The sequence below is a fragment of the Meiothermus cerbereus DSM 11376 genome (assembly GCF_000620065.1).
GTDB classification, from domain to species: domain Bacteria; phylum Deinococcota; class Deinococci; order Deinococcales; family Thermaceae; genus Meiothermus; species Meiothermus cerbereus.
In genome coordinates, this window is the sequence record NZ_JHVI01000010.1 from 1 (window position 1) to 55,688 (window position 55,688).

Sequence of the window (55,688 nt, forward strand, 5' to 3'; positions counted from 1 at the left end):
TTGTTGCTCCTCCTGGTTCAGCAAGGCCCGCTTATCCCCTCCTGGGTTGTAGCGGTGCTTATCGATGAGCCCCTGGGGTCCCTCGGCGTTGTAGCGCCGGATGAGCTTGTAGACCCAGTTCTGGCTAAACCCGGTGGCCTGGCTCACTGCCCGGGTGCTGGGGCGGTTCTCCCGGGTCTGCTGGGCGTACAACCAGATCACCTGCCAGCGGGTCTTCTCCTTGGCATCCTTGCAGCTACGGTAGCGCTGTTCGAGTTCTTCCAGGCTCAGGTGGGCGTGTAGGGCTATGGCTTTGCTTGGCATGAGTTATTATCTACATAGATTTGGTATTAGGGCAAGTTTTTCAGCTAATCGCTTCCCTTTATGCCGACCTCGCCGACAAAGTAGCAAAACCCCCCTTAACTGGCCCTGAACAGCGGATTAACGCCCAGGCAAAAACACAGCCCCCGGAGGGTCTTCCGCCGGGGGCTTGGTAGGCAGGGCCTCAAGGCTTCTGGGAGAGATCCAGCATCCCCTTCCCCACCTCCTGCGGGGGGAAGGGCAGGGGCTGGGCGTTCTCCTCCAGGCGCTGCTGGAGCTGGGCCGGGGTGAGGTTCGGCTGGGCCGAAAGCCACAGGGCCATGGCCCCAGCCACCAGGGGGGTGGCGAAGGAGGTGCCGGTGCATTGGCCCTGCCCTCTCCCGGGGGTCACGCACTCCAGGGCGGTGCCCGGGGCCGAGAGGTCCACGTAGGCCCCGCGGGTGCTGTAGGGGGCCGGGCTGAGGTTCCTATCCAGCGCCCCCACCGCCACCAGCCCCGGCAGGTCAAAAGCAGCAGGATAGTGGGCTGGGCTTCCATAATTCCCCTGGTTGCCCGCAGCCGCGGCCACCGGGATGCCCTGGGAGAGGGCCGCCTCCAGGGCCAGCTTCAGGGCCTCCACCGGGGTGTCGCCCCCCAGGCTCAGGTTGAGAACCGTGGGCCCCTGGCGGTTTTGCACCACCCAGCACACCCCCCGCACCACCCGGCTCGCCCGGCAGAAGCCGTCCTCGTCGCAGACCCGCACCGGCAGAATATCGGCCTGGGGCGCCACCTCTTTCACCAAACCCGCGGCCCCGGTGCCATGGCCGCCGGAGAAGGCGTCCTGGGGCTCGTCGTCCTCCTCCACGAAGTCGTAGCCAGGAAGCTGGGGGATGACGGTATCCACCCCGGTGTCGAGCACCGCCACCCGCACCCCCTGCCCACCCCAACCACGGTTGTGCGCCTGAAGGGCCCCGATGGCCTCACCGCCCCAGCTCCCCAGGCTCCCCAGGCTCCACAGGCTCTCGGGGTCGGCTTTGTAGGCGGGATCCTGGGCTTCCAGCTCCTCCAGCGCGCGCCCCAGAGTCTCCCCGGTATAGCCCAGCTCCGCCAGGGCGAAACCGCAGGCCTGGAGGTCGTCTTTGCGGACCCGGGTAAAGCCAGCGGGCAGGCGCGGGGTCTGGCCCAGTGGCAGCCGCAGCAACACCCTATCGCGGGCCACCTGCCCCAGCACGCTCAGGCTGGCCCGGGCCTCTTGTGTGCCCTTTACCACCCGCACGGTCTGGGGGCCGCCGGCAACATTGGGCACCCAAAAGCGTAGCGTGTTTCCTTCACGCATCGTCACTGTGGCGGGCTCCGTGCCCACAAAAACCTGGGCTCCCTCCGCACTCATCCCGCCCAGCCGGGCCTCCACTTCCTCCCCCAGCGCAGCGCGGCTGGGGGAAAGGCTCAGGCTGGGAGAAGGGGTACATGAGGATAGCAGCAGCAGCAACCAGAACCATTTGTGCATGGGGCACCTCATCGCCGTAAATAACACTATATCCACTCAAGTCCAGCACCCAGGCGGGCATGGCTTAGGGGAGGGTAAGGGTGCCACCACCTACGGTGTAACTGTTGGTTTGAGCGGTAGCCTCCTTGAGATAGTCACCGGCCTGGAAAGCGCTGGGGTTATTGGGGTCGAGGGCGAACAGGTTCTTGTTGCTCAGGATGGCAGAAACCTTAAAGCTGCCCGATCCCGCGGGAGGAGTGTATCCCAGCAAGCTGGAAGCTGAGAGGTCGGGCAGGGTGTAGCTGGTGGCGCTCCCCAGCCAGTTCTTGGTAAGGCTGGCGGTGTAGTAAATCTGGCCCGCAATCTGGAGGTAGATGCGGTAGCCTTGCAGGCCGCTATCGTTCGGGGAAAAGCCGCTTACGTTGGGGTGAGCTGTCTGGTCTACTGTCAAGCTACCCGAAGACCAAGGCGCGGGGAAGCTCAGGTTTGGGCTGCCGGAGCTAAAGATCTGTATGCTCTGGAGCGAGGCGTTGGTAGCATTGGCCTGAACCAGAGCCGCGTAGCGATCCCCGCCGCCAAACCCGCTCACGGGCCGGTAGCTGGTGGGCGAGGCGTTTACCAAACCATCGCCGGTGTTACTCGAGCTCAGGTAGAAAACAAGTGCACCTGAGGAACCCGTATAACCTGTGGGAGGCGTGGGCAGGGTCAGGCTGACCGGAGCAAGCTGGTCGCTGGAGGTTAGGCTGGCGTTGGTGCTGCCCCCGCTAATCACGTTTACGTTTTTGAGCACCTTAGCCACTTTGACGGAACCGCTGTTTTCTAACGTTACCAGAAGGTCCTGCGTAACAGGCTTCAGATTCAACCCGATAGGGACGTTGCCGCTTGCGGACAAACAGCCCGTGCCGTTCACACACACCGAATCCCCACTGGCGAGCAAGCTGGCATCTACGCTCACGTTCACCGTGAAGGAGACAGTAGTGGGAGTGCTGCTGCTACATTCAAGCTTGGGGTTCGGCAGTTCGCTGGCTGTAGCCTGGATCACCTTGACCACCAGGCTGCTGCACCGCACCGCTACGCCGTACTTGGTCTGACCCCCTAGGTTGAAAGTGCCAGTTTTGGAGGCGGTGCCGCTCATGGGAAGAAACTGCCAGCTCCCAGAGTCCACCTGATAGGCAGCCGCGTTGAAGTTACCCATTGGGTCTTCCACGGTGAGGGTGATGCTGCTGGGGGGTGGGGGCGTACCTCCGCCACAGGCGGCCAGTACGAAAGTCAAACCAAGTGCGACAAGCGTCTTGTACTTCAACTTCATTGCTAACCTCCTTATGGATTCCCACGACAGGCAAAAGGCCCGGGAAGCAAAGCCTTGCTGTTTTTCAGGCAGGCTCTGGCCTGCCGTGGGTGGCTGTAGGTTAGCAAAAGGGGTCTTAACGCAGCCTGAACGCCTCCAGGCGGCTGCGGTAACGCTCGGCCAGCACGGTGTAGCGGGCCTCCTCCAAAAGGGCGATGGCTTCCTCCAGGCCAGCCCGCTCCCCGGTCAGTTCGGCCAGGTTGGCCAGCACCGCCGCGGTCAACACCCACTCCTGACCTGCCTTGGCCAGTCGCAAGGCCTCCTGGTAGGCTGCCCTGGCCTCGGCGGGCTGCCCCTGCCGGTGGTAGAGGGCTCCCAGATTGTTCCAGGCCCGCCCCATGGCCTCGAAGTTCCCCACCCTTTCCGCCAGGGCCAGCGACTCCCGGTACAACCGCTCGGCCTCGGCGGGCTGGCCCTGGCGCTCCTTGATTACCCCCAGGTTGAGGTAGAGCCTGGCCCGCAAGCCCTCGCGGGGCCCAATGGCCTCGAGCACCTCGGTAAAAACCTCCTCCCCCTGGCCCAGCTCCACCAGCGCCACCGCCCGGTTACCCAGCGCGCTCAGGTGGCGCACCTCCTCGCCAGCCAGCAAGAAGCGCACCGAGGCCCGGCTAAAAGCCTCGGCCGCTTCCTGGAAGCGGCCCTGACCCAAGAGCATCATGCCCTGTAGGTTGAGGGCCTCGGCCTGGGCGTACGCGCCTCCAGCCTTGGCCCGCTCCGCTTCGGCCTGAGCCTCGGCAAACTGCCCCAAGCGGAAGAGCACCCCAGCCCGCAGAGCGCTTTTGTCGGGGCTATCGGGCAGCTCATCCAGCAGATCGAGGGCTTCCCTGTAGCGGCCCAGCCGCTCCAAAGCCCGCGCCCGCAGCAGGCTGAGTTCAGGGTCGGGGGCCAGCTCGGCCAGCAGCGCCAGCGCTTCCCTGGGCTGCTCCTCCACCTGGGCGCGGGCCAGACGCAGCAGGGCGCTTCGCCCCCGGGAAAAATCGGCCTCCTCCCAGTGGGCTCGAGCCAGCCGGTATAGCGGCGCCGCCTCGGCTAGGGGAAGCTTGCGGGCCAGCTCGAGGGCCACCCTACGGCCTTCGATGGTAGGCGCCACCGTCAGCCGGGGCTGCCCCTGGCTATCCAGCAGTCTACGTCGAATAAGAAAATCCAGGGTTTCCGCACCCAGGCCCAGCAGCTCTACTGCGCGGGAGAGGCCCACCAACTGCACCGCAAAAAAAGCCCGCTGCACCTCGAGGTCAAACCTTTTTAGCTCGGGTTCAGCCTCAAGAACTTCCTCGACACCGGGCAGGGCCCGCGCTTCCTGCAAGAGTGCCAGGGCCTCCTCCTCCCAGCCCAGGCCGTACAGGGCCTCGGCCCGCTCGAGGTGGGCACGCCATAGGGCCAGGGCGATGGCCTCCCGCCGGCTCCAAACCCACTCCTCGAGCTCAGGCGAAAGGCCATCATCCGCACCTTCCAAAAAACGCCCCCGATAAAGCCCCCGGGCTTCCTGCAGACGGCCCTCCTTCAGCAAAGATTCCAATTCCTTTGCGTCACAAGCCGCCTCCGCCCGCAGCACCTCCTCCCCTTCGACGCACACACCTGCCGCGCGAAGCTGGCTCAGGGCCACCGATAAGCTATTCAAGGCATCGCTGGCCCCCGGCCAGAACAGCTCGGTCAGGTGACGACGGGAACGCGGGCCCTCCAGCAGCAGATAGCTCAACAACAGCAAGGGTTTTTTCTTACGCAAGGGCTTTTGCGTATCTAAAAATAGCTCACCCAGTGTTCGCAGCATGTCCTGGCAGGATTATAAATGCAAATAAAAAAACCGGGGTGCACAAAGCACCCCAGCCAATTTTTGCCTTTACTTGGGCTCGTCCGGCACCGGGCCGACCACCCCAGGCGCCACCCACTGCATCTCGTTGAGCTCCTTCACCGTCATCTTGCGCCCAGCGGGCACCCGCAAAACCCCGTTGCGGTCGCGGATGGGGCCGGTGAAGGGGTCCCATTTGGGGTTGGGGCTTTGGATGTCTTTGTAGAGCTCCATCACCCGGTCGTAGACGCTAACCTTCTTGCCGTTCACGGTCATGGTGGCTTTCTTGAGGGCCGCCTCAAATTTGGGGTTGATGGGCATGCCCACCTGGGCCCCGAGCATTACCGCTTTCTCGCGGGCCAGCCACCAGTAGTCTACGTTCTGGAGGTTTTTGGGGGTGTAGGTACCGTTCTGAACCTTCTTCAGGATGTCGATGTAGATCACGCTCCAGTCTACGAGCTGGCCCGAGACCACGTAGTCGGGGGCGTACTTGTACATCGAGTTGTAGTGGCTGAAGCTGGGCACCTTGCGCCGGGCCGCGGTCTGAACGACCGTAGCGGTGTCCTCGGTAAAGGCCAGAACATCGTTGCCCTCGGCCATCAGGGCCTCGGCGGCCTCGCGGGCCTTCACGGGGTCAAACCAGGCGTTGATCCACTTGACATTCACGGTAGCCTTGGGGTTCACCGCCCGCACCCCCAGGGCAAAGGCCGAGATGTGACGCTTAAGCTCGGGGATGGGGAAAGCCGCCACGTAGCCCACCTTGCCGCTCTTGGTGAGGGCACCCGCCATCAGGCCGTTCAGGTAGTAAATCTGGTAGAAATCGGCCATGTAGGTAAGCATGTTGGGGGCCCGCTTGAAGCCGGAGGCATGGGCAAAAATCACCTCGGGATACTTCTTGGCGGCCTCGAGGGTGGGGTCCATGAAGTCGAAGGAGGTGGTGAAGATGACGTTACAACCCCCAGCCACCAGCCGGTCTACCGTAGCCAGGGTATCGGCTGGCTTGACCGACTCCACGTACTGGGTAGTGAGGCCGGGAATGGCCTTCTCGGCGGCCCGGCGAGCCTCGTCGTGTGCAAAGGTCCAGCCCACATCGCCAATAGGGCCTACGTAGATGAAGCAGGCTTTAAGGTTGGCCGGCTGGGCCATCCCAAAACCCAGGGCCAGAGCCATCAAAGCACCCATTAACCAGCTCTTTCTCATACAAACCCCTCCATTTGACCAACCCAACATGCCCTTGTTGGGTTTACCAGCCGTAGCTAGGGCTTTAGCGCTCGCCCCGCCGATAAGGTTTGCCCAACGCTTCAGGGGCGTTGCCCTGCTGCCCACGCAGCCCCGACAAAGCCAGCACAAGTATAACCAGAAGATAGGGCAGGCTGGCAAATACTTCCGAAGGAATGGCCGCCTGGCCCTGGAGCCGGAACTGAAGGTAGTAGAGCAAGCCAAAAAAGATGGCCCCAAACACCGCCCGCACGGGACTCCAACCCACAAAGATTACCAGCGCCACCGCAATCCAGCCCAGCCCGGCGGTCATGCCATCGGTCCAGGAGGGGCGGTAGACCAGCGAGAGGTAGGCACCGGCCAGCCCGGCCAGGGCACCCCCCGCCGCAACCGCCGCATACCGCACCCCCAGCACATTAAGGCCCAGCAGATCGGCTGCTGCCGGGTTCTCCCCCACCGAGCGCAGCGAGAGGCCCAGCCGGGTCGCATAGAACACGAAACTCAGCAAAACTGCCAGCATGATAGCCCCCAGGGTGAAAGGCCACTCGGGGGGCTGGTTAAAGAGCGGCAGCCCCTCGAAGCGCTTACCCAACAGACCGGCCGTGCCCAGGCCCACCATGGTCAGGGCCAGACCCGAGACAAACTGGTTGGCTTGCAGGGTAATGGTTACGAAGCCGTGCAGCATGGCGGCCAGGGCGCCCGCCAGCATGGCCGCCAGCACCGCCAGCCAGAGGTTGCCATCGCCCGCGCTGCCATAGGCCACCGCAAAACCGGCCAGCGCGCCCAGGGCCATCATGCCTTCCACCCCCAGGTTGACCACCCCGGCGCGCTCGTTCAGGATGGCCCCCAGGCAGGCCAGGAGCAAAGGGGTACCAAAGGAAAGGGCTCGAGCGAGGGCGTTGGCGATCTCTTCCATATCTCACAAGACTCCTTTCGTGGATGCTCCGCATTTCAATGCGGAGAGGAAACGAAAGCCGAGCGAAGCTCGGTGCGGGGTCGCCAGCTCGGTGATATGATTCATGCAGGTATGTCCCTCCTCTCCGTAAGGTGCAAACTGATACCGGATGCGAGTACGGCCGAGAAGCTTTCCCGCACGGTGGATCAGTTTGCAGGTGCTTGCAACCACGCCTTGCGGGTGGCGCGTCGGGAGAATGCCTGGGACAAGTTCGCCCTTCAGAAGTTGGTGTACCGCGAACTCCGCGAACGCTTCGGCCTCTCGGCCAACCTGGCGGTGCGGGCCATCGCTCGGGTTGGCAAGCGCAAGGGGCACAAGGCGGGCGGTTTCAAGGCCACCAGCGTTGACTACGACCGGCGCATCCTCTCGCTGAACATTGCGGACGAGGTGGTCAGCCTCTCCACGGTGGAGGGGCGGGTGAAGGTGCCGCTGCATATCGCTGGGTATCAGCGCCACCTGCTGCGAACCGCCAAAAGCATCCAGGGCGGTCAACTGGTCAGGGGGCGGGACTCCTGGTACGTCCACCTGTGGTGCGAGTACGAGGATCCGCCTGTCCTTGACCCGCAAGGCTTTTTGGGGGTCGACCTGGGTATCGTCAACATCGCCACCGACTCGGATGGCGAGACCTACTCGGGCCAGCACCTGAACTCGGTCAGACACCGCCACCGAAGACTCAGGAAGAAGCTGCAAAAGAAGGGCACCAAGTCGGCCAAGCGTCGTCTGAAAAAGCTTTCGGGCAAAGAGCGGCGCTTCGCCAACGACCTGGGCCACCGCATCAGCAAACGCATCGTAGCCAAGGCTCAACGCACCGGGCGCGGCCTTGCCCTGGAAGACCTCCAGGGGATCCGCGAACGGGTACGGCTCAGGAAGCCCCAGAGGGCTGCGCTGCATAGCTGGGCGTTCCATGACCTGGGCCAGAAAATCCGGTACAAAGCGGAGCGGGCCGGGGTTCCGCTGGTCTGGGTTGACCCAAAGAACACCTCCCGGCAGTGTCCTGCCTGCGGGCACACCGAGCGGGTCAACCGTCCGACGCAGGCGCTTTTTCGTTGCGTAGCCTGTGGGTGCTCTGGGCCTGCGGACTACTTCGCGGCTTGCAATATCGCAAGCCGGGCTGCCGTCATCCAGCCGAACGCGGGGGTATGAGATGCTGTTCATGGCTATCGTTCCACCTGCAAGCCTCGGACTTCAGTCCGGGGTAGATGACAACAGTATGCAACTCAGGCCCTGGAAGCGCCTGAAGTCCTGAATGCTGTCAGGAAGCCACATGCTCATCCAAAAGACCCCATAGCTCCGCATGCGTGCAAGCCCTTATCCTGCGCCCTGCCACAGGCACGACGGGCAGGGTGGGTTGAGCTGTACTGGTGGCTTGACGGTTCAAACCCTCCTCCAAGCACCTCAGCACTATTTCCCGCAGGGGTTTTCCCTCCCGAACGGCCAACAGCTTGAGTCGCTTGTACAGGTCATCGGGCAAGTCCAGCTTGGTTCGCATAAGTTCGTACCAGCATAACCGCTTCCGGCAGCCATTGGGGTCGTCCAGTACTTTTTACCTTCCCCAGCGAAGACGGTAGCGCAAAAATAGCTCCGAGCCAATCAGGCAAAAAAGAATTACCCCGCTAAACACGTCCACAATGCGAAAGGGCATGTTCAGGCTCACCTTCAACAGGTCGCCCCCCGCCAGCACCAGGCCCATCAGGGGAGCGGTGAGGAGCACCAGCGCAGGGTGCCCCCGGGCCAGCCAGGCCACGATGATGGCGGTAAAGCCATAGCCGGAAGAGAGCTGGCTGGGCTCAATCAGGCGGTGGTGGATGCCGGCGATCTCGCCCACCCCAGCCAGACCGGCCATACCCCCGGTGATGAGGGCCAAGAGCAAGAGCACCCGGCCCTGCGCGATGCCCAAATAGCGGGCCGCCCCGGGGTTCTCGCCCGCGATGCGCATGCGGAAACCCAGGGTGGTGCGAAAGAGCAAAAACTGCAACAAAAGGGCCAGCAGCACGCCCAAAAGCAAGGTGGGCCAGTGGACGCTCGAGCCCGGCCAAAGCGGAATCTGCTGGTACTCGGCAAAACGGTCGGAGTAGATGTAGCCCCGCACGTCCTTGCCGCGCCAGGGGCCGTTAATCAGGAAGATCACCAGCGACTGGGCCACGTAGTTGAGCATCAGGGTGGAGAGGATCTCGTTGACGCTGAAGCGCAGCCGCAGCCAGGCCGCCAGGCCGCACCACAGCGCCCCGCCCAAAGCCCCGGCCAGCGCCATCGCCGGCAGGCTCAGGGGAGCGGGCAGGGGCAGGAAGAGGGCCACCCCCGCCGCCAACACCGCCCCCAGCAAAAGCTGCCCCTCGGCCCCGATGTTGTAGAACTGGGTGCGAAAAGCCAGGGTGAGGCCCACCCCAATCAGGAGCAAGGGAATGCTGCGGCGCAGGATCTCCTGCCAGCCTCTGGCCTCCAGCAGGGTTCCGGTAAACATGAGCCGGTAGACCTCGAGCGGATTCTGCCCATAGGCCACAAACACCCCCCCCACCAGCACAAAGGCCAGCCCCAGCGCAGCCAGCGTAACCCCCAGCATCCGCCAGGGCGAGGCGTGGGCGAGGGGCTCGAGCCTCATACCTCACCTCCGGTCATCAGCAGGCCAATCTCTTCGCGGGTGAGGCTACCGACCGCAAAAGGGCCCTTGAGCCATCCCCGGTAGAGCACCCCTATCCGGTCGCAGAGCGAAAGCAGTTCTTCCAGGTCTTCCGAGACCAAGAGCACCGCCGCCCCCTGCTGGGTTTTTTCCAGCAAGACCCGGTGCACCTGCTCGGTGGCCCCAATATCCAGGCCGTAGGTGGGGTGGACGGCCAGAATGAGCTGGGGCTGCCCGGCCAGCTCGCGGGCCAGAATAACTTTTTGGATGTTGCCGCCGGAAAGGAGCCTCGAGGGGGTATGCAGGCTGGGCGTGGCGATGGCATAAGCCCGCACCCGGGCCTCGGCCTGGGCCAAAAAAGCCGCCGGGTCGAGCAAAGCCCCACGGGCCAGCGGGGGCCGGTCGAAGGTACGCAGGGCCAGGTTTTCGGTCACGCTCATGCTGGGAACCGTGCCCATGTGAATGCGGTCTTCGGGGATGTGGGCCACACCCAGCTCAAACAGGCGGGCCGGATGGGCTGGCAGGGGCTGCCCCAGCAGACGCAAAGAACCCGCTGTGGGGTTGCGCAATCCTGCCAGCACCTCCACCAGCTCGCTCTGGCCATTGCCCGCCACCCCGGCGATGCCCAGAATCTCCCCGCGGTGCAGTGCAAAGGAGACCCCCCGCAAGGCCGGCAGGTTGCGGCTCGAGCGGGCCTCGAGTTGCTCGACCTCGAGTACCACATCGCCCACCTGCGCGGCTTGCCGTTTGCGCTCGAAGCTCACCGTGCGCCCTACCATCAGCTCGGCCAGCCTGGCCTTGCTGGCCTCTTCTTTAGGCAGGCTGCCCACCACCCGCCCCCGGCGCAGCACCGTGCAGCGGTCGGCAATGGACAGCACCTCCTCGAGCTTGTGGGAGATAAAAACGAGCGACTTGCCCGCCGCCCGTAGCTCGCGCATGACCCTGAACAAGGCCTCGGCCTCCTGGGGGGTGAGCACGCTGGTGGGCTCGTCCAGGATCAGCACCTTAGCCCCCCGCAACAAGGCCCGCACAATCTCCACCCGTTGCTTCTCACCGGGTGAAAGCTGGTAAACCCGGGCCCTGGGGTCTATCTGCAAACCATAGCCCTGGGCCATCCGCTCCACCAGCGGCACAATGCGCTGGGCAGGCAGCAGGGGGCTGCCAATGCCCAATGCCAGGTTCTCCGCTACGGTGTGGCGGTTTACCAGCGTGGGGTGCTGGGGCACCAGCCCGATGCCCAGCCTTAGCGCGTCCATCGGCGAGCCAATCCTGGCCGGACGGCCCTCCACCAGAATCTCCCCCTCGTCGGGGCGATACAGCCCATAGAGGATGGAGACCAGGGTGGACTTACCCGCCCCATTTTCCCCCAGCAGGGCCAGCACCTCGCCGGGGTAGACCTCGAGGCTCACCCCGTCGTTGGCGACCACCCCCGGAAAGCGCTTGGTGATGTTTTTCAGCTCGAGCAGGGCCGGCATTGCCGCAAATCATACCTAAAACCGCGTTACTCGGCCACCTTTTCCCGGGCCGGCCTAGCCTGGAGGGTGCCGAAAATATGCGGCAGCAGTTGGGCCGCCGTGGCAATGGCAATGGCCTCCGGCGCTTTGCTTTTGGCCCCCGGAAGACCAATGGGGGTGGTCACCCGCTTGAAATCGGCCTCGGAAAAGCCCTGCTGGCCCAGCTTCTGCCGGAAGCGGGCCCACTTGCTAGCGCTGCCGATCAGGCCGATATACCCCAGGTCGGCCCGGCGCAAAGCCCGCTCGAGCACGAACAAATCCTCGGCGTGGTCGTGGGTCAGGATGACCAGGTGCGCGCCCTCTGGCAGGTCGTTTACCACCCCGTCCAGGATGGGCGCGTGGAAAGTTTTGATCTCGGCCTGGCCCTGGCGCAGCGGTTCCAGTCGCTCAGGGGCGAGCATCTGGGCCCTCGAGTCGGCCAGCCAGAGCGCTATGGGACAGATGGAGAGGACCCTGGCCAGCGCCAGCCCCACGTGTCCCAGTCCGAAAATCGCCACGGTGGGCTTGTGCGAGATAACCGGCTCGAGCAACAGGCTCACCTCACCCCCGCAGCACTGCACCCCATACTCGGCAAGGGCGTTTTCGGTGAGCCGGATGGTGTGCATCTGGGGGGCCAGGGCACGCTCGGCCAGCATCTGCCGGGCCAGATGGATGGCGGTGGCCTCGAGGTTCCCACCCCCAATGGTGCCGTAGGTCGCGCCCGCTGTGACCAGCATCTTGGCCCCGGCCTCCTGGGGGGCATGGCCCCGCACCGCCACCAACGTGACCATGACCAGCGGCTCCTGCCTGGCCACCAGCTCGCGGAAGTGCTCAAACCAGCGCATGGTCTCCTAGTCCCCCGAAACCAGGGCCTTTTGCCGCACCCGCTCGATGGCCAAGTAAACCGCCTCGGGCGTGGCGGGTGAGGCCAGCTCAACCGGTGAGCGTGAGCCCTCTGCCCCAAAGGCCGCGACCGCATCTCGCAGGGCCTCCCGCACCGAGATGGCCAGCATCAGGGGGGGCTCGCCTACCGCCTTGGAGCCGTAGACCACCCCGCTTTCGCTGGCTTTGGGCAACAACCGCACATTGAACACCTCGGGCAGCTCGGAAAAGCTGGGGAGTTTGTAGGTGCTGGCCGAGCGGGTGGCCACCTGCCCTTTGGCGTCCCAGCGCAGGTCTTCCAGCGTGAGCCAGCCCAGGCCCTGCATGAAGCCCCCCTCCACCTGGCCCAGATCCACCAAGGGCGATAGGGAGTCGCCCGCGTCGTGCAGGATATCCACCCGGCGCAGGGTGTACTGGCCGGTGAAGCCGTCTACCTCCACCTCGCTCACGGCTGCGCCAAAGGCGAAGTAGTGGAAGGGCTGGCCCTGCATCCGGCTCTTGTCCCAGTGGAGACCAGGGGTGCGGTAGAAGCCATCGGCAAAGAGCTGCACCCGCTGGGCATAGGCGGCCCTGACCACCTCGGTAAAGGGGATGCGCTCGGCGGGCTTCCAGATGCTGTAGACCTGGCCGTCCTGGAAGACCACGTCGGCAGGGTGCACACCCAACTTCTGGGCGGCCACCACGGCCAGGCGGCCCTTGATCTTTTCGCAGGCCTCCTTGACCGCGGCCCCGTTCAGGTCGGCCCCGGTGGAGGCTGCGGTGGCGGAGGTGTTGGGAATCTTGTCGGTGCGGGTGGGCATCAGGCGGATGGCCTTTAGCGGCACCCCCAGGGCCTCGGCGGCAATTTGCTGGATTTTGGTAAAAAGCCCCTGGCCCATCTCGGTGCCCCCGTGGTTGACCTGCACCGAGCCATCCTGGTACACGAGCACCAGTGCTCCGGCCTGGTTGTAGGTGGTGAAGTTGAAGGAGATGCCAAACTTGACCGGGGTCATGGCCAGGCCCCGCTTGCGCTGGGGGTTCTGGGCGTTGAACAAGGCGATCTCGCGGCGGCGGCGGTCGAACTCGGCGCTGGCTTTGAGCTCGTCCCAGATGAGCCGGATGCGCTCGGCGTCCTTGACCACCTGGCCGTAATGGGTGGTGATGGTCTCCTGGGTGTCGGACAGCCGGTAGAAGTTGCGCTCCCGCACCGCCTCGGGCGGCAGGCTCAGGCTGCGGGCCACCCGGTCGAGGATCTCCTCGATAAAGACCATGCCCTGCGGCCCGCCAAAGCCCCTGAAGGCGGTCTGGGAGGTCTTGTGGGTCTTGCAGACCCGCCCGGTGGCCTCGAGGTGGGGGATGTAATAGGCGTTGTCCAGGTGGCAGAGGGCTCGAGCCAGCACCGGCTCGCTCAGGTCTTGCGACCAGCCCCCGTCAGAGAAAAGCTCGATTTTTAGGGCATTCAAGAGGCCCTCCTCGGAAAAGCCCACCTTCCAGCGGGCGTAGAAGGGGTGGCGCTTGCCGGTCAGGGTGATGTCTTGCAGGCGCGAAAGCCGCACCCGCACCGGGCGCCGGGTCAGGTAGGCCCCCAAAGCCGCCACCGCAGCGTAGGGGTTGGCCTGGACTTCCTTCCCGCCAAAGCCCCCGCCCATGCGGATGCACTGCACCGTGACCTGGCTGCGCGGCAGGCCCAGCACCTGGGCCACCACCTCCTGGGTCTCGGAGGGGTGCTGGGTGGAGGCGTGCACCAGGAGGTGGCCGCTCTCGTCCAGCAGGGCCAGCGAGGCCTGGGTTTCCAGGTAAAAGTGCTCCTGCCCCCCCAGCTCGAGCTCGCCCTCGAGCACCCGCGCCGAGGCCTCTAAGCCCTGGGCCACATCGCCCCGCCTCACCTGCAGCATAGCCCCCTGGAAGCTCCCCTGGCGGATGGCCTCATGCAGGGTGAGGATGGCTGGCAGCGGTTCGTAGTCGACCTGCACCTGCGCCGCGCCCAGCCGCGCAGCCTCCTCGCTTTCGGCCAGCACCCAAGCCACTGCCTGGCCGTGGTACATCACCTCGGAGGGGAACAAAGGCTCGTCGCCTTTGATGCCGGAGTCGTTCAGGCCCGGCACATCCGCGGCAGTGAGCACCCGCACCACCCCCGGCAGGGCATAGGCAGCCGAGGCCTCCAGCCGGGTGATGCGGGCGTGGGCATGGGGGGCCTGCACCGGCCAGGCGTGAAGGGCCTGGGGGTAGCGGGGCCAGAGGTCGTCGGTGTAGAGGGCCCGCCCGGTCACGTGTCCCCGGGCTGATTCGTGGGGAACCGCTCGACCGATAATCTTCATGCCCGCACCTCCGCAGTTTCGGCGTAGAACTTTTGCAGCAGGCTCGAGAGCATAGCGCTGCGGTAGGCCGCGCTGCCGCGGTGGTCGTCAATGGGCCTGAACTCGCTGCGGATCAGCTCGCTGGCGGCCCGCACGGTGCGCTCATCCCAGGGCTTGCCCTCCAGGAAAGCCTCGGTCTGGCTGGCCCGCACGGGGGTGGGGGCCACCCCGCCCAGGCCGATGCGGATGGACTGCACCCGGCCCCCCTCCAGCCGCAAGGCAAAGGCCGCGGCCACGGTGGAGATATCGTCCATACGGCGCTTGGACACCTTGTAGAAGCGGGCCTGGGGGGCCAGGGGCAGGGGGATTCGCACTGCCCGGATGACCTCGCCGGGCTCAAAGGCGGTCTGGCGGTAGCCGGTGAAGAAGCGCTCGAGCGGCAGCGCCCGCTCCCCCGCTGCGCCGGTAAGCACCACCTCGGCCCCCAGGGCCAAGAGCACCGGCGGCCCGTCGCCAATGGGTGAGGCCGTGCCCAGGTTGCCCCCTAGGGTAGCCCGGTTGCGGATCAGGCGGGAGGCAAACAGGGGAAACCACTGGGCCAAGAGGGGAATGCGCCCTTCCAGCCAGTGCTCGAGCTCGGAAAGGGTTACGCCCGCGCCAATCTCGACATAGTTCTGGCCCCAAAAAAGGGTCTGAAGTTCTGGCACCTGGCTGATGTCCACCTGCACCTCCGCTCGAGCAAAGCGCTGGTTGACCTCCACCACCCAGTCGGTTCCACCCGCTACCAGCTTGGCCGCAGGGTGCTCGGCCAGGATGCGAAAAAGCTCGGGCAGGGATAGGGGCCGGTAAAAGCGCGGAGATGACCCGGTTTTGGGGCTGTACTCGAGCGACTTCACCGCCTCCACCGGGGTGTTTAGCCGCTGCGCCAGGGGGTCGTGGGGCGCAGGCTGGCCCAGCGAGAGGGCGGCATCCCGGATGGGCCGGTAGCCGGTGCAGCGGCAGAGGTTGCCGGAAAGGGCCTCGAGGTCGAAGTTGCTCCGATTTTTGCGGTAATATTCTGCCGCCATGCTCACCACAAAACCCGGCGTGCAGTAGCCGCACTGCGAGCCGCCCTGGAGCATGGCCTCCTGCACCGGGTGCAGCCTCTCCCCCTGCGCCAGCCCCTCCACCGTCCAGACCTCCTGGCCCGCCAGGCTGGGCAGCAGCAGCAGGCAGCCGTTTACGGCCTCGAGCCGCGCGCCCTGGCCCTCGGGCCGCAGCAAAAGCAGCGCGCAGGCCCCGCACTCCCCCTCGGCGCAGCCCTCTTTGCTGCCTATCCAACCTTGCTGACGCAACCAGGAGAGTGCCGTGGTGTGGGGGTCTACACCTGAAACCCCAACCGTTTGCCCGTTCAACTTAAAACTGATTTCGCCCACCAAAGCCCTCCCCGTGCGCTCAGGCTATAAAACCGGTCCGTGATGCCTCTGCTCGAATTGCATTGCCTGCCAGGGTCTGCCTATAGCTTTTTATTGTACAACCGAGCGGCCCAGGAACCGCAGTCTGCCGGTGCGTGAACCACCCCCCCTGCCGTGCAGGCAACTAAAGCACCTGGCAGCCACAGCGCTACCGCAGGACAACCTCGAGCAGTGCCGTATGGCCGTCTTGAAGCAATCTAGACCGGGTTTGCTCAGCCGCTATCCAGGGGTAAGCGGCATTTTCACTGTGGGAATTACGAACCGCGGATCACTTCCACGCCGACCCCCGACACCTGCTCCCAGGTGCGATCAGCCGTAAGGGCTACCATTCCGTGGGCCATTGCCGTGGACAAACAAGCCCGATCCCCCAGGGAAAGGCCCAGGGTACGGGTGGCTGGGTCCAGCTCCCCAGCGATGCGGGCCGTTTCAATGGTAAATGGCAGAACCTGCAAGCCCAGGGCCAGCAGCCTGGTCAGGATACGCCCAGGCTCTTTTCCCTTCCCCTTTAGCTTCCCCAACACCTCAGCCAGGTTCACCGCGCTTATGGCTGCCCCGTCCCTAAGGGCGTCCTGCACCCGTTCCCAGCCCATTTCCTGTTGGAGGTAGGCCAGAACAGCGGAGGCATCCAGGCAGTACCGCTCAGGCATCCTTGACCGCTTCCCTACGGCGTTCTTCTAAAAGCTCCTCTGTCAGACTTTCCTCAATATCGGCCACCTCCGCCCAAAGCTCGGCTTCCACCTTCTCCCAGGGCTCGAGGATGAGGCGGCCCCCCTCCACCAGGACCACCAACCGGCTCCCCGGCTTCACCCCCAGGCTCTGGCGGATGTGTTTGGGGAGAAGCAGCCGGCCCTGGTAATCTAGGGTAAGTGTGGCAAATTCTGCTTCTTTCACCATAAAGGTAGTATACAGCCGGGAATGTCGGCAAAGCGTCCGATCATGCCCTGGGGCCAGGGCTGGTCAGGCAGGCTGGGCCTGGAGCAGAATCTCCTCACCCTGACGCACAATCTGCAAGCGGCCCCCGTGCTTGAGCGGGCCAAAGAGCAGCAGGTCGGCCAGGGGCTTCTTGATTTTCTCCTGGATCAGCCGGGCCAGCGGGCGGGCGCCCATCAAGCGGTCGTAGCCCTTCTCGGCCAGCCAGGCCAGGGCCTCGGGGTGAACCTCCAGGGCCACCTTGCGCTCTTTTAGTTGGGCCTCGAGCTGGCCCAGAAACTTGCCCACAATTTGCTGCATGACCACCGGGGAAAGCGGGTCGAAGTGTACGATGGCGTCCAGGCGGTTGCGGAACTCCGGGGTAAACATGCGCCTTAGGGCCTCTTCGCTGGCCTCCGAGCGGGTGCCGCCCAAAAAGCCCACCCGCAGCTCGCTGGCCTCGGCGGCCCCGGCGTTGGTGGTCATGATCAGGATGGTGCTGCGGAAGTCCACATTTTTACCGTTGTGGTCGGTCAGCTTGCCGTAGTCCATCACCTGCAGCAGGATGGCGTAGAGGTCGGGGTGGGCCTTTTCGATCTCGTCGAGCAAAAGCACCGCGTGGGGGTTCTGCAGCACTGCGTCGGTCAGCAGGCCGCCCTGGTCGAAGCCCACGTAGCCCGGCGGGGCACCGATGAGCCGCGAGACCGAGTGCTTCTCCATGTACTCCGACATGTCGAAGCGCAGCAGTGGAACCCCCAGCGAGGCTGCGAGCTGGCGGGCCAGCTCGGTTTTGCCCACCCCGGTAGGGCCTGCAAACAGATACGAGCCCATCGGTTTTTGTGGGTCGCGCAGACCGGCCCGCGCCAGCTTGATGGCGCTGGCCACCTCCTCCACCGCTTTGTCCTGCCCAAAAACCGCGGCCTTGAGCTCCTGCTCGAGGTTCGCCAGCACCGCTTCGTCGTCGCGGGAGAGGTTCTTGGCGGGAATGCGGGCCATGCGGGCCACGGTGGCCTCCACCTCGGCCACCCCGATGCGGTTCTTGCGCTTGCCCGGCGGCAGCAGGGCCTGGGCCGCCCCGGCCTCGTCCAGCACGTCCAGGGCCGAGTCGGGCAGGCGGCGCTCGGAAAGGTGCCGGGCGGCCAGCTCCACCGCCCGCTCGAGGGCCTGCCTGGTGTAGGTGAGCTGGTGATGGGCCTCCAGGCGCGGTTTGAGTCCCTCCAGAATTTTGACTGCGTCGGCCTGAGAGGGCTCGCCCACGTCGATCTTCTGGAAGCGCCGGGCGATGGCCCGGTCCTTCTCGAAGTGCTTGTACTCGGCAAAGGTGGTGGCCCCGATGCACTTGAGCTTGCCGGTCAGGGCCGGTTTGAGCAGGTTGCTGGCGTCCACCACAGAGCCGGTGGTGGAGCCCGCCCCCACGATGGTATGAATCTCGTCAATGAAGAGAATGGCGTTGGGGTGGGCCTCGAGGGCCTTCATCACCGCCTTCACGCGCTCCTCGAAGTCGCCCCGGTAGCGCGTACCGGCCAGCAGGCTGCCCATATCCAGGGCAAAGACCTCGGCCCCCACCAGCTTGCTGGGCAGCGGAACCCCCGGGGTGCGGTTCTTTGCCGCAGGTGTCTTCTCCTGTTCCACAATGAGCTGGGCCAGCCCCTCCACGATGGCGGTCTTGCCCACCCCAGGGTCGCCCACCAGGAGGGGATTGTTCTTCTGGCGGCGGGAGAGGACGGTCAGGATGCGCTCGAGCTCCTTCTCCCGGCCAATGAGCGGGTCGAGCTGGCCCTTGCGGGCCTGTTCGGTCAGGTTGGTGCAGTAGGCCTCCAGCGGGTTCTGCGCCACCCCCGCCCCATCTTCCCCCACCTGCACGGGTTCGATGCTCGGGCTGGCACCCCTGGGCAAAGCCCCCCGCGAGAGGGCCGCGGTCAGGTCGAGCCGGGTTACGCCAAGCTGCTCCAGCAAGGCATAGGCCGCCGACTGACGCTCATCCATGATGGCCACCAGCACGTTGGCGCCGTTGGCCTGGTCGCGTCCGGCCGAGCGCATTTGCAGCACGGCCCGCTGGATGACCCGCTGAAAGGCGGTGGTGGGCTCGGGCTCGACACCCGGAATGCGCTCGAACTGCCGCAGCGACTCCTCCAGCAAAGCCCGCAAGTGCCCCAGATCCACTTTGCACGATTGCAAGACCCGGCTGGCGTCGGGGTCGTCGAGCAGGGCCAGCAGCAGGTGCTCGAGGCCGGCGTACTCGTGCCCCCGCTCGAGGGCAATTTCCAGCGCACGGCGAATAGAACGTTCGAGGGTGGGGGTCAAAGGAGTCTCCATACCTGCATCCTCGAGTCTAGCAGGATGATGGGTTCAGATTGTGCAGTAAGGGATTCCAAAAGCTGCCCAGAAGCATCTGCACGGCTAGTTTCCGGTATGACAACCGCATTCAGCGCCGTTGGCCTTGGCAAAGGCCTCGCGCCCTTCGGTAAAAGACAGGTAGGCCAGCCCCAAGGCGCCCAGGCTGTCCACAAACCAGATGCCGCTAAGGCTATAAATCAGGCTCGAGGCCAGCAGCAAGCCTGACATATACATGCAGACCCGCGCACACTTGGCATCGGCCAGCATGGCCTCCGAGCCCAGGGCTACACCTGCTTGGGTTTTATAGTGAATGAGCGCCCACATCAACGAGATGGAAATAACCGCAATCACCACGCCGGCCAGGGTGGTCTCGGGCCGGTGCCCGGTAGCCAGGTTGTACAGAGCCATCGCCGAGAGAATCCCCACCAGTCCATAAAACCCGGTTCCGGTAATCTGCAGGGCGGTTTTCTCGAAGCGTCCCTTGGGCTGGCCCGGATGCCGCCAGATGCGCAGCACCATAGCCAGAATCCCCAGCCCCGAAATCATCTCGATAAAGCTGTCCAGGCCAAAGCCAAATAGCGTCAGCGACTCATCGGCCAGGCCAAACCAGACCGAAACCAGTCCCTCGAGCAAGTTGTAGACCACGGTCAGAATCGCCAGAGCAAAGGCCAATCGGTACCAGCGTTGATCCTGGGAGGAAAGATACATACCCAAACCCTACCCCAAGCACCAGCGCTCTTTTGTACGTTTGGCACCTTGGATATTGCAATTCCGGCATCAAAAACCGGCTTTACTCGGGTTCCATGGTGCATTGCAGCGGATGCCCCTCGGCGCTGGCTGCGGCCATCACCTGGTTGACCTTGGTCTCGGCAATCTCAAAAGGATAGACCCCCGCCACCCCCACCCCCGCATGGTGTACCTGGAGCATGATGCGGGTGGCCTCGAGCTCGCTCTTCTTGAAAAACCGCATCAGCACCTCGACCACGAAGTCCATGGGGGTGTAGTCGTCGTTGAGCAGCAAAACCTTGTACCGCGGTGGGGTACGGGTGGCCGTTTGGGACTGGCTGCGGGTCTTGGTGGCGCTATCACTCACGTTTTATAAGTGTAGCAAATAGCCGCAGGGCCACACCCTGCTCAGCTCACACAGCCCACCCCGTCGCGGCGCTAGACGGATTGATGGGAAATGTCTTTGATTTGGTCTTTTTGTGGGGCCCCCGCCTGAAGCGCGGGTAGCAAGAGTTCGAAAAACCAGGGTGTTCTGACAATCCCTAGCGGAACGGTTCAGGCGGGGTTCATATGAAACAAGGCCTGGCGGCGCTCGAGGGCCGCCGAAATAAAGCCGAAAAAGGGCGGCGAGACCCGCATAGGCCGGCTGGAAAGCTCGGGGTGGGCTTGCAAACCGATGAAGAAGGGGTGGTCGGGCAGCTCGATGGCCTCGACCAGCCCCTCACCCCGGCCCTGCACCCCGGGCGTGACCGCCGAAACCGTCAGGCCGCTTTCAATGAGGCGCTGGACGTAGGCCGGGTTGACCTCGTAGCGGTGGCGGTGCCGCTCGTAGACCAGTTCTTTGCCATAAAGCTTATAAAGCAGGGTTTCGGGATGGATGCGCATGGGCCAGCTGCCCAGCCGCATGGTGCCGCCCATCCCCTCGACCTCGAGCTGCTCGGGCATCAGGTCAATTACCGGGTGGGGGGTGTAGGGGTCAAACTCGGTGCTGTTGGCCCCCTCGAGGCCCAGCACATTCCGGGCATACTCAATGACCGCGATCTGCAACCCCAGGCAGATACCAAAATAGGGTAGCCGACTCTCGCGGGCATACCGGGCCGCCAGAATTTTGCCCTCCACCCCCCGGATGCCAAACCCAGGCCCCACCAGCACGCCATCCACACCGCCCAGCAGCTCGGCGGCTTTAGCCAGGTCGGTGATGTCTTCGGCGTTGACCCACTTCACATTGACCCGTGCATCGTGGGCAATTCCAGCGTGGCGAAAGCCCTCCAGAATGCTCAAGTAGGCATCGGGCATTTTCACATACTTGCCCACAAAGGCCACCGTAACCTCGTGTGCGGGCTGCTTGAGCTTGCGCACGGCGTTTTGCCAGAAGCTCAGGTTGGGCTGAATGGGCTCCAGGCCCAGCTTCTTCTCCACCACCCGCCCCAGGCCCTGCTCCTCCAGCACCAGCGGCATCTCGTAGAGGTGCTGTACGGTGGGGCTGCTGAACACCTCGCCGGCGTGCACGTTGGTAAACAACGCCACTTTTTTACGCACATCCTCCGGCACCATCTTCTCCGAGCGCAGCACCAGCACATCCGGCTGGATACCCACCCCGCGCAGGGTCGAGACCGAGTGTTGGGTGGGTTTGGTTTTGAACTCTTCGGACGCAGCAAAGTAGGGCACCAGGGTTAGGTGCAGGTACATGATGTCCTGGTCTTCTTCGTCGAACTGAAACTGGCGGATGGCCTCCAGGAAGGGCAGGCTCTCGATGTCGCCTACCGTGCCCCCTACCTCCACCACCACAATCTCGGCGTTTTGTTCGTGGGCGGTACGGCGAATGCGGTCTTTGATCTCGTCGGTAATGTGGGGAATGACCTGCACGGTCTGGGAGAGGTACTCGCCACGCCGCTCTTTTTGAATCACCGACAGATAAACCTGCCCGGTGGTGATGTTGTTGGCGCGCGACAGGTCTATGTCCAGAAAGCGCTCGTAATGCCCGATGTCCAGGTCGGTCTCGGCCCCATCGCTGGTCACGAATACTTCCCCGTGTTCGTAGGGGCGCATGGTGCCGGCGTCCAGGTTGATGTAGGGGTCAATCTTGATTGCGGTTACGCGGTAACCCCGGCTGCGCAAAATGGCGCCCAGACTGGATGTGAGGATACCCTTGCCCAAACTGCTCACCACACCGCCGGTAACGAAAATGTATTTCATAACAAACCCCCGTGCTACGCTGAACCCTTCAGCGCCCAAAAAACCTTTGCCTGCAAACGCTCAACCAGCGCGGTAGAGCAGCCTAACTATCACGGGATTTGATCGTACCACGTTTGACCCCTGGTGTGTCCAGATGGCGGCCCCCTATGGTCTGACCGCGAAAGTTTGACTTGGTACAATCTGCCTATGGCGCACGTCACCGGCTTGTCTTCCGAGGTCGCACCCAACATATTCGCCATTCCCGTTCCCATTCCGTACCCCTTCAAGTACGTGAACTGTTATCTGCTAAAACCCGGCCCCGGGGTAAGCGGTGGACCCGTGCTGGTGGACTGTGCCCTCGAGACCTCCGAGGCCAAGCGCGTGCTCGAGGCGGCCCTGCACGAGCACGGGCTGGGGTATGGCGACCTCGAGCACCTGGTGGTCACCCACCACCACCCCGACCACTACGGCCTGGCCGGCCTGATTGAACTGCACGGCCCCCAGGTCTGGATGCTGGACGTGGAGAAAGAGCGAGGGCACATCTTCTGGACCCAGCCCGAGCACATGACCCAGATGGGTCAGGAGCTTTTCCGACAGCACGGCATCGGCGACGCGTACCTGACCGACCTGGCAGGGGAAATGCAAAAAACCCGCAGCCGGGTGCATCCGGCCCAAAACCCGCAGACCTTCGCCGATGGCCAGCAGCTATGCCTGGCGGGCATGAACTTTCGGGTGGTCTGGACACCCGGCCACGCCGACGGCCACGCCATGCTGCTGCGTGAGTCGGATGGTGTGCTGCTGGCCGGGGACAACATCCTCGAGCGTATATCCCCTAATATTGGCCTCTGGGCCTACTCCTACCCCAACCCCCTGCAGCACTACTTCGAGTCGCTGAAAAAAACCGCTACGCTTGGGGCCACGGTGGCGCTGCCGGGGCATTACCGCCCCATCAAAGATATTGCCGGGCGGGTAGCCGAACTCGAGGCCCACCACCTGGAGCGGCTGGAGTACCTGCTTCGGCTTCTGAACCATCAGCCCCAAACCTGCTGGCAGTTGTCGCTGGGGCTGTTTCCCGGCAACCTCAACCTGGCCCAGCGGCGCTTTGCCTGGTCGGAGACGCTGGCCCACCTGGAGTACCTGGTCGCCCAGGGCAAGATACGGCGGCTCGAGCTGGACGGCGTTATCCACTACAGCCGCTAAAACGGAGCCATTGCGAGGGTTTGCCGCTGCTGGCCCCACCGCCTGGACTGCCCCCCAGCAGCCACACCCCTGCATTTGATACCGGATTCAAAAAGATACTCTTCAAACAAAAAACATCAAGGGGCTATCTTTTTGAATCCTAGAGCACTCCCTTCGGTCGGGTTAGTTCGTCACCGTTCGGTGACGAACTAACCGAATCTGGTATGAGTGGTATCATAGGAGTTATACAAGCAGCCAACAGGACTTGAACCGGCCTGAGCGCGACACCTGGGTGAGGTCAAAAAGGGCGATTTATCAATATTCCAACGCAATACCTTGAGTCAAGGAGGGAACACATGAGCAAGGTCTACAAGAAGGTGGAGCTGGTGGGCAGCAGCAGCGAGAGCCTCGAGGACGCCATCAAGGTGGCCCTGACCCGGGCCCGCCGAACCTTGCGGAACCTGGACTGGTTCGAGGTCAAGGAGATTCGCGGCAGCCTGACCGACGGCTACGTGAACACCTACCAGGTCACGCTGTTGGTCGGCTTCCGCCTCGACGAAGAATAGCTCCGTAGGAAATCCGCTTTTTGGGGCCCCCGCCCGAAGCGCTGCAACTTGCAGCGGTCAACAAATGTGCTTTTGCCAGCACCGGGCGGAACGCTTGGGGTGGGGTTGGTGTCACCAGGCCAGGGCCAGGCCGTCGGCCCGCGGCTCGGTGGCGGCCAGGAAGGCTTCTTTTGGCTTCAAAATCATCTGACCCCGGCCAAAGGAGGCCCACTCGCTCTGCAAGACCACCTCGTGGCCCCGCTCCTTGAGGCCAAAGACCACGTGGGGGGGCAGGCTCTGCTCGAGCTCCACCTGCCGGCCCTGTATCCACTGCCAGCGGGGGGCGTCCAGGGCGGCCTGGGGGTTTAGCCCGTAGTCCTCCAGGTTGACCACCATCTGCAGGTGCCCCTGGGGCTGCATGTGCCCGCCCATCACCCCAAACGGCCCCAGGGGCTTGCCATCGCGGGTGAGGAAGCCGGGGATGATGGTGTGGAAGGGCTTTTTAGCCGGGGCGTACTGGTTGGGGTGTCCTTCTTCCAGCACAAAGCAAGCCCCCCGGTTTTGCAACGAGATGCCGGTGCCGTCTGCTACGATACCGGCCCCAAAGCCCATGTAGTTGGACTGGATGAAGGAGACCTGCAGCTCGCCATCGGCAGCGCACAGATACACCGTACCCCCTTTGGGCGCACCGGCCTGCACCGCCAGCGCCCGTTCACCGATGAGTCGGCGGCGCTTTTCCAGGTAGTCCGGGTTCAGCAGGTCGGCGGGCGAGACGGTCATGAAGCGGGGGTCGGCCACGTACTTTTGCACGTCGGCAAAGGCCAGTTTCATGGCCTCAATTTGCAGGTGCAAGCCCTCCGCCGAGTCGCGCGGATAGCGCTCGAGGCCCAGGCCCTCCAGGATTTTCAGGGCCATCAGGGCGGCAAGGCCCTGCCCGGCGGGGGGTATCTCGTGCAGCTCGAGGCCTTTGTAGCGCACCGAGAGGGGCTCCACCCACTCCGAGCGGTGGGCGGCCAGGTCGGCCCGGGTCAGGTAGCCCCCGGTGGCTGCGGCAAAATCGGCCATCTGGGCAGCCAGCTTGCCGTGGTAAAAACTCTCGGCATGGGTGCGGGCCAGCTCGCGCAGGGTCTCGGCGTGGCGCGGGCTGCGCCAGATCTCGCCGGGGCGGGGGGCTTTGCCTCCAGGCATAAAGACTTCCTTGAAGGGCTTGTAGCAAGGGTCTTGCAGGGGGCCATAGACCGCCTCGAGGCGCCGCCAGTTGCGCCCGGTCTCGGGGCTGACGGCAAAGCCCTCCTCGGCATAGCGGATGGATGGTTCAAAAAGCTGTTCAAAGGGCAGCCTGCCGAACTTCTGGTGAAGCTCTCGCCAGGCGTCGGGTGCCCCCGGAACTGTTACAGGAAGCCAGCCCCGGGTGGGCACCTGCCCGCTGGCAGCAAAGGTGGCGAAATCCAGACCGGCGGGGCTCATCCCGTTCCCGTTCAGTCCATGTAGCTTTTGCCCGTCGTGCACCAGGGCAAAGGCATCCGAGCCGATGCCGTTAGAGGTGGGCTCGAGTACGGTCAGGGCCATGGCCATGGCAAGGGCCGCATCCACCGCGTTGCCCCCGGCCAGCATCATCTCCATGCCGGCCAGCGCGGCCTGGGGCTGGCTGGTGGCGACAGCCCCCCGCTTGCCGGTGACCACGTTGCGGCGGGAGGGATAGGGATACTGGTTGAGGTTCATATCTGGAACTATAGCCGATGCTGCCCTACTCCGGCTCATCCCAACGCATGGGCCGAATCTGAACGCAGCGGCCCCCCTCCAGCACCAGCTCGGTCGCACAGAACATGGCCCGCCCCGAGGCGGCCTTGAAGGGGGTGGGCCGCTGGGTGATGAAGCGCCCCAAAAAGCTCTCGATCTCGCCGCCAATAATGGAGTGGATGGGGCCAGTCATGCCCACATCGGCCTGGATGGCGGTGCCGTTGGCTAGAAAGCCGGCGTCGGCAGTCTGGACGTGGGTATGGGTGCCCAGCAGGGCCGCCACTTTGCCGCCCAGGTAATAGCCCAGGGCGTATTTTTCGCTGGTGGCCTCGGCGTGTACCTCGAGCAGGGCATACTCGTGTTCCACTTCGGCCAGCAAGGCCTCGCTGATGCGGAAAGGGTCGTAGAGGTTTAGGCCCATATTGACCTGCCCCATCACCTGCATCACCAGCAGGCGCTCCCCACCGGCCTCGAGCACCCAGTGACCCTGGCCCGGGGTGCCGGGGGGGTAGTTGAGGGCGCGGATGATGGGCTCGGTCTCGATAAGTTCGTAAATGTCTTTGTGGTCCCAGGCGTGGTTGCCCAGGGTGATCAGGTCGGCCCCGGCCTGGCGCAGTTTGCGGTAGGCCGGCTTGGACAGGCCCTTACCGTGGTGGGCGTTTTCACCATTAACGATAACCAGGTCGTACTGGGGCCGCAGGTCGGGAAGGTGCATGGCCACGGCCCGCAGGCCCGGTTCACCAAAGACATCGCCGACGAATAGAACGCGCATAGGCCCAGCTTACAGGGGCGGCCTGAAGGCCAGGGTGCAAAAGACCACCTGCTCTAGCTTGGGGTCATTAGGCCTGGGTAGATGGCCTCGAGTTCCCCCCGAAGCTTTTCCGGGCTGTCCACCGGAAGGCGGCAGGTGCCCTGCTGGCATAGGTAGGCCAGCCCCGGCTGCCGGTTGTGCAAGACCGGCAGGGCATCGGGGGGGCCATAGGCCAGGGTGGTGAGGGGCAAAAACCACCTGCGAATCGGGTGAATCAGCTCCGCTGGCGCCACCACGGCCAGCTCGCTGCCGCGGCTGCCCACCAGGTGGGCCTGCAACAGGGCCGGAAAGCCAAAGGCATTGCGCGATAGGCTCTGGGCATAGAACTCCACCGTCGACAAGGCGGCCTGGTGCCAGTCGGGGCGCTCGTACAACGCCGCCAGACGGAACAACAACTCGGCAGCCGAAGCACTTCCCGAGGGGTAAGGCCCATCGTAGGCATCGCGGGCCATGACCGGCAGGCGGGAGTCCAGCGCGTCGCGGAAGGCCCCATCGGGCGCCTTGAACCGGGTCAGGATGGCCTCGGTCAGCTGCCGGGCGGCCTCGAGCCACCTTGCCTCCCCGGTAGCCTCAAAGAGCGCCAGCAGCCCCAGCCCGTACTGGGCCTGGTCGCTCAGGTAGGCCTGGGGCTTGAGCAGACCATTGCGCCAGGTATGCCGCAGCAAACCGTCCCGGTACATCTCCTGCATCACAAACGAGGCATTTTTGCGGGCAGCCTCGATATATTGGGGCTGCCCCAGCCATCGCCCCACATCGGCCAGGGCCCGCAGCATCAGGCCGTTCCAGTCGGCCAGCACTTTATCATCGGTTAGGGGTGGAATGCGCTTTTTCCGCGCCTCGTACAGGCGTTGCCGTACGCTTTCGACCCAGTTCTGATATGCTTCCGGTTCCAAGCCCAGGTGTTGCATCAGCACGGCGTCGGGGGTGCGGCGCTCCAAAACGTTGGTGTGTTCCCAGTTTCCAGCCTCCGAGACCCCAAAGAGCTTAGCGGCGGCGTCGGCTTCCGCGCCCAGAATTTGGCGGAACTCGGCAGCCTGCCAGACATAAAACTTGCCCTCCACCCCCTCCGAGTCGGCATCCTGCGCCGACCAGAACCCCCCTTCGGGGCCGGTCATCTCCCGCAGCACATAGTCCAGGGTCTCGCTGGCAATGCGCCGATACCGCTGGGCCTGTTCTCCTGTGCTCAGCAGGCTGGCCGCCGCGTAGACTCGAGCCAACTGGGCGTTGTCGTACAGCATCTTCTCGAAGTGCGGCACCCGCCAGATGTGGTCCACCGCATAGCGGTGAAAACCGCCCCCGACCTGGTCGTAGATGCCGCCTTCGGCCATGCGGTCGAGCGTGAGTTGCAGATGCTTCCAGGCGGTCTCGTCCCCCAACCAGGCGTGCGAGAGCAAATACAAGAGGCCCGGCGACTGGGGAAACTTGGGTGCGCCACCAAAGCCGCCGTACACCGGGTCGAAGGCCCGGGAAAGCCCGGCCAGGGCAGCGCTATGCAGGTCGGCGGGCAAGGTTCCAGACCGCGGTTTGAGCTGGTCTTGCAGGTGGGTGGTGAGTTGCTCAGCGTTCTCCAGAACCTCTTTTTGCTGGTGGAGCCAGGCATTGTGTACGCCCAGGAGCACCCGCCGGAAGCTGGGAAAACCCTGACGGTCTTCTGGGGGCCAGTAGGTTCCACCAAAAAAGGGCCGCAGGTCGGGCATCAGGAACATGTTCATGGGCCAGCCGCCCGAGCCGGTCATGGCTTGCAGGGCCGCCATATAGACCTGGTCTACGTCGGGCAGCTCCTCGCGGTCTACCTTGACGGGCACGAAATGGGTATTCAGGAACTGGGCCACCTCAAGGTCTTCGAAGCTCTCCCGCTCCATCACATGGCACCAGTGACAGGTGGCATACCCCACCGACAAAAAGATGGGCTTGTTCTCGGCCCTGGCCTTGGCAAAAGCCTCCTCGCCCCAGGGGTACCAGTCCACCGGGTTGTGGGCATGCTGCAAAAGATAAGGGCTACTTTCCTGGGCAAGTCGGTTTGGCACATCCACAGCCTAGCGAGACCGCGCTAAAGTAAAAGTGTGGTGAAGCGCTTGCGCAACCGCGCAACCCTGCGTTACCTGGCCCGGCGGCTGCTGGCCGGTCTGATTGACCTGGGGGTGCTGGCAGGCTTGCAGCTAGGCATCGTCCGGGCCGCCACCGCTTTGTTTCCGCCCACCCATCCGGGCCACTATTTCTCGATCGAGGGCCTGATTCTTTTTGGCCTGTGCGCTCCCCTGGCCTGGTTTACCTATGCGGTTTTGCCCCTGGCCCGCAAGGGTCAGACCCTGGGCAAGGAGCTGATGGGGCTGCGGGTGGTCAACCGAGAAGGAAGGCCCCCCACCCTGCTACAGGCCTTTTTGCGCGAAAGCGCCGGGCGCTGGCTCAATGCCATGGTGTTGAACCTGGGTTTGTTGCTGGTGCTCTGGGACCAGGACCACCAGGCCTTGCACGACATGGTGGCGGAGACCTTTGTGGTATTCCAGCGCATGGGCAGGGCTGGCATCTGAGGGCACACCTCTGCAATGGACGTTCGATGAGTAACGGGGGCATGCCGGTATGGGGCTCAAGGACTTCCCGATTTTTTGCAGGTTTGAACAGCCCGACCAGACTACTGCTGATTGGCAAAATGACGTGCTGTACGGCCCGAAAAACCCCTTCCCTCGAGGGCAAACTTCAGCGCGGCTGCGCGGGTCTCGGGGTCTAGGGCCCTTCCGAGCAGGTGGGCCACAGCCTCCAGGTAGAGCTGTTGGTCGAAGGGTGGAAAGGTGATCACCAGCCCGAAGCGGTCGGCCAGGGCCAGTTTATCCTGCAAAGTGTCCCAGGAAGCGGGGTCGCTGGCATTGGGGTCGGGGCGCTCCGACCAGTGCTGGGACACCAGGTTGCGGCGGTTAGAGGTAGCCACCACCAGCACATTAGCAGGCCGCTCATAGACAGCACCCTCGAGCAGCACCTTGAGCCGGTGAAATCGCTCATCGCCTTCGGAAAAGGCCAGGTCGTCCAGGTAAAGCACGAAGCGAAAAGGCAGCGGGGCCAGCGTCTCCATCAGGGTAGGCAGTTGATCCAACCCTTCCGACAAGACCTCCACCAGCCGCAGGCCGTGCTGGGCGTAGTGGGTGCGCAAGGCCTTCACCGAGGTTGATTTGCCAGAACCTCGAGCCCCGTACAACAGCATTGGAACCGCCGGCTTACCTGCCACAAAGCGCTCAACATTTGCACGCAGTGTGCTAATTTGCCGGGTATAGCCCACCAGATCATCGAAACAAGCTGGGTCGGGCCGCTCCACCGCCCCAATCTGGCCGTCGAAAACAAAAGCGCTATGGTAGACATAGATACCATATCCATGCTTACGGTAGAGCGCTTGTACGTCTGCAGAACAACCCCTCTGCAGCACATCTAAGGCCGCGGCCTCGGCCGGGCTGGGCTCGAGGTGCCCAAACTCGGAAAAGGGGTACTGCTTTCTGAGGTGCCCCAGCTCCCGTCGCAGACGCATAAGCTCCTGGTCAATCCAGTCGGCCAGTCCAGGGCTCAGTGGCTCGCACAAGAGCCGTCGGGCCAGGGTTTCATCAGCCAGTATGCGTCTGCAAAGCACCCAGGCCCAGGGCTCGCCCCGGGGTACTCGAGCATGAAAAAGTTCAGCCAGCGGGGTTTGGTGTAAAGGGGGGAAAAGCTGCATTGCTGGCTATTTTATCCCAGTGGTTCAGTAAGCCTCACCAGGGGGCAGTTACCCAAAACCTTTCCTGACCCGATTGGACACGCCCAGCTTATCGCACTCGTCGCAGACCTTGCCTCCTATCCGGGAGGCCTGTGCAGAACACAGCAATTCAAGTTGTGAGCGGCTCAGTAATTGTGCGGGCTGTCTTACCCCTCGAGCTCACCGCTATGCCCTAACATTGGACTTACTGGGGTTGGCAGCCTCCATGGCTTCCTTGCCGGAGGGGGAGGTAATGCGCTTGACGAAAATATCCACCAGATTGGGGTCGAGCTTTTTACCTTTGAGGCGGTTCAACTCTTCGATAATTTCGGCAGGTTTCCAGGCCCGTTTGTAGGGGCGGGCGCTATAGAGCGCATCGAAGGTATCTACTACTGCAAAAATGCGAGCCAGGATGGGAATATCCTGCCCCTTCAGGCCATCGGGATAACCGCTGCCATCCCAGTTTTCGTGGTGATGGCGCACCACTTCCAGGGTTTCCTGGGGCAGAAAAGGTACCCGTGAAAGCATCTCCCAACCCTTCAACACGTGGCTTTTCATAATCTCCCACTCTTCTTCATCGAGCTTGCCGGGCTTACGCAGGATGTTATCGGAAATAGAAAGCTTACCAATATCGTGCAAATAAGCCCCCCAGCGCAGAAATTTACGCATGGAAGCGTCGAGTCCCATGTCCTGAGCAAGCTGGTCGGCCCAGGCCACCACCCGTTTGGTATGGCCCTGGGTCTCATGGTCGCGGAATTCCAGCGCCAGGCCCAGGGCACGCAGCGTGCCGTCGTAGGCATCCTCGAGCTGCTTGAGAGCTTCCATCTGCCCCAGTTGTGCCCCCATGACCCGAGTCAGCGAGTTGGCGATAGCTTTTTCGTCGGACTGAAAGGGCTTATTCCCCTCACGGGCCAAAATCACCACCCCCAGGGGGCGCTTTTGTCGCGCTGATACTGGAACCGCCGCGGTAGACCAGCCCGCACTCTCGGGGATACCCTCGAGGTAGTTGCCCACCGTAAAACTGTCGGTTAGCGAGGCGTGGGTGCTCAGCTTTTGCTGGGGCAGATGCCGCCCGCGGTAGCGCTCGAGGGCACCCCTTGCGCTAACCACCACCGGCTTACCCTCACGGAAGCGCACGAAGGCCAGGTGGGGTGCAATGTTGAGGTTGTACAGCGAGGACATCGCACTCTCAGTGAGCTCCAAGGGGTCGTTGGCAGTGCTTATGTTCAGACTCCCCTCCTCGAGTAGTTGCATGAGGCGAAGAGAATCCTCGAGTTCTCTTTGCGAGCGCCGATCTCGTTCGCGCAACCAAGCCACTAAGCCCAGGGTAACCAGCCCGGGAAGCGTGGTCACCAGCATGCTGTCTACACTCAGGTTTGGCTTTGGGTAAAGGTGCTGTACCAGGTTATAGGCAAACAGCAGCGGCGCCACCCAGGGTAGGCTTCGCGGCCCATCTTTCCAGACCCAGGGCATCAAGAACAAGAAGCTGAAGGCCTGATAGGTATCTGGTAGGTACACCAGCGAAGTAGCACCCCAGCCCAGCAAGGCCAATACGCTCAGGAGAATCTGATACCGCGATGTTTTCTTGTTGAAAATCGCCATAGCACGCACGCTGCACTAAATCTAGCACCGGCGACAAACACACTTGGGTTATTTGCCGCCTTACAGCTCATAGGTAGTGCCTGGGGCGTTACGGGCGTTTGTGAAATGTTTCTGGCTCAAAAATACGTAAAAACCAGGGCTATTTGCCCTGGCTTCCCGCTTTGCCTGGTGGGCTGTGCAGGAATCGAACCTGCAACCCACTGATTAAGAGTCAGTTGCTCTGCCAATTGAGCTAACAGCCCAAGCAACACATAAATATAGTGGCGAAATCGCTTTTTGTCAATATCTCGCTGTGTTTGACCGACCTTGCCCGGACATGTTATCTTTATCTTCGCGTTCTGGCGAGATGGTCAGGCGCACAACGGGGAGTAGCGCAGCCTGGTAGCGCATCTGCTTTGGGAGCAGAGGGTCGCTGGTTCGAATCCAGTCTCCCCGACCAGGCGCTCCAGGAACCCCCTGGAAGTGCACTCGCGCGGGAGTAGCTCAGTTGGTAGAGCGTCAGCCTTCCAAGCTGAATGTCGCGGGTTCGAATCCCGTCTCCCGCTCCAAAAAGCCGTCCAGAGGGGCGGCTTTATTTTGCAGGCCAGCGCCGGTTTTTACGATTTTGATAAGTCTGCTAAACTATCGCTGGCCCGACCTGGGCCTGCATGCGCCCGTAGCTCAGTGGATAGAGCAGCCGCCTTCTAAGCGGTAGGTCAGGGGTTCGAGTCCTCTCGGGCGCGCCATGTTTTTTTAGCGGTCTAAAGAAAGAATGGCTTATCGCACCCTTCACAGACGTGGCCTCCCATCCGGGAGGCCACTGTGCTGTGCAGTACACAGCCGTCAAGTTGGTAAAAAGCTCAATGATTATGAAGAGTGCTCTAAGTGTCTCCATAAGCGAAATGCGAGATGTCGTACCAAAAGTTCGCTTTAGGAATTGCGCCAGGTATGCATTGACTCATTCCGCTGGTCTTGCCAATTTGCCCTGGCGCAACTTAATCCCCACCAGGAGAAGCGCGTTACCGCTCTGGCTTCACTAGATCAAGGCAGCCTCTGTAGCAGCAGGCTTGCCTACATAGACCAGCACACGCTCGGCCACTGCCTGCCCCATCCGGATCACCTCAGGCAACCCTACGCCGTGGTAGGCAGCGCCAGCCAGAAATAAACCAGGCAAGGCTTCGGCCCGGAGTGCTCTGGACACCCGCTCCTGGTGGCCCAGGGTGTAGCGAGGAAGGCCCTCTGACCAGTGGAATACCCAGGTATGTACGGGCTGTGGCACCTGGCCCCACAGACGGGCCAGGTCGCGCAGAGCCAGCTGGGCAAGCTCGGTCTGGCTGGCTTCCAGGCCAGAGAAATAGGCGCGCACCAGGCTGTAGCCTTCGGGGGCTCGCCCCTGCCATTTTTGGTCGGTCCAGGTAAAACCGCGTACGCTAAAGCCCCGCTGCGCGGCCATGAGCATGCCATGGCCCACCCTTGGGGGCAGTTTTTCCCGAGCAAAGGCAAACGTAACAGTTGAAGAAGCGCCGTAAGGAATCTGCCGCAAGGCGGCGGCAGCCTCTGGGTGTAGGGGCTCCAGCAGGCGTCCGCTCACGCCTGCAGGCGTAGCCAGCACCAGCGCGTCGGCTTTGAGCGTGCCCTGGGTGGTGTGAATTCGCCACTCGTTGGTGCGCTCGAGGGCCTCCACCGTGGTGTTGAGTTGAATTTCCACCTCACTCAGCCGTACCCGTAATGCCTCCACCAGGCTACCCAGGCCTCCTTTGAGCGAAGCAAAAAGTTGTCCTTTTTCACGACTGCCGCGCTCTTTACGCTGCCTCATGGCCCCCCGGATCAGGCTGCCGCACTGCTGTTCGAGGGCCTTAAGTTGAGGAAAGGCCGCCAGGGTAGAGAGTTCATAGGGGTCGCCCCCATAGATGCCACCCGAAAGCGGGGCCACCAGCCGCTCCCAGACCTGCCGACCCAGCCTGCGCTCGATGAAGGCGCCAAAAGGCTCGTCCTCCGCTGTGCCTTTGGGGATAAGGAGCTCGAGGGCCGCTCGAACCTTACCCAAAGGGCTCAGCAATGGGCTTTTGGCCAGGGCCCCCAGATCGCTGGGTATCACCATCTGCAAGCCCGCGGGTATCGGCAAGGCCCGGTACCCATCGTGAATCAGGGCCGAAGGATGGGCGGGTAGGGTTCCCACCACCTCGCTTTGCAGCCCGAGCTGGTGCACAAGCTCTAAAGCCCAGGGTTTGTAGCGCACTACCGCGTCCGGGCCGCCCTCGAGCAGAAAGCCGTTCTCGGCCACGGTGGTAATTTTCCCACCCAGGCGCGCATCGGCCTCCAGCAAGGTAATGCGTAGATGGGGTGCGGCTTGATGCAGGTAATAGGCCACCGAAAGCCCCGCGGCCCCACCCCCCACCACCACCACGCTAGCCATGCTGGCCCACCGGATTGGCCGAAAAACGGGCCCACTCGCGCACCACCAGGTTACGCAGCACCTCGATGTAGTCGGGGTCGGCATTGAGGTTGCGGGTACGCAGCAGGCGCAGGCCTAGCCGGGCCGCGGTGTTTTGCGCTTCGTAGTCGAGGTCGTAGAAGACCTCGAGGTGATCCGAAGGAAAGCCCACCGCCGTCACCACCACCTCGCGGTAGCCCTGGGCGGCTGCTTGCTCGAGCTTTTCGTTCACATCGGGCCCAATCCAGGGCTCCGGGGTACGGCCCGCCGACTGCCAGGCGGTGTCCCAGTGGGCCAGGCCCAGCTTTTGCACCACAAGCTCGGCTGTAGTACGCACCTGAGTCTGATAAACCCCGTCCTGGGCCGATTTTTCTGGAATCGAGTGGGCTGTGAAGAGGAAGAGGGCCCGCTCCGGCTCGCGCAGCCGCCAGAGCTGCTCGAGCACCCGCCCCGCCAGGGCTTGGATGTAGCCCGGATGGTCGGGGTAGGCCTCCACAAGCCTGAACTGGAAAGGGTGGCCTAGCTCGGCCAGGGCCTTTTCCACCTTCTCGCGGTACTCGGCGATGCTGCGGGAAGAAAAGTGCGGAGCTGCCACAATGCCTACCGCTTGCTCGACCCCATCCAAAGCCATGGCCTGTACCGCCTCGGCGATGAAGGGGTGCCAGTGCTTGGTGCCCAGATAGACCCGCGCCGGGCCTTTTACGCGAGGGCCGGGGGAGCTTTGCAAAGGCTGGGCATACAGGGGCAAAGTAGCGTTGAGGGCCGCCTCGAGGCGCACCGCCTGAGCAAAGGTAATCTCGTTCAGGGGGCTGCGCCCAATCAGGTGGTAGCGCTCGGCCAGCTCGGCCAGCAGTTCCGGGCTAGGGGGCCGCCCGCGCCGGATGTCGGTGTAGTAGGGCTCGATCTCTTCCTGTCGATAGGGGGTGCCGTAGGCCATTAGAAGTACGTTCATAGGCTTGTCTCGTCGCTGGCTAGGCCAGATCCTCCAGTACCTCGCGGATGTCCTTCTTTACGCAGGTAAACATGGGGGTATCGCGCAGGGTGTAGAGGCTGGCCTCGGTGAAGCGCAGGCGCTGAACCAGGTCTACAAACTCCTGCGGGTAGTTCGAGTCGAAGGCCACCACAAACTCCTGGTCGTCTATGCCATAGGAATAGGAGGTGTTGAGCGTAACCCCGGTAAAGGGAGCCGAAACGTAAATGTGTTCATCCATCATGCCCTGACGGGCCTGGGGCGAAAGATTGTACCAGGCTCTGGTCTTTACAAATGGATAAACAAACAGATACTGGCCCTGCCCCGGCAAAAGGTGTACCCCTTCGCCTTCGGGATTGAAGCGATCTACGTAGATAGAGCGCTTTTGCATGGATACGAACGAGTAAGGCTGGCTTAAGTACCCGGCCAGGGCGGTGCGGTTGAGCTCGCGTTGCATGGCCTGGAAGTCGGGTACGTTGAAACTGATGCGCCAGAGCATGAAGTCTACGTCGGCCCTGATGCCGACCAGGCTGTAGCTGCGCAGGATAAAACCTTCCCCCCGGTTGGCCCAGCGCTCGCACACTTCGGCAAACTCTGCCTTGGCCGCCTCCACGAACTCGGGGCTTTGCCTTCTGAACTCGGGGTCTAGCTTGAAAAAGGCATAGTTCATGAACTGCCGCTTGGCCTGGTCGGGGGCCTTGCGGCTAATCAGGCCAGCCGGATCCAGCTCGACCATGCGCCGGGTTTCCTTCTCTTTGTATTCGCGGGTTTCTTTCTCGTTCATGCAGACTCCTTGTTGTGCTTGTTGTGTCGGTTGAACTGATGAACCACCTCAACCAGGTGGGCTACGTGCTCTGGGGGCGTGGTTCGGATTACCCCGTGGCCCAGGTTGAAGATATGGGCGCCTCCCAGACCCGACTTGAGCACCTTTTGCGCCTCCTGGGTGATGACCGCTGGAGGGGCCAGCAAGACCGCCGGGTCGAGGTTGCCTTGCAGGGTGTGCGGCAAAAACTGGCGCACCTGGTCTAGGGGCGTGCGCCAGTCCACGCTCACCACCTCGCAAGGCAGTTCGGCCAGCAAGGGGTAGAGGTGCGAGGCCCCCACCGCCAGGTAAATGCGCGGTACACCCAGGCCTGCCAGGGCCGAAAAAACGGCCTGGTTGTAGGGTAGGCCAAAGCTACGGTAGACCTCCTGGTCGTGCAGGCCCGCCCAAGAGTCGAACAACTGAATGGCCTCGGCCCCGGCTTCGATCTGCATTCGCAGGTAGCGAATGGTTAGCTCGGTGAGCTTGTGCAGCAGCCGGTGGGCCAGGGCAGGTTCCTGGCGGAGAAAAGCGCGGAAGTCTTCGTAGTCCTTGGAGCCACTGCCCTGCACCAGGTAGGTGGCCAGGGTCAGGGGGGCCCCGGCAAAGCCAATGAGGGCCACAGGTTTTCCCGCCAGTTCACGCCGCACCAGCCGGATGGCCTCGGCCACGTAGGGGGCAATTTCCCGGGTTTCGGGTAGGCGCAGGGCCTCGATCTGGGCTGCCCTGCGCAGCGGCTCGGCCACCACCGGCCCGGGATTGAACTCGATCTGCACCCCCATGGCCGGCAGGGGGGTCATGATGTCGCTGAAGAGAATGGCTGCATCCAGGGGAAAGCGGCGCAAGGGTTGCAGGGTAATCTCGGCGGCCAGGTCGGGGGTACGCACCATCTCCCAAAAGCTAGAACGGGCCTTGATGGCAAGGTACTCGGGCAGGTAGCGCCCGGCCTGGCGCATCAGCCAGAGCGGGGCTTGGGGGGTGTTTTCCCCCCAGGCAGCCCGCAGGAAAAGCGAGGTGGCGGTTCGGGTACTCGAGGTATTCACGTTGGCTCCTTAGTAGGCGAGGCTTCGGGTCGGGGTTCGGGATTGGGCGTAAAGCGGTAGCCCACCCCCCAGACGGTGTGAAAATGCACCGGGTGGGCTGGGTTGGGTTCAAACAGGCGGCGCAGGCGCAGCACAAAGTTGTCGATGGTGCGACTGCTGGGAAAAACCTCCTGGCCCCAGACCCGGTCGAGAATTTCATCGCGGCTGACCACCTCACCCGACCGCTCCACCAGCAGGCGCAAGATGGCCATCTCGCGCTCGCCCAGGGCTTCCTTGCGACCATCCTTCAGGTAGGCCGTCCAGGCCCTGAAGTCGATGCGGTGTCCGGCAAACTCGTAGAGCGCAGAAGGGGTCTCGGCCCGGCGGCGCAGCAGATTTCCAACCCGCAGCAGAAACTCGGGCAGGTGGAAGGGCTTGGCCAGGTAGTCGTCGCCACCTACCTTTAGCCCCTCTACCCGCTCCTCGGGGGCCCCTTTGGCCGAGAGGAAAAGCACGGGGGTGGTGTGGCCCAGAGCGCGCATCTGCCGGCAGACCTGAAGGCCATCTAGCCCCGGTAGCATTACGTCGAGCACCACCAGATCGGGGTCCCAGGAAGCCCAGCGCTTTAGGGCCGTGCTGCCGTCGGGTGCAATTTCTACCTGGTAACCCTCGTCCTCGAGGTTGTCGGCCAGGGCGGCAGCCAGGGCGGGTTCGTCCTCCACCAGCAGTACCCTAATAGCCCGTCCCGCTAGTGGCGTGTCCAGGGGCTTCATGCCAGGCTCCTTTCAGGGGCCAGGCCCTGGGCTTCGAGCAGAGGAAGGCTGAGCACAAATCGGCTGCCCTGGGGCAAGGCCTCGGCCCAGACCCGGCCCCCCATCAGCTCGGTGATGCTTTTGACCAGGTAAAGCCCCAGGCCAAGCCCCCGGGTGCTACGGGTCTGTTCGTCCCCCACGCGGTAGAAGGGTTCGAAAATCTGTTGCAGCTCACCCCTGGAAAGCCCCACCCCCCGGTCTTCGACCTCGAGCACAGCCTGGCTGCCTTCGCGGCGCAGGCGCACCCAAACCGGCTTCTGGGGCCCTGGGCTATATTTGACTGCGTTGTCCAGCAGGTTGGAGAGCACCAGACTAAAAGCCTCGGGGTCGAGGTCTACCGGAAGCGGGGTGGGGGCGGGCTCGAGGTGCAAAGTGACCCCCCGCGCGACCAGGGTGTTTTGTTGACGGGCCAGGCAGCGGCTGACCGCCTGGTTCAAATCGTGGCGTTCAGGTTTGATCTGGCCCAGGCCCTGGGCGAGTCTCGAGGTCGCCAGCAGCCGCTCCGAGAGGTCTTCCAGACGGTCTATCTCGTGGGACATGTGGGTCAGGTAGGCAAGTTGTTTTTCCCGGGAAAGCTCACGCATCTGCAAGGTCTGGGCCAGTAGCCGCAGGGTGCTGATGGGGGTGCGAAACTCGTGCGAGGCGGCCATCAGGAAGTTTTGCTGACGGCGCTTGAGCTCCTGCTCGCTTTTGAGGCTGCGCCCGATGATGTACAGTCCCAAAAGCATCACCAGCAAGAAAAAAGGGCCTTCGTAGGCAAACATACGCAAATGGCGCATCTGCTCGGTGCGGTAGGCCTTTAGCCGCTCGGGGTTGACATAAACCCGGTCGTCCTCGACCTCGAGGTGGGGGAAAGCCTGGCGCAGCTCGGACAGGAGGGCCTGGCGATTTTCCGGGGCCGTGGCCGCCCAGAGCTGCTGTACCAGCGCGGCTTCCTGCAGCCAGGCGGTTTCGGCGTATTCGATGTTCTGCTGGATGGTGTTGCGCTGAAAGATAAGCCACCAGGCCACCTGGGCCAGCAAGAACACCACCACCAGGCCAAAGGCCAGCCAGACCCGAGCCCGAGAAGAACGCAGTTTGTGTAACCAGTGTGGCAAGCCCACCTCCTCAAATCCAGCCCTGAGCCAGTGCCTCCAGAGCGTGGTAGCTGATAATCAGGTCGGCTCCGGCTCGCTTGATGGCCATCAGGGTCTCGCGTACCGCCCGGGCCTCCTCCAGCGCACCCGCCATCGCTGCTGCCTTGAGCATGGCATACTCGCCGCTCACGTTGTAGGCCACCAGGGGCAACTGGGTTTGTGGGCGCAGTCGGGCCAGGATGTCCAGGTAGGCCAGGGCAGGCTTCACCATGAGCATATCGGCCCCTTCGGCCTCGTCGAGCGCGGCCTCCCGCAGGGCCTCGCGGGCGTTGCGGAGATCCATCTGGTAGCTGGCCCGGTCGCCAAAGCTGGGGGCGCTTTTGGCGGCATCACGGAAGGGGCCGTAAAAAGCGCTGGCATACTTGACGGCATAGGAGAGGATGCCCACCTCGGTATGGCCGGCCTGGTCCAGGGCCCGGCGCAGGTAGCCCACCCGCCCGTCCATCATGTCCGAAGGGGCTACGAAATCGGCCCCGGCCTCGGCATGGGTCAGGGCCATGGCAGCGAGCTGACGCAGCGAGCTATCGTTATCAATCCGCACCCCTCGAGGCGTCTCTTTGAGCACCCCGCAGTGGCCGTGGGTGGTATGGGCACACAAGCAGACGTCGGTGTAAATCACCACGTCCTCGCCAAAAGCTTTTCGGGCGGCCCGAATGGCCGTGGGCACCGGGCCATCGGGTTCGGCGGCGCTCGCACCGTGGGGGTCTTTCCAGGTATCGGGCAAAACCCCAAACAAAAGCAGGGAGCTCACACCCAGCTTCAAGGCACGCTCAGCCTCGAGCAAGAACGTATCCACACTGTAGCGGTTTATCCCCGGAAGTGCAGCAATGGGTTCGCTCAGGCCTCTGCCCGGCATCACAAAAAACGGGGCCAGGAAGTCGGAAGGGCGCAGGTGGGTTTCGGCCACGCTCTCGCGCAAAGCAGCGCTGGCGCGCAGCCGTCGGGGTCGCTCAAGAAGTTCAGGGGCCTTTAGAAGTTGGGGGTTTTTCAGGCTGGACATCGCTCACCTCGAATGCGCTCTATGGTCTCCAAAACCGCCTCCACGCTGGGCCTTGGCACCAGGGTGTACGGCAAGACTCGCTCGGACAAAGCCATAGCGGTGGTAGGGCCCAGGGCCAGCAGATGGGCCTGGCGTCCCACAGTCTCCGGCAGGGCTTCGACCCCGGAGGGGCTGGTCAGAAGCACCAGGTCGGGGGCCGGGAGGTCTGTTGGCCAGGGCCGGGTCTGGGTCTGGTAGACCACCGCGCTCTGCACCACGTAGCCGGCTTCGCGCAAGCGCTGGGCCAGCACCGGTCGGGCGCGGTTGCCTTGCGGCAGCCCCACATAGCCAAAGGGCCTGAGGGCCAGGAAGGCTTCCGCCAGGCTCTCGGCGGTCTCCTCCGGGGCGACCAGCTCGACCTTCCCCCCGGCTTCTTCCAAGACTTGCCGGGTGGCCTGACCCACTGCTCCCAAAGCCCGGCCCTTCAAGCATCCCCCCAGCTCGAGCACCGCCCGCACCGCTGCCACGCTGGTAAAAAGCCACCAGCGGCAGTCGGATAAGGGGGTCAGGTCGGCTTGTAGGGTTCGGGTCTGGATAAGGGGCTGGCGCACGACCTCGAGGCCCATCGCCTCGAGGCGTTCTTGCAAGCCCGCCAAACGGCCTTCCGACTGGGTCAGGGCGATTCGCATACCACCTCCGGGCTATCGGCCTTGATCTGCTGGAAAACCGCCTGGGCTACAGCCTCAGGCGTGGGAGCCTGGGCCTGGTAGCCTTTGCCTCCATACCAGGCCAGCAGGTGCAGGCCCTGCGGGGTTTCCTGGGCCAGTGCGCCCAGGGCCAGCTGGCAGCCTCCGGCCAGCTTTTGCATCAGCCCCCGTTCGGCGGCCACGGTGCGGCGGGCCTGGGGGTCGTCCAGGTGCTCTAGCAGGGCTTTGAGGTGGTGGTCGTCCTGGCGGCACTCCAGGGCCAGGGCCCCCTGGGCTGGAGCAGGCACCAGCAGGGTGGGCGGTAGCACCTGGAGGTATAGCCCGCTCAAGTCCAGGGCCAGCCGCTTGAGACCTGCCTGGGCCAGCAGGATGGCGTCGTAATCGCCACGCCGGAGCTTATCTACCCGGGTGGGCACGTTGCCGCGCAGTTCCTTAAGCTCTAGGTCGGGCCGAAGCTGCTTTAGCTGGGCCTGGCGCCGTACAGCGCTGGTGCCCACCTGTACCCCAGCACGCAGGGGCAGCCCCGGGGCCTGTTCATCCAGGGCGTGCAATCGAGCCAAGAGAACCTCGCTGGGGTCTTCTCGTGGAGGCACGGCTGCGATCTGCAAACCCTCTGGACGGGCGCTGGGCAGGTCTTTGTAGGAGTGCACGGCCAGGTCGGCCTCGCCGCGCAAAAGGGCTTCCTGTACGGCCTTGGTAAAAAAGCCCTGGCCCTGCATCTGGGCGAAGGGCAGGCCCTCGCGGTCGCCCTGGGTTTCCACCACCACCAGTTCGACCTGGGCGCCTTGCCGAAGAAGCTTCTGCTTTACCCAGTCGGCCTGCCATAAAGCCAGCCGGCTGCCACGGGTGGCAATACGCACCTTAACCATGCTCCACCTCCCAAAGACCCGCTTCCCGTAAAAAAGCCTCGGCGGCTTCGGGGCCATGTCGCCGGGCCAGCCCACGCAGGCCTTTAACTGGGAAGTGGGCAAAACGGTGGGCCAGTCGTTCGATCAGTTCGGGTTCCACCCGCTCCCCCACCAGCTCGGTAAGGGTGCGGTGGTAGACCTGGCGCATCTGGGTGATGGCGGGTGCGATGGCGCGCTCGGCCCAGTCCACCATGACCTGCTCCAACTCTTGAGCCACAATCCGCTCGGCCTGGGCCAGGTCGGCCCGCAAGCGTGCGCGGCGCTCTTGGCCCAGGCGTTCCAGCAGGTTCAGGTCGAACAGCACTACCCCCTTAACTACCTCAGGGGCTATGTTTCTGGGCATACCCAGATCTACCGCCGCTTTGAGCCAGGGCTGTTTTTGAAAAAAGCCAGTACCCAAAAGCCCCTCTACCGGGGTGGCCGTCACCAGGGCGTCTAGCTGCGGAGGGTGCTTCAGGAAGTCGTGCAACGGCATAAACCGGGCCCCCAGCGACCCAGCCAGAGCCTGGGCTTTTTCGGGGGTGCGGTTCACCAGCCAGAGCTCAATTCCGGGCAAGGCTGCCAGGCTGCGGGCCGCCAGGCTACCCATCTCGCCGGTGCCCACCACCGCCACCCGCGCGGGCTGGGGCAAAAGCGCCTCCAGGGCAGGCCGGGCCAGGCTAAACAGCGAGGTGTTGGCCGGGGCCAGGGCCACCTCCCGACGCACCCGCCTGGCTACTTTGAGCGCATTTTGAAAGGCAAAGCGGGTCAGGGGGCCCACGCTTCCGGCGTTTTGCGCGGCTTCAAAGGCCTGGCGCACCTGCCGCATGATCTGGTCTTCGCCCGGGTTCACCGAGTCGAGCGAGGCTGCCACCCGGGCCAGGTGCTCGAGCGCGGCCTCGCCCAGGTAGGCGTAGCCCCTGGGGAGCTGGGGTGGAATCAAGGCCTGACGCACCTGCTCGAGCGATAGCCCTTCCTTCAGGGCCAGCACCACCTCACAGCGGTTACAGGTGAGGATGGGCACCCATTCCTCAGCCAGGGTGGAAATGGCCGGGGCATGGTTCTGCCACCAGGTGCTCCACAGGGTCAGGGCCTCCACGCCCCCCCGCCGCTGTGAAACCCCAATCAGGGCTAGCCGCTCCATACGCAAATGATTATCAGTAGTAAAACGCTTAGAAAAGTGTCATGAAATTGTCACTGGCCCCACCCTAAAGGCTCTACGGTAAGCCGTCAGGCTTGAAAACATCAGGCCCGACCAGCCCAGCCAGGGCATTGGCTTGTACTTGGGGGCCTGCGGTGCTAAGTTCTGCACATGGGTCATTCCACCGCACGCTCTTTGGAGCTTTTTCGCCAAGCCCAGCAAGTGATACCCGGCGGGGTGAACTCGCCGGTGCGCGCTTTCAAGGCCGTGGGGGGCACGCCTCGTTTTATCGCGCGGGCCCAGGGGGCCTACCTGTGGGACGCCGATAGCAACGCGCTGCTCGATTACATCGGCTCCTGGGGGCCCATGATTCTGGGGCACAACCACCCGGCGGTGGTGGCCGCCCTGCGGGAAGCCCTGGCGGAAGGCCTGAGCTACGGAGCCCCCACCGAGCGGGAGGTGCGCCTGGCCGAACGGGTGCGGGAGGCCTACCCCAGTGCCGACCTGGTGCGCTTTGTGAGCAGCGGCACCGAGGCCACCATGAGTGCTTTGAGGCTGGCCAGGGGCTATACCGGGCGCGACCTGATCGTAAAGTTTCGCGGCAACTACCACGGCCACGCCGATAGCCTCCTGGTGCAGGCCGGCTCGGGGCTGCTCACCGGCGGCGGGGGCAGCGCCAAAAGTGCACCCTCGAGCGCCGGGGTGCCCCAGGCTTTTGCCGAACTCACCCTGGTGGCCGACTACAACGAGCCCCAGGCCCTCAAAGACCTGTTCGAGCAGTACGGTGAGCAGATCGCCGCGATCATCTTCGAGCCGGTGGTGGGGAATGCCGGGGTGCTGGTACCCACGCCCGAGTTCCTCGAGGCCCTGCACCAGCTCACCCAGCAGTACGGGGCCTTGCTCATTGCCGATGAGGTGATGACCGGCTTCCGCCTGGCCAAAGGGGGCGCGGTGGAACTTCTGGGCCTGAAGCCCGACCTGATCTGCTGGGGCAAGATTATTGGAGGGGGGCTGCCGGTGGGGGCTTATGGGGGCCGGGCCGAAATCATGCAGCAGGTAGCGCCGCTGGGCCCGGTCTACCAGGCCGGCACCCTGAGCGGGAACCCCCTATCTATGGCGGCTGGGCTGGCCACCCTGGAAACCCTATTCCAGGACCCACCCTACGCCCGCCTCGAGGCCTACGGAAAGGCCCTGGAAGAGGGCTTGCTGGCCCTTTTTACCGCCGCCGGGGTTCCGGTAGCCATCAACCGCGTGGGCTCTATGATTACGGTCTTCTTCCGCGAAGGGCCTGTGCAGACTTACTCCGACGCGGTGGCCTCCGATACCGAGCGCTTCAAGGTGTTTTTCCACGGTCTTTTGCAACGGGGCGTTTACTGGCCCCCCAGCCAGTTCGAAGCGGCCTTCTTCTCCGTAGCACACGGTGAGGATGAGCTTGCCAAAACCCTGGAAGCCGCAGAACAGGCCCTAAAGCTGTTTACTGCTTGAATCCTAGAGCACACCCCTCGCTTCGCTCGGCGAAAAAGCGTATCCCGTTGGTCGGGTTAGTTCGCCACTATTCTGTGAGGAACTAACCGAATCTGGATATTACAGGCATAATGCATAAACATGAACCTTGCAGCGATTAACCACCTTTCCAGGGAGGCTTTTGTTGAGCAACTGGGCTGGGTCTTTGAACACTCTCCCTGGGTGGCCGAAAAAGCCTGGGAACACCGCCCCTGGGCCAGCCTCGAGGCCCTGCACCACTCGCTGGTGCAGGCAGTGCAAGAAGCCCCCAAGGAGGCCCGGCTGGCCCTGATCCGGGCCCACCCCGACCTGGGCAGCCGCGCCCGCATGGCCCAGGCCTCGGTCGCGGAGCAAAAGGGCGCCGGCCTCGACGCCCTTACGCCCGCCGAGTTCGAGCGCATCCAGACCCTAAACCGGGCCTATACCGACAGGTTTGGCTTCCCCTTCATTCTGGCGGTGCGGGGCAAAAGCAAAGCCGAGGTCTTTAAGGCTATGGAGGAAAGGCTCCCCAACCCCCCCGAGCTCGAGTTCGAGACCGCCCTGGAGGAGATTTACAAGATCGCACGCTTTCGCCTTGCCGACCTGCTGGGCCAAGATTAGACTCTATCTGAATCAGCCATGAACCCCCTCGACCAAGACCGCCTCCGCATCGTCAAATGGCCCTGGATTTTAGCCATCCTGGCCCTATTTGCTGTGGCTTTAGCCCTCACCCTGGCGGGCGGCTGGCAGGCCCACGCCCGCGAATGGCTCAACCTGATCGTGCGCTGGCTGCACATTATCTACGGCATCGCCTGGATTGGGGCCAGCTTCTACTTCATCTTCTTAGAGAACGCCCTCGAGCGCCAGGGCGTGCGGGCCGAGCTCTCCGGCAACCTCTGGGCCATCCACGGCGGGGGCATCTACTACCTGGAAAAATACAAAACCGCCCCCAAAGAGCTACCCAGATACCTGCACTGGTTCAAGTGGGACGCCTACCTGACCTGGGTCACGGGGTTCTTGCTGCTCGTCATCGTCTACTACGCCGACCCCAGAACCATTCTGCTGGCCCCCGGCAGCACCCTGCCGGGCTGGGCCGCCATTTTAGTAGCGGTAGGAAGCCTCATCGCAGGCTGGCTGATTTATGTAGGACTGTCCAGCACCCAGCTCTTATACCGCCCTGCGCTGTTTCTGCTGGTGGGGGGGGTGCTGGTTACGCTGGCGGCTTACCTGCTGGGGCAGGTCTTTAGCGGGCGCGGCACCTTCATGCACATTGGGGCCATGCTGGGGACCATCATGGCGGCCAACGTCTTTTTCGTGATTATCCCCTCGCAAAAGAAGCTGGTGCGGGCCGCGCAGAACGGCAAAACCCTCGACCCCGATTTTGTGGCCTGGGTGCAGCTTCGCTCGCGCCACAACAACTACCTCACCCTGCCGGTGCTCTTCACCATGATCGCCCACCACTTCCCCATGACCTACAGCGGCGGGGCCCACTGGCTCATCCTGATTCTGCTCTTTGGGGCCGGAGTAGCGGTGCGGCACTTTATCAACGTGACCGAAAAAGAGCACCACACAACCCTGGTAGAAGGCGGGGCCATGCCCTATCTGCTGGTGCTGGCGGCGGCCTTGCTGCTGGGAGCTTTCTACCTGACCGCGCCCCGCCAGAGCCCAGAAGCGCTCAAAGAGCCCCCGGTGGCTTTTGCCGAGGTGCAGGACATTATCGTGCAGCACTGCCAGATGTGCCACGCCGCCCGCCCCACCCAGCCCGGCTTCGCCTCGGCGCCGGGCGGGGTGATGCTGGACACCCCCGAGCATATTGTGGCGCAGGCGCAGAAGATCAAGCAGGTTGCGGTGGACACCCAGTACATGCCCCTGCTGGTGCCGGGGGTTCCGGCCATGACCCCCGAGCAGCGGGCCAGGCTGGGGGCCTGGGTAGCCCAGGGCGCACCGGGGCCGTAGGATTAAGGCATGGCTCGGCTTTCGACCCACGTTCTGGATACCGCCCACGGGCGCCCGGCGGCGGGGCTCGACCTCGAGCTCTACCGCATCGGCCCTGCAGGTGAGCGCACCTTCATCACCGCCGCCAGCACCAACGCCGATGGCCGCACCGACCAGCCCCTGCTCGCAGGCGAAACCATCGCGGTGGGCCTTTACGAGTTGGTCTTCCACGTGGCCGCCTACTTCAAAGCCCAGGGGGTGCCCCTGCCCGACCCGCCTTTTCTGGACGAGGTGCCCATCCGCTTCGGCATCGCCGACGAAAAGGGGCATTACCACGTGCCGCTGCTCCTCTCACCCTACGGCTACAGCACCTACCGGGGTAGCTAGTATGAACCCCACCCGAAGCGTTCCGCTGAGCGCAAGTAAAAGCTTGTTGATTACGACCGCCTCGAGTTCCAGCGCTTCGGGCGGGGGCCCCAAAAAAAGAACAACTCAAGCAGATTTCTTACTGGTGCCCCTTCCTGCCCGGTTACCTATTTTTTGCGCTTTCCACGGCACAACACTCAGGCCCTCCACGCAAACCATGTGAGCTGCGACCAAGGCTCCACCTTACCCGACCCGACCATGAGTCTTTCCGACGTAAACTTCTCCAAACTGGCCCTAGAAGCCCTCGAGCGCTGCCGTGTGCTGGCGCGTTTCTCGGAAGAGCCGGGCCGCCTGACCCGCACCTTTCTCTCACCCCCCATGCGGGCCGTACACGAATCCCTGACCGGCTGGATGAGGGAGCTGGGCATGGCGGTACGCACCGATGCAGTGGGCAACCTGATTGGGCACTACCCCGGCCACTCCCCCGATGCCCCGCTGTTTCTGCTGGGCTCGCACGTGGACACCGTGCGCGATGCGGGCCGCTACGACGGCCTTCTGGGGGTCACGCTGTCGCTGGCTTTGGTGAAGGCCTTGGAAGGCCGAAGATTGCCTTTTGCCATTGAGGTGATTGCCTTCTCGGAGGAGGAGGGCGTGCGCTTTGGGATGCCTTTTCTGGGCAGCAAAGCGGTAACCGGTCAGTTTACGCCCGAGCTGCTGAAGCTGCAAGATGCCCAGGGGCAGACCGTAGAGGAAGCCATTCGGGCCTTTGGCCTCGAGCCCGCCCATATACCGCAGGCCGCCTACAACCCGGCTCAGGTTAAGGGCTTTTTGGAGTTTCACATCGAGCAGGGGCCGGTGCTGGAGGCCCTGGGGTATCCGCTGGGCCTGGTGGAGGGCATCGTGGGGCAGAGTCGGCTCGAGGTGGCCTTCCGCGGCCAGGCCGGCCACGCCGGCACCACCCCCATGCACCTGCGCAAAGATGCCCTGGCCGGGGCTGCCGAATGGATGGTTCTGGTTGAACGCGAAGCCCGCGAGGAGCAAGGCCTGGTGGCCACGGTGGGCATGATTACGGCCCTGCCGGGGGCGGCCAATGTGATTCCGGGGGAGGTGCAGATGAGCCTGGATGTGCGCCACCCCTACGACGAGGTGCGCAGCCTGGCGGTAGCCAACCTGGTGACCCGGGCCCAGCAGGTGGCCCAGCGCCGGGGGCTCGAGCTCGATTACCGCACCCTATACGAGCAGGCTGCGGTTCCCTGCGACCCTGAGCTGAACGAGCGGCTGGCCCTGTCGGCCCAGGCCCAGGGCTACCCGGTGCACCGGATGGTCTCGGGGGCCGGCCACGACGCCATGATTATGAGCGCGCTGTGCCCCTCCACCCTGCTGTTTCTGCGAAGTCCGGGCGGCCTTTCGCACCACCCGGAAGAGTCGGTCTGGCCCCAGGACGCAGAAGCCGCCCTGCGGGTGGGGCTGGATTTCTTGCACCGGCTAGCCGCCGAGGCTTGATAGGGGAGTTACGATGCTCGAGCTAATTGTGCGTGGTGGAAAGCTGGTAATCCCGGAAGGGGTGCGGCAGGCCGATCTGGGCATCTCGGGGAGGCAGATCGTGCAGGTGGCCCCGGAGATTGCCGAACCGGCCCGGCAGGAGATCAATGCCTCGGGCTTGTACGTTTTTCCGGGCCTGATTGACGTGCACGTGCACTTCAACGAGCCGGGACAGGCCCACTGGGAGGGCATCGCCTCGGGCAGCGCGGCCCTGGCAGCAGGCGGCGGCACGGCCTTCTTCGATATGCCCCTCAACTCGTTGCCCTGCACCCTGGATGGCCCCTCCTTCGACCAGAAGCTCTCGGCCATGCAGGCCCACTCCCACACCGATTTTGCGCTATGGGGTGGCCTGACCCCAAACAACCTGCAGCATATGCCCGATCTGGCCGAACGCGGCGTAATCGGTTTCAAGGCCTTCATGTGCAACTCCGGCCTGCCCCAGTTTCCCGCCTGCGACGACGCCACTTTGTATGTGGGCATGCGCCTGGCCGCCCAGCTTGGGCTGCCGGTGGCGGTACACGCCGAGTCGGAAGCCCTGACTGCCTACCTGGCCCAGCAGAAGCGCCAGCAGGGCCAGACCACCTGGCGCGACTACCTGGACTCGAGGCCGGTCTACACCGAGCTCGAGGCCATCCAGCGGGCCTTGCTGTTTGCCCGCGAGACCGGCTGCCGGCTGCACATCGTACATATCAGTTCGGGCGCTGGGGTGGTCATGGCCGCCGAGGCCAGGGCCAAGGGGGTGGACGTGAGCCTCGAGACCTGCCCCCACTACCTGGCCTTTACCGCAGAAGACCTGGAGCGGCTGGGAGCGCTGGGCAAGTGCGCCCCGCCCTTCCGCTCCGAGCTGCAACGAACTCTGTTGTGGGTGCAGGTGCTGCAAGGGCAGGTAGATATCATTGGCTCCGACCACTCCCCCAGCCCACCCGAGATGAAGCAGGGCCATGACTTCTTCAGCCTGTGGGGCGGCATCGCGGGGGTGCAGTCTACCCTGGGGGTGCTGCTGAGCGAGGGTTGGCGCCAGCGCGGCCTGGCCTTAGAGCGGCTGGCCGCCCTGCTGGCAGCCAACCCCGCCAAGCGCTTTGGCCTGGCCCAGAAAGGCCGCCTGGCCGAAGGCTACGATGCCGACTTCGCCCTGGTAGACCTGGGCCAAACCTACACCTTGAGACAGGAAGACCTGTACTACCGTCACCCCATCTCCCCCTATCTGGGCCGTACCTTTGTTGGGGTGGTGCAGGAGACCTGGTTGCGTGGGCAGCGGGTGTATGCCGGGGGTAAGATAGAAAAGCCCCGTGGGGTTCGTTTACTCAAGGGGACGATCCCCTTCGGGACAGAGCCCTGATGGGCCTGTTCACCAGGGGACGATCCCCTTCGGGACAGAGCCCTGATGGGCCTGTTCATCTAGAGGAATTTATGAGTCTGACCGGTTTTACCCGAACCCGCGTAACCCCCGACCACGCCCTCTTGACCCCCGATACCTTTGTGCGCTCGAGCCTGCCCGGCTGGAGCCAGGCTGCCTGCATCGTGCATATCTCCCCCGAGATGGGGGCCCGCTTCATGATGTACACCGTAGAGATGCAGTCCGGCAGTACCGGCCAGATGAGCCTGCTGGACATCCAGCGCTTTGCCTATGTGCTCGAGGGCGAAGTGGCGCTCGAGGTAGGGGGAGCCCGGCATACCCTATGGGCCAACAACTACGTGTACCTGCCTGCCAACACCCCACACCATTTTGCAGCGGCATCCGGCTGCCGGATGGTGGTTTTCGACAAACCCTACCAGGCCTTGGCCGGCATGGACGTACCCCAGGTGGTGCTCGGACACGAACCAGATACCCCCAGTAGCCCGCTGATGGGCGATGAAGCCCTGCAGGTGCGCCTGCTCCTGCCCGACAATTTCTCCTTCGATATGGCCGTTAATACCATGACCTTTGCTCCCGGAGCCCACCTCTCCCTGGTAGAAACCCATGTCATGGAGCATGGCCTGTTGTTTTTGCAAGGCGGCGGGGTATACCGCCTGGGTGACCACTGGTACACCGTGCAGGCTGGCGATGTGATCTGGATGGCCTCCTACTGCCCGCAGTGGTTTGGGGCGCTGGGCAAAACACCCAGCAAGTACCTGATTTACAAAGACGTCAACCGGCACTCGCTCGAGCTGCTCTCCTGATGCAGGCCGCACAGGGGCGGTAGAGGCTGGTGGGCTGACTGGGGTAAACTGCTCGTGCTAGATTTACCCCGAGCCTTAGGCATAGCCTGCAAAATTTTTTCGGAGTAGCCCATGATTGTCCGACCCCTGGTAGACCAAGAACGCATTATCCGCGAACTCGAGGCCCTGGCGGAGTTTTCCGACACCCCCAAGCCAGCCATTACCCGCATTCTCTTTACCAAGCCCGACCTCGAGGCCCGCGCTTACCTCAAGAGCTTGTGTGAAGAGGCTGGATTAAGCCTACGCGAAGATGGGCTGGGCAACATCTTTGCCCGCTGGGAGGGTTCCGCCCCTGATCTACCGGCTGTTGGCACGGGCTCCCACTTCGACGCCATCCCCTACGCCGGCATGTACGACGGCACCGTGGGCGTGCTGGGGGGTCTGGAGGCCATCCGTTCACTCCAGCGCAGTGGTTTTAAGCCCTACCGCTCCATCGAACTGCTCATCTTCACCGCCGAAGAGCCCACCCGTTTTGGCGTGGGTTGCCTGGGAAGCCGGGCCCTGGCCGGGGTTTTGAGCCCCGACTCGCTGCGCCAGCTTAAGGATCAGGAAGGGCGCAGCCTGGAGGAAGTCCGCTGGGAAGCCGGTTATATGGGCCGCCTGGAGGATGTGCAGCTTCCCCAGGGCTACTACTCGGCTTTCGTGGAACTGCACATCGAGCAAGGCCCCTTGCTCGAGCAAGAACGGGTGCCCCTGGGCATCGTCACGGCCATCGCGGCTCCGGCTGCCCTGCGGGTAAACCTGGAAGGTGAGGGCGGGCATGCCGGAACCGTGCTGATGCCCGACCGCCGCGATGCGCTGTGCGCCGCTGCCGAAATTATCCTGGGCGTGGAAGCCTTTGCCAAAAACAGTGGCAGCATCAATACCGTAGCCACCACCGGCTTTTGTGAGGTCTATCCCAACGCGGTCAATAGCGTGCCCAGCCGGGTCAAGCTCGAGATAGACATTCGCGATGTTGACCAGTCTCGCCGGGATCAGGTGATTCGCAACGTGATTCAGGGAGTGGAGCAGGTCTGCACCCGGCGCGAAATAAAATACAGCGTAGACATCATCAACGTAGACCCCCCGGCCAAAGCGGGCTCTGAAGTGCTAAAAGCGCTGGTGGCCTCTTGTGGCGAGGCCGGGGTCAAGTTCAAGCTGATGGTGAGCCGGGCCTACCACGACTCTTTATTCATGGCCCGGATTGCCCCTACCGCCATGCTCTTTATCCCCTGCCGGGGAGGGGTTAGCCACCGTCCGGACGAGTACGCCTCCCCCGAGGATATCGCCAGAGGCACCTACGTGCTGGCCCTGACGCTGGCCAAGCTCTCGCTGGCCGAAGATAAAACAGTCTCCAAGGAAGACCCGGTTCTACTGGATGACTAGGGCTGTTCTCGTTGTGCAACTGGAAAAAGTAAAACACCCACCAGGCGGTGGGTGTTTTTGAAGGCGCAGTTCCCCTACGCCCTGGCTTTGCTGACCAGCTCGGCGAAGGCCTCGGGCTGGCGCACAGCGATATCGGCCAGAATCTTGCGGTCGAGTTCGATTCCGGCTTTCTTGAGGCCGTGCATGAACACGCTGTAGCTCAGGCCATGCTGGCGAGCGGCAGCGTTGATACGCACAATCCACAAGCGGCGCATATCGCCCTTGCGCTTGCGGCGGTCGTTGAAGGAACGCATGGCGCCGCTAAGCAGGGTTTCGCGGGCCTTACGAACGCTCTTCGAGCGCAGCGCATAGAAGCCCTTGGCTCGTTTAAGAATTGCTTTGTGTTTGCGGCGACGAACTACACCGGTCTTTGCGCGTGGCATTCTAAATCACCTCTCCTTTATACGTCGTAGGGCATCAGCTGGTGGACACGGCGCTCTTCACCTTTGGCAAAGGTAAAGTCACGCCCTTTCTGACGACGGCTCTTGCCCGACTTGTGCCAGTTGAGGTGGCGCTTTCCCGGCTTTTTGCCTACCACTTTGCCTGTAGCCGTAATCTTGACACGGCTTTTGGCGCCCTTATGGGTCTTCATCTTGGCCATTGTCTGCTCCTGTATGCGGCTCGAGTGCCCCGCGCTGGGGTCTTTAAACTCGGCAGCCTAGGAAGTATAGCATCCCGAAGGGCTAGCTGCCAACACAATTGTGGGGCCTTCAGCATCTCCTTTTGGCACAGCCACCGGTCGGTGTTTGGGCGGGAAAACTGGGGAAAGCCCCCCCGGACATGCTACCCGCACCAGGCCAGAGGCGATAAGCTACTAGCTGAGGTCAAAATATGAACGTCTTTCCCGAGTGGTTTAAGGCCTTCAAACAGGTTGAAATCTGGCCCGGTATGGACATGGCGGTGCTGTCCGGCCATAAGGGTCAGGTGGGGTTTGCCCAGGTAGCCGAGGAAACCTTGGTGCCCGAACACGCCCACCAGGGCCAGTGGGGGGTGGTGCTCGAGGGTGAGGTGGTGTTCGTGATGGGGGGCGAGACCAAGGTGTTTCGCAAAGGCGACTACTACCACATTCCTGCGGGCGTTCCGCACAGCGCGAAGCTGGCCGCCGGAACGGCCTTTATTGACGTGTGGGAAAACGAGCGCTTTCCGGCCAGCCGGCTCAAATAGCAAGAGGTTGTTATGTACGAGAACATTCTGGTCGAAACCCACGGGCAGGTAGGGCTGGTTCGGCTCAACCGACCCAAGCAGCTCAACGCCCTCAACACCGCCACCCTGGGCGAGCTGGCCCAGGCCATCGGCGCATTTGAGCAAGACGGGGGCATCGGGGCCATGGTCATCACCGGCAACGAGCGGGTTTTTGCCGCCGGGGCCGACATTGCCGAGTTTCAACAAACCAGCCTGGCCGAGCTTATGCGGGGCCTGCGCGCCGACCAGTACGAGGTTTTGCGTAAGGTTCGCAAGCCCCTAATAGCGGCGGTGTCGGGGTATGCGTATGGGGGGGGTTGCGAGCTGGCCATGCTTTGCGACCTGATTGTGGCTTCCGATACGGCCCGGTTTGCCCAGCCCGAGATCAACCTGGGCATCATTCCGGGCGGCGGGGGAACCCAGCGCCTAACGCGGCAGGTGGGCAAGTACCTGGCCATGGAGGTAATTCTGGCCGGACGGGTGCTTTCGGCCTGGGAGGCCCTGCAACACGGACTGGTGAACCGGGTGGTTCCGGTAGAGCTTTACCTGGAAGAAGCCCTCGAGCTCGCCCAAACCATCGCCGAACGGGCCCCCTTAGCGGCACGGCTGGCTAAGGATGCCATCAACCGGGCCCAGGATATGAGCCTGGAGCATGGGCTGGGCCTCGAGCGAAGCAACTTCCTGATTGCCTTTGGCAGCGAGGATAAACAAGAAGGCACCACCGCTTTTCTGGAAAAACGCAAGCCCCAGTGGAAAGGGCGTTAAGGAGGAACCATGGACGTACTTCTACGCGAGGTCAAAGACGGCATCCTGACCCTCACCATGAATCGGCCCGAGGCCATCAACGCCCTGACCACCGAGATGCTGCGAGAGCTGGGCCAGGCCATCAAAGAGGCCAGCGCACCGGAGGTACGGGTGGTGGTGCTGCAGGGTGCGGGCCGTGGCTTTTGTTCCGGCCAGGATTTGCGTGAGTTTGAAGGGCAGCGCATCTCCTACAAAAACCACCTACGCAACTACCGCTCGGTGGTGGAAGGCCTGGCCGGTCTGGAAAAACCGGTGATTGCCGCGATTCATGGGGCGGCGGCGGGCGCGGGTTTGTCGCTGGCCCTGGCCTGTGACCTGCGCATCGCTTCTGCCGACGCAGTGCTGACCACCGGCTTCAGCAAAATTGGCCTGATTCCCGATGCAGGCATGAACTATCACCTGCCGCGCATGGTGGGGTACGCCAGGGCCTTCGAGCTGGAGGTGCTCTCCGGTCGAATAAAAGCCGAGGAGGCCCTGGGCCTGGGTCTGGTAAACAAGGTGGTAGCGGTAGAGAGCTTTGCCGAAGAGGTGGCCCGCCTGGCCAGCGAACTGGCCCAGGGCCCCACCAAAACCTACGGCCTGATCAAACGGGCTTTGCGGCGTAGCGCCAGTGCCAGCCTGGAGGAGATGCTCGAGTACGAGGCGTTGCTGCAAGAAGTGGCAGGACGCAGCGAGGACCACCAGGAGGGCGTGCGGGCTTTTTACGAGAAGCGCTCCCCGCGCTTTCAGGGAAAGTAGACTTTTCTCGTGGTTCGTTATTTGAGAGGAACAGTACTCAAAAAAGGCCCCAGCAGCGCAGTCTTGCTGGTGGGGGGCCTCGGCCTCGAGGTCGGCTGCCCAGCTTCCACCCTGGCCCAGCTTACCGAGGGCCAGGAAGCCGCCCTGCACACCCGGCTGATCGTGCGCGAGGACGATCTGTCGCTTTTTGGTTTTGCCGAAGAACGCAGCCTCGAGCTTTTCGAGCTTCTGCTCTCGGTGTCCGGGGTGGGGCCCAGGGTGGCCCTCAACCTGCTTTCCTCCCAGACCCCCGCCCTGCTGGCTCGAGCCCTGGCCGAGGGCGACCTGCGCCTGCTCACCGCAGCCCAGGGCGTGGGCAAAAAACTGGCCGAGCGGATTGCCCTCGAGCTGCGCGGCAAGGTTCCGGTCCACCTGCTGGGCGAGGGGGGGAGCCTGGTTCGCACCAGCCACACCGAGGAGGCCGAGCTAGCCCTCATCACCCTGGGCTTCCGGGAAGGCCAGGTAAAAAGCGCAGTGGCCGAAATTGCCCAGAAAAACCCCGAGGCCACCACCCAGGAGCTCATCAAACTGGCGCTGAAGGCTCTGCGGTAAGTCCGATCAACCCTCGGCCAGGAGGGCCACCACCCGCCGCAGAACTTCTTCCGCGACCTCGCTTTTGCTCAGAAGCGGTAGGTGCTCCACCGCACCCCCTGGCCAGAGCAGGCTGACCCGGTTGGTATCCACCGCAAACCCCGCATCGGGAACGCCGACCTGGTTGGCAACAATCATAGAAAGCCCTTTGCGCGCTAGCTTGTCCTGGGCGTTTTCCAGCAGGTTCTGGCTTTCGGCAGCAAAGCCCACCACCACCGCAGGCCACCCTATCCGTCGGCGCTGCTCGGCCACGGCCAGCAGAATATCTGGGGTGGGCTCGAGTTCAACCTGGGGCAGCAGGTTCTTCTTGATTTTGTGCGGCTGAACCTGGCGAGGGCGAAAATCGGCCACCGCTGCGGCCATAATCAGCACATCGGCGCTGCCAGCCCGCTGCAGTATGGCCTCGGCCATCTGGGCCGCGGTATCCACATCGATACGCTCAGCCCCATAGGGCGTGGGCAGGGATGCCGCCGTGGCCCCCGCTACCAGGCTCACCTGCGCCCCCAGGTCCAGCGCCGCCTGGGCCAGGGCGAAACCCTGCTTGCCAGAGGAGCGGTTGGTCAGATAGCGCACCGGGTCCAGCGGCTCCTGGGTGCCCCCTGCGCTGACCAGGACATGCCTGCCAGCCAGGGGGCCACCCCGGCTTAGAACCAGGCGCAGCTGCCCCAGAATTTCGGCTGGCTCCAGCATCCGCCCCCACCCTAGCAGTCCCGAGGCCATCCGACCCTGGGCCGGGCCCAAGACCTGTACGCCCCGCTGGCGCAGGGTCTGAATGTTGGCCTGGGTAGCCGGGTGTTCAAACATACCCCCATCCATGGCAGGCGCCACCAGCACCGGGCAGCGGGCAGCCAGCACGGTCAGGGTGAGCAGGTTATCGGCCTGGCCCGTGGCCAGTTTAGCCAGGGTATTGGCGCTGCAAGGAGCTATCACCAACAGGTCGGCGGCCTCCCCCAGACCCACGTGCACCACGTGCGCATCGCTGTCCCACAGGCTGCTGTAGGCCT

The 55,688-nt window shown here is 63.4% G+C and carries 51 protein-coding genes and 4 tRNA genes (1 of these 55 running past the window's edge); 19 read left to right on the top strand and 36 right to left on the bottom strand.

All coding sequences use genetic code 11. The annotated features are described in order from the left end of the window. The 6 genes from Q355_RS16970 to Q355_RS0104125 all read right to left on the bottom strand — a co-directional run. Window positions 1–303 (bottom strand): helix-turn-helix domain-containing protein (locus Q355_RS16970; protein ID WP_027876620.1); only part of this gene is annotated, 303 nt, incomplete at its 3' end. A 181-nt stretch (window positions 304–484) separates the two neighbouring features. Further along, window positions 485–1,786, bottom strand: coding sequence for a S8 family peptidase (locus Q355_RS0104105; RefSeq protein WP_027876621.1), 1,302 nt, complete (start codon window positions 1,784–1,786; stop codon window positions 485–487). Between the two features lie 64 nt (window positions 1,787–1,850). Beyond that, window positions 1,851–3,074 (bottom strand): LPS-assembly lipoprotein LptE, encoded by a 1,224-nt coding sequence (locus tag Q355_RS0104110; RefSeq protein WP_036258651.1) that lies wholly within the window; start codon window positions 3,072–3,074, stop codon window positions 1,851–1,853. A gap of 115 nt (window positions 3,075–3,189) precedes the next feature. Then, on the bottom strand, window positions 3,190–4,881 hold the full coding sequence (locus tag Q355_RS0104115) for a tetratricopeptide repeat protein (RefSeq protein ID WP_027876623.1): 1,692 nt from the start codon (window positions 4,879–4,881) through the stop codon (window positions 3,190–3,192). Window positions 4,882–4,950: 69 nt separating this feature from the next. Then, a complete protein-coding gene (locus tag Q355_RS0104120; protein ID WP_027876624.1) occupies window positions 4,951–6,099 on the bottom strand; it encodes a BMP family ABC transporter substrate-binding protein in 1,149 nt (382 codons plus the stop codon). Between the two features lie 64 nt (window positions 6,100–6,163). After that, window positions 6,164–7,033: an ABC transporter permease gene (locus Q355_RS0104125; protein ID WP_027876625.1), complete on the bottom strand. Its 870-nt coding sequence runs from the start codon at window positions 7,031–7,033 to the stop codon at window positions 6,164–6,166. 111 nt (window positions 7,034–7,144) lie between these two features. On the opposite strand from Q355_RS0104125, the gene Q355_RS0104130 reads away from it, so the two are divergent. Continuing rightward, window positions 7,145–8,215 carry an RNA-guided endonuclease InsQ/TnpB family protein gene (locus Q355_RS0104130; protein ID WP_027876626.1) on the top strand — a complete coding sequence of 357 codons (1,071 nt, stop codon included), beginning with the start codon at window positions 7,145–7,147 and terminating at the stop codon, window positions 8,213–8,215. Between the two features lie 400 nt (window positions 8,216–8,615). Here the strand turns inward: Q355_RS0104130 and Q355_RS0104140 are convergent, their stop codons facing one another. From Q355_RS0104140 to Q355_RS0104190, 11 genes are all read right to left on the bottom strand, one after another. Next, a complete protein-coding gene (locus Q355_RS0104140) occupies window positions 8,616–9,671 on the bottom strand; it encodes an ABC transporter permease (RefSeq protein ID WP_027876628.1) in 1,056 nt (351 codons plus the stop codon). Next, complete coding sequence (locus tag Q355_RS0104145) at window positions 9,668–11,164, bottom strand: ABC transporter ATP-binding protein (RefSeq protein WP_027876629.1); 1,497 nt, start codon at window positions 11,162–11,164, stop codon at window positions 9,668–9,670. Before Q355_RS0104145 ends, Q355_RS0104140 begins: the two co-directional genes overlap by 4 nt. A 26-nt stretch (window positions 11,165–11,190) precedes the next feature. Beyond that, window positions 11,191–12,027 carry a xanthine dehydrogenase accessory protein XdhC gene (gene xdhC, locus Q355_RS0104150; protein ID WP_027876630.1) on the bottom strand — a complete coding sequence of 279 codons (837 nt, stop codon included), beginning with the start codon at window positions 12,025–12,027 and terminating at the stop codon, window positions 11,191–11,193. Window positions 12,028–12,033: 6 nt separating this feature from the next. Further along, the gene (gene xdhB / locus Q355_RS0104155; RefSeq protein ID WP_027876631.1) at window positions 12,034–14,361 is read right to left on the bottom strand and encodes a xanthine dehydrogenase molybdopterin binding subunit; all 2,328 of its coding nucleotides are present in this window, start codon (window positions 14,359–14,361) and stop codon (window positions 12,034–12,036) included. Continuing rightward, complete coding sequence (locus Q355_RS0104160) at window positions 14,358–15,755, bottom strand: xanthine dehydrogenase small subunit (protein WP_027876632.1); 1,398 nt, start codon at window positions 15,753–15,755, stop codon at window positions 14,358–14,360. Before Q355_RS0104160 ends, xdhB begins: the two co-directional genes overlap by 4 nt. Window positions 15,756–16,048: 293 nt before the next feature. Next, a complete protein-coding gene (locus tag Q355_RS0104165; protein WP_027876633.1) occupies window positions 16,049–16,441 on the bottom strand; it encodes a type II toxin-antitoxin system VapC family toxin in 393 nt (130 codons plus the stop codon). Beyond that, window positions 16,434–16,688, bottom strand: a complete 255-nt coding sequence (locus tag Q355_RS0104170) for an AbrB/MazE/SpoVT family DNA-binding domain-containing protein (RefSeq protein WP_027876634.1) — start codon at window positions 16,686–16,688, stop codon at window positions 16,434–16,436. Before Q355_RS0104170 ends, Q355_RS0104165 begins: the two co-directional genes overlap by 8 nt. Window positions 16,689–16,751: 63 nt before the next feature. Continuing rightward, the gene (clpA, locus tag Q355_RS0104175; protein WP_027876635.1) at window positions 16,752–19,019 is read right to left on the bottom strand and encodes an ATP-dependent Clp protease ATP-binding subunit ClpA; all 2,268 of its coding nucleotides are present in this window, start codon (window positions 19,017–19,019) and stop codon (window positions 16,752–16,754) included. 84 nt (window positions 19,020–19,103) lie between these two features. Continuing rightward, the gene (locus Q355_RS0104180) at window positions 19,104–19,748 is read right to left on the bottom strand and encodes a cation efflux transmembrane domain-containing protein (RefSeq protein ID WP_027876636.1); all 645 of its coding nucleotides are present in this window, start codon (window positions 19,746–19,748) and stop codon (window positions 19,104–19,106) included. Between the two features lie 82 nt (window positions 19,749–19,830). Further along, on the bottom strand, window positions 19,831–20,133 hold the full coding sequence (gene clpS, locus Q355_RS15360) for an ATP-dependent Clp protease adapter ClpS (RefSeq protein WP_051529301.1): 303 nt from the start codon (window positions 20,131–20,133) through the stop codon (window positions 19,831–19,833). A 188-nt stretch (window positions 20,134–20,321) separates the two neighbouring features. Further along, complete coding sequence (locus Q355_RS0104190; RefSeq protein WP_027876637.1) at window positions 20,322–21,962, bottom strand: CTP synthase; 1,641 nt, start codon at window positions 21,960–21,962, stop codon at window positions 20,322–20,324. A gap of 186 nt (window positions 21,963–22,148) precedes the next feature. On the opposite strand from Q355_RS0104190, the gene Q355_RS0104195 reads away from it, so the two are divergent. Both Q355_RS0104195 and Q355_RS0104200 read left to right on the top strand, forming a co-directional pair. Further along, window positions 22,149–23,141: an MBL fold metallo-hydrolase gene (locus Q355_RS0104195; protein WP_027876638.1), complete on the top strand. Its 993-nt coding sequence runs from the start codon at window positions 22,149–22,151 to the stop codon at window positions 23,139–23,141. A 335-nt stretch (window positions 23,142–23,476) separates the two neighbouring features. Then, window positions 23,477–23,686 carry a dodecin gene (locus Q355_RS0104200; protein WP_027876639.1) on the top strand — a complete coding sequence of 70 codons (210 nt, stop codon included), beginning with the start codon at window positions 23,477–23,479 and terminating at the stop codon, window positions 23,684–23,686. A gap of 111 nt (window positions 23,687–23,797) precedes the next feature. On the opposite strand, the gene Q355_RS0104205 is transcribed toward Q355_RS0104200, so the two are convergent. From Q355_RS0104205 to Q355_RS0104215, 3 genes are read right to left on the bottom strand one after another with little or no spacing between them, the layout of a single operon-like run. Further along, complete coding sequence (locus Q355_RS0104205) at window positions 23,798–25,387, bottom strand: gamma-glutamyltransferase family protein (protein WP_027876640.1); 1,590 nt, start codon at window positions 25,385–25,387, stop codon at window positions 23,798–23,800. Between the two features lie 25 nt (window positions 25,388–25,412). Next, window positions 25,413–26,177, bottom strand: coding sequence for a TIGR00282 family metallophosphoesterase (locus Q355_RS0104210; protein ID WP_027876641.1), 765 nt, complete (start codon window positions 26,175–26,177; stop codon window positions 25,413–25,415). Window positions 26,178–26,230: 53 nt separating this feature from the next. After that, the gene (locus tag Q355_RS0104215) at window positions 26,231–28,243 is read right to left on the bottom strand and encodes a thioredoxin domain-containing protein (RefSeq protein ID WP_027876642.1); all 2,013 of its coding nucleotides are present in this window, start codon (window positions 28,241–28,243) and stop codon (window positions 26,231–26,233) included. 39 nt (window positions 28,244–28,282) lie between these two features. On the opposite strand from Q355_RS0104215, the gene Q355_RS0104220 reads away from it, so the two are divergent. After that, entirely contained in the window at window positions 28,283–28,747 is a 465-nt protein-coding gene (locus Q355_RS0104220) for an RDD family protein (protein ID WP_245597481.1), read from the top strand. Between the two features lie 101 nt (window positions 28,748–28,848). On the opposite strand, the gene Q355_RS0104225 is transcribed toward Q355_RS0104220, so the two are convergent. The 3 genes from Q355_RS0104225 to Q355_RS0104235 all read right to left on the bottom strand — a co-directional run bounded on the left by Q355_RS0104225 (window position 28,849) and on the right by Q355_RS0104235 (window position 31,775). Continuing rightward, the gene (locus tag Q355_RS0104225) at window positions 28,849–29,913 is read right to left on the bottom strand and encodes an ATP-binding protein (RefSeq protein WP_027876644.1); all 1,065 of its coding nucleotides are present in this window, start codon (window positions 29,911–29,913) and stop codon (window positions 28,849–28,851) included. A 204-nt stretch (window positions 29,914–30,117) separates the two neighbouring features. Beyond that, window positions 30,118–31,533: an HD-GYP domain-containing protein gene (locus Q355_RS0104230; protein ID WP_027876645.1), complete on the bottom strand. Its 1,416-nt coding sequence runs from the start codon at window positions 31,531–31,533 to the stop codon at window positions 30,118–30,120. Window positions 31,534–31,699: 166 nt separating this feature from the next. After that, window positions 31,700–31,775: transfer RNA gene (locus Q355_RS0104235), tRNA-Lys, on the bottom strand. Between the two features lie 120 nt (window positions 31,776–31,895). Here Q355_RS0104235 and Q355_RS0104240 point away from each other — a divergent pair. The 3 genes from Q355_RS0104240 to Q355_RS0104250 all read left to right on the top strand — a co-directional run bounded on the left by Q355_RS0104240 (window position 31,896) and on the right by Q355_RS0104250 (window position 32,258). Further along, window positions 31,896–31,972: transfer RNA gene (locus Q355_RS0104240), tRNA-Pro, on the top strand. 33 nt (window positions 31,973–32,005) lie between these two features. Further along, window positions 32,006–32,081, top strand: a tRNA-Gly gene (locus Q355_RS0104245). Between the two features lie 101 nt (window positions 32,082–32,182). Continuing rightward, window positions 32,183–32,258, top strand: a tRNA-Arg gene (locus Q355_RS0104250). Between the two features lie 290 nt (window positions 32,259–32,548). On the opposite strand, the gene hemG is transcribed toward Q355_RS0104250, so the two are convergent. From hemG to Q355_RS0104300, 10 genes are read right to left on the bottom strand one after another with little or no spacing between them, the layout of a single operon-like run. Next, entirely contained in the window at window positions 32,549–33,928 is a 1,380-nt protein-coding gene (gene hemG / locus Q355_RS0104255; protein ID WP_027876646.1) for a protoporphyrinogen oxidase, read from the bottom strand. Further along, window positions 33,921–34,898 carry a ferrochelatase gene (gene hemH, locus Q355_RS0104260; RefSeq protein WP_027876647.1) on the bottom strand — a complete coding sequence of 326 codons (978 nt, stop codon included), beginning with the start codon at window positions 34,896–34,898 and terminating at the stop codon, window positions 33,921–33,923. Before hemH ends, hemG begins: the two co-directional genes overlap by 8 nt. Before the next feature lie 19 nt (window positions 34,899–34,917). Beyond that, complete coding sequence (locus Q355_RS0104265) at window positions 34,918–35,700, bottom strand: chlorite dismutase family protein (RefSeq protein ID WP_027876648.1); 783 nt, start codon at window positions 35,698–35,700, stop codon at window positions 34,918–34,920. Further along, window positions 35,697–36,761: a uroporphyrinogen decarboxylase gene (gene hemE, locus Q355_RS0104270; RefSeq protein WP_027876649.1), complete on the bottom strand. Its 1,065-nt coding sequence runs from the start codon at window positions 36,759–36,761 to the stop codon at window positions 35,697–35,699. Before hemE ends, Q355_RS0104265 begins: the two co-directional genes overlap by 4 nt. Then, window positions 36,758–37,513: a response regulator transcription factor gene (locus Q355_RS0104275; RefSeq protein ID WP_051529302.1), complete on the bottom strand. Its 756-nt coding sequence runs from the start codon at window positions 37,511–37,513 to the stop codon at window positions 36,758–36,760. Before Q355_RS0104275 ends, hemE begins: the two co-directional genes overlap by 4 nt. Continuing rightward, complete coding sequence (locus Q355_RS0104280) at window positions 37,510–38,649, bottom strand: sensor histidine kinase (RefSeq protein WP_245597482.1); 1,140 nt, start codon at window positions 38,647–38,649, stop codon at window positions 37,510–37,512. Before Q355_RS0104280 ends, Q355_RS0104275 begins: the two co-directional genes overlap by 4 nt. Window positions 38,650–38,659: 10 nt before the next feature. Further along, entirely contained in the window at window positions 38,660–39,688 is a 1,029-nt protein-coding gene (gene hemB / locus Q355_RS0104285) for a porphobilinogen synthase (RefSeq protein ID WP_027876652.1), read from the bottom strand. Next, window positions 39,676–40,356: a uroporphyrinogen-III synthase gene (locus tag Q355_RS0104290; protein WP_027876653.1), complete on the bottom strand. Its 681-nt coding sequence runs from the start codon at window positions 40,354–40,356 to the stop codon at window positions 39,676–39,678. The genes hemB and Q355_RS0104290 overlap by 13 nt, the downstream gene beginning before the upstream one ends. After that, window positions 40,341–41,243, bottom strand: coding sequence for a hydroxymethylbilane synthase (gene hemC, locus Q355_RS0104295; RefSeq protein ID WP_027876654.1), 903 nt, complete (start codon window positions 41,241–41,243; stop codon window positions 40,341–40,343). The genes Q355_RS0104290 and hemC overlap by 16 nt, the downstream gene beginning before the upstream one ends. Next, entirely contained in the window at window positions 41,236–42,405 is a 1,170-nt protein-coding gene (locus tag Q355_RS0104300; protein WP_027876655.1) for a glutamyl-tRNA reductase, read from the bottom strand. The genes hemC and Q355_RS0104300 overlap by 8 nt, the downstream gene beginning before the upstream one ends. 168 nt (window positions 42,406–42,573) lie before the next feature. Between Q355_RS0104300 and hemL the strand changes: the two genes are divergently transcribed. The 8 genes from hemL to Q355_RS0104340 all read left to right on the top strand — a co-directional run bounded on the left by hemL (window position 42,574) and on the right by Q355_RS0104340 (window position 51,291). Then, on the top strand, window positions 42,574–43,887 hold the full coding sequence (gene hemL / locus Q355_RS0104305; RefSeq protein ID WP_027876656.1) for a glutamate-1-semialdehyde 2,1-aminomutase: 1,314 nt from the start codon (window positions 42,574–42,576) through the stop codon (window positions 43,885–43,887). A 120-nt stretch (window positions 43,888–44,007) separates the two neighbouring features. Further along, entirely contained in the window at window positions 44,008–44,505 is a 498-nt protein-coding gene (gene uraD / locus Q355_RS0104310; protein WP_027876657.1) for a 2-oxo-4-hydroxy-4-carboxy-5-ureidoimidazoline decarboxylase, read from the top strand. A gap of 18 nt (window positions 44,506–44,523) precedes the next feature. Further along, window positions 44,524–45,840 carry a urate hydroxylase PuuD gene (locus Q355_RS0104315; protein WP_036258656.1) on the top strand — a complete coding sequence of 439 codons (1,317 nt, stop codon included), beginning with the start codon at window positions 44,524–44,526 and terminating at the stop codon, window positions 45,838–45,840. A gap of 9 nt (window positions 45,841–45,849) precedes the next feature. Then, window positions 45,850–46,206 carry a hydroxyisourate hydrolase gene (gene uraH / locus Q355_RS0104320; RefSeq protein ID WP_027876659.1) on the top strand — a complete coding sequence of 119 codons (357 nt, stop codon included), beginning with the start codon at window positions 45,850–45,852 and terminating at the stop codon, window positions 46,204–46,206. 198 nt (window positions 46,207–46,404) lie between these two features. Next, the gene (locus tag Q355_RS0104325) at window positions 46,405–47,688 is read left to right on the top strand and encodes an allantoate amidohydrolase (RefSeq protein ID WP_245597483.1); all 1,284 of its coding nucleotides are present in this window, start codon (window positions 46,405–46,407) and stop codon (window positions 47,686–47,688) included. A gap of 13 nt (window positions 47,689–47,701) precedes the next feature. Next, entirely contained in the window at window positions 47,702–49,066 is a 1,365-nt protein-coding gene (locus Q355_RS0104330) for an allantoinase (protein WP_027876661.1), read from the top strand. Between the two features lie 71 nt (window positions 49,067–49,137). Further along, on the top strand, window positions 49,138–49,887 hold the full coding sequence (allE, locus tag Q355_RS0104335; RefSeq protein ID WP_027876662.1) for a (S)-ureidoglycine aminohydrolase: 750 nt from the start codon (window positions 49,138–49,140) through the stop codon (window positions 49,885–49,887). A gap of 111 nt (window positions 49,888–49,998) precedes the next feature. After that, window positions 49,999–51,291 carry a M20 family metallo-hydrolase gene (locus Q355_RS0104340; protein ID WP_027876663.1) on the top strand — a complete coding sequence of 431 codons (1,293 nt, stop codon included), beginning with the start codon at window positions 49,999–50,001 and terminating at the stop codon, window positions 51,289–51,291. A gap of 74 nt (window positions 51,292–51,365) precedes the next feature. Here Q355_RS0104340 and rplT read toward each other — a convergent pair whose 3' ends face one another. Both rplT and rpmI read right to left on the bottom strand, forming a co-directional pair. After that, window positions 51,366–51,713, bottom strand: a complete 348-nt coding sequence (rplT, locus tag Q355_RS0104345) for a 50S ribosomal protein L20 (protein WP_027876664.1) — start codon at window positions 51,711–51,713, stop codon at window positions 51,366–51,368. A 17-nt stretch (window positions 51,714–51,730) separates the two neighbouring features. Further along, complete coding sequence (gene rpmI / locus Q355_RS0104350; protein ID WP_027876665.1) at window positions 51,731–51,931, bottom strand: 50S ribosomal protein L35; 201 nt, start codon at window positions 51,929–51,931, stop codon at window positions 51,731–51,733. Window positions 51,932–52,161: 230 nt separating this feature from the next. Here rpmI and Q355_RS0104355 point away from each other — a divergent pair, with 230 nt between their 5' ends. From Q355_RS0104355 to ruvA, 4 genes are read left to right on the top strand one after another with little or no spacing between them, the layout of a single operon-like run. Next, a complete protein-coding gene (locus Q355_RS0104355) occupies window positions 52,162–52,494 on the top strand; it encodes a cupin domain-containing protein (RefSeq protein WP_027876666.1) in 333 nt (110 codons plus the stop codon). Between the two features lie 12 nt (window positions 52,495–52,506). After that, entirely contained in the window at window positions 52,507–53,277 is a 771-nt protein-coding gene (locus tag Q355_RS0104360; protein WP_027876667.1) for an enoyl-CoA hydratase-related protein, read from the top strand. A gap of 9 nt (window positions 53,278–53,286) precedes the next feature. After that, the gene (locus Q355_RS0104365; protein WP_027876668.1) at window positions 53,287–54,054 is read left to right on the top strand and encodes an enoyl-CoA hydratase-related protein; all 768 of its coding nucleotides are present in this window, start codon (window positions 53,287–53,289) and stop codon (window positions 54,052–54,054) included. Between the two features lie 9 nt (window positions 54,055–54,063). After that, entirely contained in the window at window positions 54,064–54,645 is a 582-nt protein-coding gene (gene ruvA, locus Q355_RS0104370) for a Holliday junction branch migration protein RuvA (protein ID WP_027876669.1), read from the top strand. Between the two features lie 6 nt (window positions 54,646–54,651). Here the strand turns inward: ruvA and coaBC are convergent, their stop codons facing one another. Beyond that, on the bottom strand, window positions 54,652–55,688 hold the 3' portion of the coding sequence (gene coaBC, locus Q355_RS0104375) for a bifunctional phosphopantothenoylcysteine decarboxylase/phosphopantothenate--cysteine ligase CoaBC (protein ID WP_027876670.1). Its footprint extends 178 nt past the window's final position; the window shows 1,037 of its 1,215 coding nt (coding positions 179–1,215); its start codon lies beyond the right edge, outside the window — the gene reads right to left on this strand; the stop codon is at window positions 54,652–54,654.

Excerpts from the sequence above, each read along its gene's own strand:
- Q355_RS0104105 (WP_027876621.1), bottom strand. The coding sequence starts at position 1,786 with ATGCACAAATGGTTCTGGTTGCTGCTGCTGCTATCCTCATGTACCCCT.
- Q355_RS0104110 (WP_036258651.1), bottom strand. The coding sequence starts at position 3,074 with ATGAAGTTGAAGTACAAGACGCTTGTCGCACTTGGTTTGACTTTCGTA.
- Q355_RS0104115 (WP_027876623.1), bottom strand. The coding sequence starts at position 4,881 with ATGCTGCGAACACTGGGTGAGCTATTTTTAGATACGCAAAAGCCCTTG.
- Q355_RS0104120 (WP_027876624.1), bottom strand. The coding sequence starts at position 6,099 with ATGAGAAAGAGCTGGTTAATGGGTGCTTTGATGGCTCTGGCCCTGGGT.
- Q355_RS0104125 (WP_027876625.1), bottom strand. The coding sequence starts at position 7,033 with ATGGAAGAGATCGCCAACGCCCTCGCTCGAGCCCTTTCCTTTGGTACC.
- Q355_RS0104130 (WP_027876626.1), top strand. The coding sequence starts at position 7,145 with ATGTCCCTCCTCTCCGTAAGGTGCAAACTGATACCGGATGCGAGTACG.
- Q355_RS0104140 (WP_027876628.1), bottom strand. The coding sequence starts at position 9,671 with ATGAGGCTCGAGCCCCTCGCCCACGCCTCGCCCTGGCGGATGCTGGGG.
- Q355_RS0104145 (WP_027876629.1), bottom strand. The coding sequence starts at position 11,164 with ATGCCGGCCCTGCTCGAGCTGAAAAACATCACCAAGCGCTTTCCGGGG.
- xdhC (WP_027876630.1), bottom strand. The coding sequence starts at position 12,027 with ATGCGCTGGTTTGAGCACTTCCGCGAGCTGGTGGCCAGGCAGGAGCCG.
- xdhB (WP_027876631.1), bottom strand. The coding sequence starts at position 14,361 with ATGAAGATTATCGGTCGAGCGGTTCCCCACGAATCAGCCCGGGGACAC.
- Q355_RS0104165 (WP_027876633.1), bottom strand. The coding sequence starts at position 16,441 with ATGCCTGAGCGGTACTGCCTGGATGCCTCCGCTGTTCTGGCCTACCTC.
- Q355_RS0104170 (WP_027876634.1), bottom strand. The coding sequence starts at position 16,688 with ATGGTGAAAGAAGCAGAATTTGCCACACTTACCCTAGATTACCAGGGC.
- clpA (WP_027876635.1), bottom strand. The coding sequence starts at position 19,019 with ATGGAGACTCCTTTGACCCCCACCCTCGAACGTTCTATTCGCCGTGCG.
- Q355_RS0104180 (WP_027876636.1), bottom strand. The coding sequence starts at position 19,748 with ATGTATCTTTCCTCCCAGGATCAACGCTGGTACCGATTGGCCTTTGCT.
- Q355_RS0104190 (WP_027876637.1), bottom strand. The coding sequence starts at position 21,962 with ATGAAATACATTTTCGTTACCGGCGGTGTGGTGAGCAGTTTGGGCAAG.
- Q355_RS0104195 (WP_027876638.1), top strand. The coding sequence starts at position 22,149 with ATGGCGCACGTCACCGGCTTGTCTTCCGAGGTCGCACCCAACATATTC.
- Q355_RS0104200 (WP_027876639.1), top strand. The coding sequence starts at position 23,477 with ATGAGCAAGGTCTACAAGAAGGTGGAGCTGGTGGGCAGCAGCAGCGAG.
- Q355_RS0104205 (WP_027876640.1), bottom strand. The coding sequence starts at position 25,387 with ATGAACCTCAACCAGTATCCCTATCCCTCCCGCCGCAACGTGGTCACC.
- Q355_RS0104210 (WP_027876641.1), bottom strand. The coding sequence starts at position 26,177 with ATGCGCGTTCTATTCGTCGGCGATGTCTTTGGTGAACCGGGCCTGCGG.
- Q355_RS0104225 (WP_027876644.1), bottom strand. The coding sequence starts at position 29,913 with ATGCAGCTTTTCCCCCCTTTACACCAAACCCCGCTGGCTGAACTTTTT.
- Q355_RS0104230 (WP_027876645.1), bottom strand. The coding sequence starts at position 31,533 with ATGGCGATTTTCAACAAGAAAACATCGCGGTATCAGATTCTCCTGAGC.
- hemG (WP_027876646.1), bottom strand. The coding sequence starts at position 33,928 with ATGGCTAGCGTGGTGGTGGTGGGGGGTGGGGCCGCGGGGCTTTCGGTG.
- hemH (WP_027876647.1), bottom strand. The coding sequence starts at position 34,898 with ATGAACGTACTTCTAATGGCCTACGGCACCCCCTATCGACAGGAAGAG.
- Q355_RS0104265 (WP_027876648.1), bottom strand. The coding sequence starts at position 35,700 with ATGAACGAGAAAGAAACCCGCGAATACAAAGAGAAGGAAACCCGGCGC.
- Q355_RS0104275 (WP_051529302.1), bottom strand. The coding sequence starts at position 37,513 with ATGAAGCCCCTGGACACGCCACTAGCGGGACGGGCTATTAGGGTACTG.
- hemB (WP_027876652.1), bottom strand. The coding sequence starts at position 39,688 with ATGTCCAGCCTGAAAAACCCCCAACTTCTAAAGGCCCCTGAACTTCTT.
- Q355_RS0104290 (WP_027876653.1), bottom strand. The coding sequence starts at position 40,356 with ATGCGAATCGCCCTGACCCAGTCGGAAGGCCGTTTGGCGGGCTTGCAA.
- hemC (WP_027876654.1), bottom strand. The coding sequence starts at position 41,243 with ATGGTTAAGGTGCGTATTGCCACCCGTGGCAGCCGGCTGGCTTTATGG.
- Q355_RS0104300 (WP_027876655.1), bottom strand. The coding sequence starts at position 42,405 with ATGGAGCGGCTAGCCCTGATTGGGGTTTCACAGCGGCGGGGGGGCGTG.
- hemL (WP_027876656.1), top strand. The coding sequence starts at position 42,574 with ATGGGTCATTCCACCGCACGCTCTTTGGAGCTTTTTCGCCAAGCCCAG.
- uraD (WP_027876657.1), top strand. The coding sequence starts at position 44,008 with ATGAACCTTGCAGCGATTAACCACCTTTCCAGGGAGGCTTTTGTTGAG.
- Q355_RS0104315 (WP_036258656.1), top strand. The coding sequence starts at position 44,524 with ATGAACCCCCTCGACCAAGACCGCCTCCGCATCGTCAAATGGCCCTGG.
- uraH (WP_027876659.1), top strand. The coding sequence starts at position 45,850 with ATGGCTCGGCTTTCGACCCACGTTCTGGATACCGCCCACGGGCGCCCG.
- Q355_RS0104330 (WP_027876661.1), top strand. The coding sequence starts at position 47,702 with ATGCTCGAGCTAATTGTGCGTGGTGGAAAGCTGGTAATCCCGGAAGGG.
- allE (WP_027876662.1), top strand. The coding sequence starts at position 49,138 with ATGAGTCTGACCGGTTTTACCCGAACCCGCGTAACCCCCGACCACGCC.
- Q355_RS0104340 (WP_027876663.1), top strand. The coding sequence starts at position 49,999 with ATGATTGTCCGACCCCTGGTAGACCAAGAACGCATTATCCGCGAACTC.
- rplT (WP_027876664.1), bottom strand. The coding sequence starts at position 51,713 with ATGCCACGCGCAAAGACCGGTGTAGTTCGTCGCCGCAAACACAAAGCA.
- rpmI (WP_027876665.1), bottom strand. The coding sequence starts at position 51,931 with ATGGCCAAGATGAAGACCCATAAGGGCGCCAAAAGCCGTGTCAAGATT.
- Q355_RS0104355 (WP_027876666.1), top strand. The coding sequence starts at position 52,162 with ATGAACGTCTTTCCCGAGTGGTTTAAGGCCTTCAAACAGGTTGAAATC.
- Q355_RS0104360 (WP_027876667.1), top strand. The coding sequence starts at position 52,507 with ATGTACGAGAACATTCTGGTCGAAACCCACGGGCAGGTAGGGCTGGTT.
- Q355_RS0104365 (WP_027876668.1), top strand. The coding sequence starts at position 53,287 with ATGGACGTACTTCTACGCGAGGTCAAAGACGGCATCCTGACCCTCACC.